Consider the following 46,191-nt stretch of genomic DNA (forward strand, 5'->3'; position numbering starts at 1 on the left):
TGCCGCACCCGCGCCCACGCCCGCGACGCCTGCCGCACCCGCGCCCACGCCCGCGACGCCTGCCGTCGACACCCCCGAGCCCGCAACCGCGGGCCGAGCGTCGGCGCCCGCGCCCGTCGGCAAAGCGTCCGAGTCCGCCGGAAAAGCGTCCGCGGGCGAAGCATCCGAGTCCGAGCGCACGGCGCCCGCCGACCCGGCGTCCGGATTCACGCTTGCGAGGCCCGCCGACGAAGCGCCGAAGCGCACCGCGCCCGCGCGCGAAGCATCCGAGCCCGCGGCACCCACCGGTGGAGGATCCGTGACCGAGCGGGTGGCGGGTGGCTCAGGCGTCCTTGTCACGCTTCTGGAGCTTCGAGAAGTCGAGCTTCGGCAGGCGGAAGCCCGGCGGCAGGCCGGCCGCGTTCGGGTCCATGGCGGCCGGGTCGAGGCCGGGCGGGAGCTGCGGCATGCCGCCGGGCAGGCCGCCGCCCAGGCGGGGCTGACGCATGCCGCTGTTGCCGCTCTTGCTGCCCTTGCGCTTGTTCTTCGGCGACTTGGTGGCCTTCCGGCGGCCGCCGGGCAGGCCCATCATGCCGCCCATCTGCTTCATCATCTTCTGGGCGTCGGCGAAGCGGGTCAGCAGCTGGTTCACATCGGTGACCGAGACGCCCGAGCCGTTGGCGATGCGCATGCGGCGGGAGGCGTTGAGGATCTTCGGGTTGGAGCGCTCTTTCGGGGTCATGGAGCGGATGATCGCGGTGACCCGGTCGAAGTGCTTGTCGTCGATCTCGGCCAGCTGGTCCTTCATCTGGTTCATGCCCGGCATCATGGCCAGCACGTTGGCGATCGGACCCATGCGGCGCACGGCCTGCAGCTGCTCGAGGAAGTCCTCCAGGGTGAACTCCTGGCCGCCCATGAGCTTGGCGGCCATCCGCTCCTTCTCGTCATCGGCGAAGGCCTGCTCGGCCTGCTCGATGAGGGTGAGCACGTCGCCCATGCCGAGGATGCGCGAGGCCATCCGGTCCGGGTGGAAGACGTCGAAGTCCTCGAGCTTCTCGCCCGTGGAGGCGAACATGATCGGCTGGCCGGTGACGTGGCGGACGGAGAGGGCGGCACCACCGCGGGCGTCGCCGTCGAGCTTGGAGAGCACGACGCCGGTGATGCCGACGCCGTCGCGGAACGCCTCGGCGGTGGTGACGGCGTCCTGGCCGACCATGGCGTCGATGACGAAGAGGACCTCGTCGGGGTCGACCGCGTCGCGGATGTCGGCGGCCTGCTGCATCATCTCGGCGTCGATGCCGAGGCGGCCGGCGGTGTCGACGATCACGATGTCGCGCATCTGGCGCCGGGCGTGCTCGATCGACTCGCGGGCGACCTGCACGGGGTTGCCGACGCCGTTGCCGGGCTCGGGCGCGTACACCTCGACGCCCGCGCGGCCGCCCAGCACCTGCAGCTGGTTGACGGCGTTGGGGCGCTGGAGGTCAGCGGCGACGAGCAGCGGCTGGTGGCCCTGGCCCTTGAGCCATCGGGCGAGCTTGCCGGCGAGCGTGGTCTTACCGGAGCCCTGCAGACCGGCCAGCATGATCACGGTCGGCGGGTTCTTGGCGAACTGCAGCCGGCGCGCTTCGCCACCGAGCGTCGCCACGAGCTCCTCGTGAACGATCTTGATGACCTGCTGGGCCGGGTTCAGCGCCTGCGACACCTCCGCGCCCCGCGCCCGCTCCTTGAGCCGCGCGATGAACGCCTTGACCACGGGCAGCGCGACGTCGGCCTCGAGCAGCGCCAGGCGGATCTCGCGCGCGGTGGCGTCGACGTCGGCTTCGGTGAGCCGGCCCTTGCTCCGCAGCTTCGAGAAGATGCCGGAGAGCCGGTCACTCAGGGTGTCAAACACGACGTATCCGTCCTCGGTGTAGGAGTCCCTTGAAGGGTACGCGACCGCGGACACCGCGGCGCGGCCCGCGACACACGCGGGAACACGAGCCGGCAAATGGTGCAGAACGTCACAAAGACGGGCCACAACGGCAGGTCACGGAGGCGGTCACAGAGGCAGGGCGGCCTGCAGGACCGCGGCCTGCACCCGAGCGCGGGCCTCCGCGTCCCAGGTGCCGGCCAGGTAGAAGGCGTCGACCACCTCGCCCCCGAGCGTGGAGATGCGGGCCGAGCGCACGTCCGCCCCGACGTCGCCGAGCGCGCTGGCCACCCGGAAGAGCAGCCCAGGGGTGTCGGTGGCGCGCAGCTCCAGCACCGTGGCGTCCGTCGCGGCCGACAGGGGCTGCCAGACCACGCGCGGAGGCGCGCTCGCCGCCCTGCGCCGGGCCGAGCGCTCCCGCGCGGCCAGCCGCTCGGCCACCGGGAGGTCGCCGGTGACCGCGCGGCGCAGGTCGGAGGCGAGCGCCTCGCGGTCGATGTCGCCGCCGTAGCGGGGGTGCACGGCGCAGACCATCCGCGCGAGGCCGTCCACGGTCACCGTGTCGGCGGTGACGACGTCGAGGCGGTGCAGCGAGAGGCAGCCGGCGACGGCGGCCAGCAGGCCCCGCCGGTCGGACGCGGTGACGGCGACGGTGTGGGTGTCCAGCAGTACCGCCGGGAGCTTCGACGGCACCGCGAGCGCCGCGGCGGGGTTGGGCGGCGCGGCCACCACTCCGGTGTCGAGGGCGCGCTCCACGTGGCGGACCAGCTCGGCGATGAGCCGGCCCTTCCATTCCGACCAGGCGGCGGGCCCGGTGGCGGCCGCGTCCGCGCGGGCCAGGGCGTGCAGCAGGGAGAGCGTGGTGGCGTCGCCGACCGCGCTGGCGACGGTGGCGATGGTGCGCGGGTCGGACAGGTCGCGGCGGGTGGCGGTGTCGGGCAGGAGCAGGTGCAGGCGTACCACCTTCTCGACCTGGGCGACGTCCGCGGCGCTGAGGCCCATCCGGGCGGCGGCCACGGCGGCGATCGGGGCGCCGACGATGCTGTGGTCGCCGGGCAGTCCCTTGCCGATGTCGTGCAGCAGGCCGCAGAGCACGAGCAGGTCGGGCCGGTCCACGTCGCGGGTCAGGCCGGCCGCCTGGCGGGCCGTCTCGACCAGGTGCCGGTCGACGGTGAAGAGGTGCACCGGGTTGTGCTGCGGGAGGCTACGCACCCGCGCCCACTCGGGCAGCCACTTGACGACCAGGCCGTAGCGGTCGCAGGCCTCCCAGACGGAGATCATCGACGGGCCGCTGCCCAGCAGCGTGAGCAGCGCGTCGCGCGCGGGGGCGGGCCAGGGGCGCGGCATCGGGCCGGCGAAGCCGCCGAGCCACTCCAGGGTCGCGTGGGCGATCGGCAGGTCGGCCCGGGCGGCGGCCGCGGCCACGCGCAGGGGCAGGGCCGGGTCTGGGCGCGGGGTTACCGCGGCGCGGGCCAGCACGACCTCGCCGCGCTGCTCGACCACGTCGCGGGCGAGGGGGCGGCGCTCGGCGTGGCCGCGGGTGCTCGGTGCCGACCAGCGCTCCACGGCGCGCCACGCGTCGTCGCTGGCGTAGGCGATGGTGCGGGCCGACTCGGCGATGCGCCGCAGCACCTCGTCGCGGTCGCCCAGGTCGAGCAGCTCGGCGACCTCGTCGCGGTCCTGGGCGAGGAGGCGGTCGACGCGGCGCCCGCGCACGGCGTGCAGGGCGTCGCGGACGTCGAGGAGGGTGCGGTGCGCGCCGCGCACGGCCGGGCGGGGGCCGTCGGCGACGCCGGCGAAGCCGATGCCGCGCAGGACGCTGAAGTCGCGCAGGCCGCCGCGGGACTCCTTGACGTCACCCTCGAGGAGGAAGGCCAGCTCGCCGTGGGCCTGCCAGCGCTGCGTGGTGAGCGTGCGCAGGGCGGGCAGCAGATGGCGGGCCTCGCGCCGCCACTGGGCGACGGCGGCCGCGTGGAGGCGCTGCAGGAGCGCCTCGTCACCGGCGATGAGGCGGGCGTCCAGCAGGCCAAGGGCGACCTTGAGGTCGTCGCGGGCCAGCTTCAGGGCCAGCTCAGGGCTGCGGGTGGAGTGGTCGAGGGCGAACTTGGCGTCCCAGACCTGGTACCAGATCTGGCTGCCGAGCTCGTCCGCGGCCGCCTCCGCGCCCGGGCCGCCGTCGTGGAGGAGCACCAGGTCGAGGTCGCTGCGCGGGGCGCACTCCCGCCGGCCGAGGCCGCCCACGGCGACGAGGCAGGCTCCTGCCGTACCGCCGCCGGCACTTGAAAAGACCGAGGCGAGCCACTCGTCGATGGCGGCGCAGCGCTCGGCACGCGCGTCCGCGCCCGCCCCGGTCGAAAGGACCGGAGCGGGCGCGGGCAGCTGGGTCATCTGTTGTGGACGGAGATCGACGGCGGCTTAGAGGGCGTCGAGCCCGCGCTCGCCGGTGCGGACCCGGACGACTTCGTCGACCGAGGTGACCCACACCTTGCCGTCACCGATCTTGCCGGTGCGGGCGGCGGTGACGATGGCGTCGACGACCTTCTCGAAGTCGAGCTCGTCGGTGACGATCTCGACCCGGATCTTCGGGACGAACTCCACCGTGTACTCCGCACCGCGATAGACCTCGGTGTGGCCCTTCTGACGGCCGTAACCCTGGACCTCGCTCACGGTGAGCCCGGCGACGCCGAGCGCGTGCAGGGCCTCCTTCACCGCGTCGAGCTGATACGGCTTGATGACCGCGGTCACCAGCTTCATGCCCATTCCCTCCGACATCCCTCGACGCTATCCGGCCACTGTTTCGGACGCCGGGGCTTCTGCCGCCGGCGCGGGTGCCTTGCCCGCCCCCACGCCCGCCAGGGCGAAGGCGCCACCGCCACCGCTGCCGGTGCCCGGGGTCATGTCGTAGGCGCTCTCCGCGTGCTCCGCGATGTCGATGCCCTCGACCTCCGCCTCGGCGCTGACCCGGAAGCCGATCGTCTTCTCGATGATGAAGGCGAGCCCGAAGGCGATGGCGAACGAGTAGACCGTGACGATAGCGCTCGCGCCGGCCTGCGCGCCCAGCTGGCCCACGCCGCCGCCCATGAACAGGCCGTTCTTGGCGCCCAGGGCGTCGCTGATGGCCGAGTTGAGCTTGTCGTTGGCGAAGAAGCCCAGCCACAGCGAGCCGATCCAGCCGCCGACGAAGTGCACGCCGACCACGTCGAGCGAGTCGTCGAAGCCGAAGCGGTACTTCAGGCTGACCGCCAGGGCGCAGACGAGGCCGGCGACGAGGCCGAGCAGCGCGGCCGCCCACGAGTCGATGAAGCCACACGCGGGGGTGATGGCGACGAGGCCCGCGACCGCGCCGGAAGAGGCGCCGACGAGGGTCGGCTTGCGGTCGCGAATCCACTCGACGATGACCCAGCCGAGGACGGCGGCGGCGGTGGCGACCTGGGTGTTGACGAAGGCCAGGCCGGTGACGCCGTCGACGGTCAGCTGGGAGCCGGCGTTGAAGCCGAACCAGCCGAACCACAGCAGGCCGGCGCCGAGGGCGACGAAGGGCACGTTGTGCGGCTTCATGATCTCGCGCGGCCAGCCGATGCGCTTGCCGAGGACCAGCGCGACGCCGAGCGCGGCCGCGCCGGCGTTGATGTGCACGGCGGTACCACCGGCGAAGTCGAGCGGGTGCAGGTGCTGGGCGATCCAGCCGCCGCCCCACACGTTGTGCGCCACCGGGAAGTACACGAGGGTGCCCCAGCCGAACGCGAACAGCAGCCAGCCGCCGAACTTCGCCCGGTCGGAGATGGCGCCGCTGATCAGCGCGACGGTGATCACGGCGAACGTCATCTGGAAGACCATGAAGACGTACGTCGGAATGCCGATGCCACTCGGGTTGTCCGCGGTCGCGCCCCACATCTGGTCGATGTAGGTCTTGCTGCCGAAGTACTGGCCGAGATCACCGAAGAGGCCGCCGGCGCTGTCGGTGCCGAATGATGCGCTGAAACCGTAGAACAACCACATGATGCTGACGAGCCCGATGCTCGAGAAGCTCATCATCATCATGTTCAGGACGCCCTTGTTGCGGTTCAGGCCGCCGTAGAACAGGGCCAGAGCGGGCGTCATCAGCAACACGAGTGCGGTCGACACGAGAAGCCAGGCGGTGTTGCCAGTATCGATCTTAATTTCAGGCACGCGGGCCTCCAGATGGTCGAGATCCTCCCTCCCGACCTTCGAGGCAGCGTCGCCCTCCAGCCGGTTGCGCGAGAGCTTGTCGGGCTCACGTTTCGCGCACCGGCGCTGCGCGGTTTCTACCGCGTCACGTCATGTTTCCAGCGTGTGAAGAAACGCTCACACCTGCGAAAACGCCTAACGGAGCGCGTATTCGAGGGTGTGCCGCTCATAGTCGATGAGCCGCAGGTCACGCACCGGACGACGGAGATGTCCCTTGTGCACGATGCGCACGAATGCGGGGTCTCCGGCGGCCGCCATGCGTCGAATGCCTTCGATGTGATCGACAATTCGTTTCCGAATGACCCGGACGAGGCGGTGCCGGTCGCGCGGCGTCAGCCCGTAGGCGTCGGCGAACATCCGCAGCCGGCGCGGGCGGTTCGGCCGCTTCCAGCCCAGCGTGTAGGAGTCGCGGTCGGAGAACAGCGGGACCCACGTCCACGCCGCGTACGCGACGTCGTAGATCCGCGCGCCCGGGGAGGCCAGGTCGAAGTCGATCAGCGACAGGGTGCCGTCCGGGCGCCAGATGACGTTGTGCGGCGCCGCGTCGTGGTGGCAGATGACCTCGGTGTCGGGCGGCGGGGGCCCGAACGAGCGCCACACGGCGTTGGGCGGCGGGCGGAAGCCGGCCTGGGCGTCGTGGAACATCCGCAGCATGGTGGCGACGGTGACCATTGCCTCGTCCGTCACCCAGTGCGGGGCCAGTGGGTACTCTCCGCACTCGCCTTCGAGGTATTGCAGTACCTCACGGCCGCGCTCGTCGATGCCGTACGCGCGCGGCGCACCGGTGAACCCGACGTACTCGAGGTGGCGCAGCAGTGCATGCACGGCGGGCGTCCAAGGGCCCGCGTTGCGGCGCACCGTGTCGCCCGAGCGCACCACGACGGAGGTGTTCCCGCCGTGGAGCGGGATCTCCTGCTGCGTCACCTGATCGTCCTTCGCTGACCTGACCGGGGGAGCCCTGCCATTGCCGACCTGCCGTTTTTCCCCGCCGCGGCGAGCGCGGCGGGGTCTTACCGTCCCAAGGTACCGTCCGAGGTTACGCGTCCGCGCCAATGAGGGCGTCGACGAACTGTCGGGCATCGAACGGAGCGAGGTCGTCGGGCCCCTCGCCGAGGCCGACCAGCTTCACCGGGATGCCCAGTTTGCGCTGAACCGCGATGACGATCCCGCCCTTGGCGGTGCCGTCGAGCTTGGTCAGCACGACGCCCGTGACGTCCACCACCTCGGTGAACACCCGGGCCTGCTCCAGGCCGTTCTGCCCGGTCGTCGCGTCGAGGATGAGCAGCGTCTCGTCGACCGGCCCGTGCTTCTCCACGACCCGCTTGACCTTGCCGAGCTCATCCATCAGGCCGACCTTGTTCTGCAGCCGGCCGGCCGTGTCGATCAGCACCGTGTCCACACCCGCATCAATACCCCGTTTGACCGCGTCGAACGCCACCGACGCCGGATCCGCGCCTTCCGGGCCGCGCACCACGTCGGCGCCGACCCGCCCGGCCCAGGTGGCCAGCTGCTCGGCCGCGGCCGCGCGGAACGTGTCGGCGGCGCCGAGCACGACGGTGTGACCGTCGGCGACCAGCACGCGAGCGATCTTGCCGCAGGTGGTGGTCTTGCCCGCGCCGTTGACCCCGACGACGAGCAGCACCGCCGGGCGGCCCGCCCGCGGCGTGGCGGCCAGCGAGCGGTCGCGATCCGGCTCGAGGGCGGCGACCAGCTCGTCAGCCAGCATCGAGCGCAGCTCGGTCGCGGTGGCGGTGGCGTGGATCCGGGCCCGTTCGCGAAGCTTGGCGACGAGCTCGGTCGTCGCCTGTACGCCCACGTCGGCCCCGATCAGCGTCTCCTCGATCTCGTCCCAGGTGTCGTCGTCGAGCCGATCGCGCGACAGCAGGGCCAGCAGGCCCTTGCCGAACACGTTCTGGGAGCGCGCGAGGCGCGAGCGGAGGCGCACCAGCCGCCCGGCGGTCGGCGCCGGTGTCTCGACGACCGGCGGCGCCACCAGCTCCTCGACGACTTCCGGCGCGGGCGCGGGCGCCACGACCTCGGGCGGAGGCGCCACGACCTCCGGCGCGGGCGGAGCCTCCGGTTTCTCGACGACCGGCGGGGCGGCAGGTTTCTCGATGACCGGGGGCGCCGCCTTCTGGGCGGGCTTCTCCGGCGGCGCCGGCGGCAGTGTCGGGGGCTTGCGGTAGCGCGGCGCGATCAGCGCCAGGGTGGCCCCGATCACCACGACCAGGAGCACCAGGCCGAAGACGATGTACGACTCCATGACATGAATCCTTCCAGACGCGACGGCGCACGGCCTGCGGTGGCGCGGAAGCCGAGTGGGCAGGATCATTCGGGTTGCATCGGCAGACACCCGCCACCCACCCGTCCGGAGGTCGCCACGCCATGTCCGAGACCGAACTCGACGCCGATCGGGGCCCGCTCCTGCTCGGCCCGGTGCTGCGGCGGGTGGAGGGCGACCGGGCGACGGTCTGGGTCGAGACGTCGCGCCCGGCGACCGTCGAGGTCGACGCCGCGCCCGCGGCCGGGGCGGCCCGCACGTTCACCGTGCACGGCCACCACTACGCGCTCGTCGTGGTCAGCGGGCTGCCCGGGGACGCGGTCACGCCGTACCGGCTCAAGATCGACGGCGTCGAGGTCTGGCCGCGGCCGGACGACCCGTTCCCGCCTCCCGCGATCCGCACCCGGCCCGCGGGGGCGCCCGTGCGGCTGGTCTTCGGGTCGTGCCGCAAGGCGAGCCCGCTGAGCGTCACGCAGTACCCGCCGGACGCGCTGGACGCCTACGCCGGCCGGCTGGCCGCCGCCGTGCGCGCGGACACGCCGACGCCGTGGCCGGACCTCCTGGTGCTGCTGGGCGATCAGGTGTACGCCGACGAGACCCCCGAGAAGATCCAGCGCTGGCTGCGCCGCCGCGAGGACCGCCGCGCGGACGCGCCGGTGACCCAGGTGGTCGACTTCCACGAGTACACGAAGCTGTACCTCGACTCCTGGAGCGACCCGGAGATCCGCTGGCTGCTCTCCACCGTCCCCAGCGTGATGATCTTCGACGACCACGAGATCATCGACGACTGGAACACCTCGCAGCGCTGGCGGGAGCAGGTGAGCCGGCTGAGCTGGTGGGAGCAGCGCATCCAGGCCGGCCTGGCCTCCTACTGGGTCTACCAGCACATGGGCAACCTGCCCCCGGACGCCCTGGCCGAGTGCCCGGTCTACGCCGCGGTCTCCGCCACCACCGACGCCACGCAGCTGCTCGACGACTTCGGCGCCCGCGCCGACCGCGACCGCGCGGCGTACCGCTGGAGCTACACGATCGACCTCGGCCGCACCCGCCTGGTGGTCGTCGACAACCGCGCCGCCCGCCAGCTGGAGCAGGGCAAGCGGGCGATGCTGCCGGACAGCGAGTGGGCGTGGTTCGTCAAGCAGCTGCCGGGCGACTACGACCACCTGCTGATCGGCTCCTCGCTGCCGTGGCTGCTACCGCCGGCCATCCACCACCTGGAGGCCGCGACCGAGCGCCTGGCCGAGTCTCCGCGGCCGTGGCTGGGCCGCCTGGGCGAGAAGCTGCGCCAGGCGGTGGACCTGGAGCACTGGGCCGCCTTCGGCCGCTCCTTCGACGCGCTGAGCGCCCTGCTGGGCCAGATCGCGGCCGGGCACGGCGGCGTCTCCCCCGCCCCGGCCACCATCAACGTGCTCTCGGGTGATGTTCACCACTCCTACGCCGCCCGCGCCGACCTCGGCCCGGAGGCGGTGAGCGCGGTGCACCAGCTGACCTGCTCCCCCGTCCACAACGACATGCCCAAGCTCGTCCGCCCGGCGATGAAGTTCGGCTGGAACCCGCCGGCGGCGCGGATGATGCGCTCCCTGGCCCGCACGCTGGGCCTGCGCAAGCCGCCTGTGCGGTGGCGCAAGACCGCCGGGCCGTACTTCGGCAACGCCGTCGGGCTGCTCCTGCTGGAGGGCCGCTCGGCCCATGTCACGATCGAGGGCACCCGGCCGGACAAGTCGCTGGGCGAGGTGGCCTCGCTCAAGCTGAGCTAGCCCGCACGCGTCCGCGCGTTGGCGGGCGCTCCGACGCCGCGCGGAGGCGCTGACGCCGGGCTGGTCGCCGTGCATCCGCGCATCCGCGCGGGCGGGCGGCACCACGCGGGCGGGCTTACCCGCGAGCGCGCCTGGGCGGGCTGGCCCACACACTGGCCTGCTGAGGTCGCGGGCGGGCGGCACCACGCGGGCGGGCTTACCCGCGAGCGCGCCTGGGCGGGCTGGCCCACACACTGGCCTGCTGAGGTCGCGGGCGGGCGGCGCCACGCGGGCGGGCTTACCCGCGAGCGCGCGCGGGCGGGCTGGCCCACACACTGGCGTGCTGGGGTCGCACGCCGACGCACGGACGCGCGAGCAAGCCGACACACACCGGCCGGGGAGGGGGTCTGGCCGCGCGCGGACCCGCACGGGCCGAACTTGCCGGCGCGGGAGCAGGTCGGTCGGCGCGCGGACGCGCTGGGCTGACCAATCCCACGCTGCGGCGGGCGGGGCCGAGTCAACCTCGCTCGGACGCGCCCGGGCCCAGCTCGCCGGCGCGGGAGTCGGCCGGCAGACGCGCGGACGCGCTCGGCTGAACCCAATCCCCACACTGCAGCGGGTAGGGCCGAGTCAACCTCGCTCGGACGCGCCCGGGGCCGGCTCGCCGACGCGGGAGTCGGCTGGCAGACGCGCGGACGCGCTGGGCTCAGCCAAGTCCCCTCAAGTGGCGGCGGGCGGGGCCGAGCCAGCCCGCGCGGAGGCGCGAAAGGGGCCGAGCCAGGCCGCGCGGAGGCGCGAAAGGGCCGAGCCAGGCCGCGCGGAGGCGCGAAAGGGCCGAGCCAGGCCGCGCGGAGGCGCGAAAGGGCCGAGCCAGGCCGCGCGGAGGCGCGAAAGGGCCGAGCCAGGCCGCGCGGAGGCGCGAGAGAGCCGGGCTAGCCCGCGCGCGGGTGGGTGAGCGGGGGCTCGTTGAGGTCGGTCCAGGTCCACAGCGTCGCCACCCGCGCCCGTCCCGTGAGATACGCCACAGCCGGATCGCGGATGGGCGCGAACCACATGTGCTCCAGCCGCTGCACCGCCTCCGGGAGCGGCACCCACGCGCCTGAGCCGTCATGCGGGCCCACGCCGGTCACCTCGAAGCCGAGCATCTCGTAGTCGACGCCCCCGGCCGGGTAGCGGGCGACCCACAGGAGGCGCTCGGGCAGTACCGACGCGAATCCCGACTCCTGGGTCACCTTGGCCAGCAGCGGCTCCCCCGGCTCGACCGCGCCCCCGGGCAGCGCCCAGTCCGGCGGGTCACTGATGAGCAGGACGTCCTTGCCACGGCGCACGACCGCGCCGACCGCGAGCTGTTGGCCGGTCACGCCCCACTGTAATGCGCCGGGCATACGATCGCGGCATGAGCTTTTACGACGTCGAGATCGCCGACCTGCAGGGCAAGCCGCTGGACCTCGGGCAGTTCCGCGGGCAGCCCGTGCTGGTCGTCAACGTGGCCTCGCGGTGCGGGCTGACGCCGCAGTACTCCGACCTGGAGGCGCTGCACAAGGAGTACTCGGGCCGGGGCTTCTCCGTGCTCGGCGTGCCGTGCAACCAGTTCGCCGGGCAGGAGCCGGGGACCTCCGAGGAGATCGCCGAGTTCTGCAGCACCACCTACGGCGTGACGTTCCCGATGACCGAGAAGGTCGAGGTCAACGGGGAGGGGCGGCACCCGCTGTACGACCTGCTCACGCCGGTCGCCGATGCCGAGGGGCACACCGGCGACATCCGCTGGAACTTCGAGAAGTTCCTCGTCGGCAAGGACGGCAGCGTCGCGGCGCGGTTCGGCCCCCGCACCGAGCCCAAGTCCGACGAGGTCGTCACGGCCGTCGAGGCCAACCTGTAAACGCGCCCGCGCGGTACCGCTACAGGCCGAAGGCGCGGCGCGGGTACGACAGGTCGTCGCCCGGCGTGTAGCGGTACGCGGTCAGCCCGGCCGCGCGGGCGCCCCGGACCATCCGGTCGGTGTCGTCGATCAGCATGCAGCGCGCGGGTGGCGTGTCGAGGAGGGCGCAGGCGGCCTGGAAGTACTCCTTGGCCGGCTTGTGCACCCCGATCTCGGCCGAGTTGGCCACCACGTCGAACTCGGCGGCGAGGTCGAAGGACTCGAGCACCTCGCGGAACTCGACGGTCGAGTTGGTGGCCACGCCCACCGGGTGCCCGGCCGCGCGCACGTCGCGCACGAACTGCAGCACCGCGGGGTCAACGGTGCCCGGGTACACCACCCACTCGTCCATCAGCTCGGCCGCCCGCTCGGGGCCGCCGACCCGATCGGCCAGGGTGGCCGCGACCGTGGCGAGCCAATCGGCGCGCGTCATGCGCCCCGTGATGGCCGGCAGGAGGCGATCCCACTCGAGCGCGGTGTCGAGGACCGTGCCCGGCTCCAGCCCGTACCGTTGCTCGATCTTGGCATTGATCGACGGGTCGAAGGCGCGCAGCACCCCGTCGAAGTCGATCAGCAGGGCCGTTGGGCGCTGGGTCACGCTGCCTCTTCCGTCCGCAGGCGCTGGGAGATGACCTCGGTCACGCCCGAGCGCATTGTCACGCCGTAGAGGGCGTCGGCGACCTCCATCGTGCGCTTCTGGTGGGTGATGATGATCAGCTGGCTGCGCTCCCGCAGCTGCTCGAAGAGTGTGATGAGCCGGCCCAGGTTGACGTCGTCCAGGGCGGCCTCCACCTCGTCCATGATGTAGAACGGGCTGGGGCGGGCCCGGAAGATCGCGCAGAGCAGCGCCACCGCGGTCAGCGAGCGCTCGCCGCCGGACAGCAGCGAGAGCCGCTTGATCTTCTTGCCGGGCGGCCGCGCCTCGACCTCGATGCCGGTGGTGAGCATGTCCTCAGGGTCGGTGAGCACGAGCCGGCCCTCGCCGCCCGGGAACAGCACCCCGAAGACCTGCTCGAACTCTCGGGCGGTGTCGTGGTAGGCGCTGGTGAACACCTCGAGGATGCGGTCGTCGACGTCCTTGACCACGGTGAGCAGGTCGCGCCGGGTCGCCTTGAGGTCCTCGAGCTGGTCGGAGAGGAACTTGAAGCGCTCCTCCATCGCCGCGAACTCCTCCAGCGCGAGCGGGTTGACCTTGCCCAGCAGGGCCAGCTCCCGCTCGGCCTTGGCGGCCCGCTTCTCCTGCGTGGCGCGGTCGAACGGCACCGGCTCGGGGGCAGGGCGCCCGTCGGCCTCGGCGGCGGCGACCTCGGGCGCGGTCGGCGGGACCGGCAGGTGCGGGCCGTACTCCGCGACGAGCGTGTCGGCGTCCAGCCCGAACTCCTCGGCCGAGCGGGCCTCCAGCTGCTCGATGCGCATCCGCTGCTCGGCCCGGGCCACCTCGTCGCGATGCACGGCGTTGGTGAGCCGATCCAGCTCGGCGGTGAGGTGCTTGGACCGGCCGCGCACCTCGGTCAGCGCGGTCTCGCGCTCGGCGCGCGTCGCGGCGAGGGTGTCGCGGGTCTCCTGGGCCTCGGCGATCGAGTCGGCCAGGCGCTCCAGCGCGAACGCGGCGCCCTCGGCGACGGCCTGCGCGACCCGGGCGCTGCGGGCGCGGGTGGCCTTGCGGGCGGCGGCGCGCTCCCGGGCGGCGCGCTCGGCCGCGGCCTGGCGCAGCAGCGCATCCGCGCGGCCTGCGAGGGCGCCCACGCGCTCCTCGGCCGTGCGCACCGCGAGGCGGACCTCCATCTCCTGCTGCCGGGCGACGGGCACCTCGGAGGCGAGGTCGTCGCGCTCCAGCGTCGACGGGTCCTCGTCGATCGGCGTCTCCTCGGCCGCCGCCAGCCGCTCCTCCAGCTCGACGAGGCTGGCCAGGCCGGACTCGCGGACCGCCTCGGCCTTGGTCTTGGCTGCGGCGTGCCGCTCGACCTCGGCCCGGGCCGACTTGGCGGCGGCGCCGAGCTCGGCGAGGCGGCGCGCGGCCGCGTTGCGGGCGCTGTCGGCCTCCTTCTTGGCCGCGGCGGTCTCGGCGACGACCTGCTTGGCCCCGGTGGCCGCGTTGCGGGCCAGGGCGAGCAGCTCCCGCGCCTCGGCGACGCGGCGCTCGGCGTCGACCTTCTGCTGGCGGGCCTCCTCGACGGCCGCCTGGACCTCGATGAAGCTGTGCTGCTTGCCGGAGCCGCCGGCCGCCGCGTAGGCGCCGATGACGTCGCCCTCGGGGGTGACGGCGCGCAGCGCGGGCGCGTAGGACACGATGCGCCGCGCGGTCGCGAGGTCGGGGGCGAAGACCACGTCGCCCAGCGCCCGCTCCAGGGCCGGGCGCAGCTCCTCGGGGGCGCGCACCAGGTCCATGGCCCAGGCCGCGCCCGGGGGCAGCGGCACCCGCTCGACCGCGGGCGCGTCGAGCATCGGCGCGGACGCGATGAGCAGCGCGGCCCGGCCGGCGTCGTCCTGCTTGAGCATCTCCACCGCGGCGATCGCGCCGTCCACGCCGGCGACCGCGACGGCGTCGGCCAGGGCACCCAGCGCGGCGGCGAGCGCGGCCTCGTGGCCGGCCTCGACCGACAGCAGCGCGGCAACGCTGCCGAGCAGGCCGGGGACGCGGTCGGAGCGGGCCAGCAGGGTGCCGGCGCCATCCTTGCGGCGCAGGCCCATGGCGAGCGCCTCCTCGCGGGCCTTCCACTGCGCGGCGTCCTTCTCCGCGGCCCGCTCGGCGTCGCTGTGCTGGCGCACCTCGCTGTTGATCGCGTCGAGCTCGCGGGTCGCCTCCTGGTGACGCATCTCCAGGTCGGCGTTGGCGTTGTCGGCCACCGACGCGCCGGCGCTGGCCTCGTCGTAGAGGCCCTGCGCCGCCTCCGCGCGCGCCTCGGCCTCGGCCAGCTGTACCGCGAGCCGCTCGATCTCCCCCGCGGCGGCGGTCGTGCGCGACCGGGCGGACTCGACCTGCCCGGCGAGCTTGGCCAGGCCCTCGCGCCGGTCGGCGATGGCCTTGTGCGCGGCCACGATGGCCTTCTCGGCGAAGGCGAGGCGCCGCTCCAGGTCCTGGCGGCGCTCGACCGCGTCGGCGAGGCGCTCCTGGCTGGCCTCCAGCGCCGCGCGCAGCTCTTCCTCCTGCTCGCGGACCTTGTCGGCCTCGGCGGTGAGCTGGTCCGGGTCGCGCCCGGGCCGCTCCTCAACGGGCGCGGCGGCGAGGTTGCGGTGCCGCTCGGCCGCCAGCTGGTGCAGCGAGCGGTAGCGCTCCTGCAGCGTCGAGAGCTGGTACCAGGTGTCCTGGGCCTCGGCGAGCACGGGCGCGTCCGCGGCGTGCTCGGCCTCCAGCGCGGCGAGGCGCTCGTTGACCGCCTCGACCTCGGCCTCGACCTCTTCGCGGCGGGCCCGCAGCGCGGTCTCGTCGGCGATCTCCCGGTCCAGGGTCTCGCGCAGTGTGGCCAGGTCGTCGGCGAGCAGCCGCAGCCGGGCGTCGCGCAGGTCGGCCTGGATGCCGGCGGCGCGGCGGGCCACCTCGGCCTGGCGCCCGAGCGGCTTGAGCTGGCGGCGCAGCTCGGTGGTGAGGTCGCCGAGGCGGTTGAGGTTGGCCTGCATCGCCTCGAGCTTGCGGATGGCCTTCTCTTTGCGCTTGCGGTGCTTGAGTACCCCGGCCGCCTCCTCGATGAAGGCGCGGCGGTCCTCGGGGCGGGCGTGCAGTACACCGTCCAGGCGGTTCTGACCGACGATCACGTGCATCTCGCGGCCGATGCCGGAGTCGGACAGCAGCTCCTGAATGTCGAGCAGGCGGCAGCTGTTGCCGTTGATCTCGTACTCGCTCTCGCCGGAGCGGAACATCCGGCGGGTGATCGACACCTCGGTGTAGTCGATCGGCAACGCACCGTCGGTGTTGTCGATCGTGAGTGTGACCTCGGCGCGTCCCAGCGGGGCCCGGCTCGCGGTCCCGGCGAAGATGACGTCTTCCATCTTGCCGCCGCGCAGGGCCTTGGCCCCCTGCTCACCCAGCACCCAGGCGATCGCGTCGACCACGTTGGACTTGCCCGAGCCGTTGGGCCCGACGACGCAGGTGATGCCCGGCTCGAGCCTCAGCGTGGTCGTGGAGGCGAAGGACTTGAAGCCCTTGGCCGTCAGCGTCTTGAGGTGCACGGATCTCCACGGTGTCGAGGTGTGTTACCGGGCAGGCTACCGCCGGGCAGCGTACCCGTCCCTGCAGCCCCGCACACCATAATGCGCGTGTCGTGTGCACAGCGCCCACCGGAGCCCCACGCGTCACTTACCGGACGAGCGGGTCGTTACTCACCGCGAGGTCGAACCCGAGGCACTCACCGCTACCGCGAGGTCACACCGAGACACTCACCGTGAAGTGGCACCAAGGTGCGAACATGACTGCGCGCCGAGACCCAATGGATGTCGGCGCGCGGGTTTACTGTGCAGTTCTGCGCAGGTTGCGGTGTCCCGAGAACTTCAGGCCATCGCCGGCTCGACGAGCCGGACCAGCTGGTCCGCCTCCGAAGCCGCGGCAGCGAGCCGGTCGTTCTCCGCACGGAGCCGCACGACCTCGAACTCGAGCGCCCGAACCTTGGCGCGCAGTGTGGTGACCTCGTCGACAAGACGCCGATCGGGCGCGCTGCCTACGTGGCCGAAGAGGGCCTTAGCCATATCGTCTCCTTGTTAAGCGCAGCCGGTCGAGTCCGGCAAACGCGCGCCCAGCGTCCCGCGACCGAAGCACAAGGGCATAATTGGGCGCGACTGGCGACCCCTCTATGTTCCGTCCGGGGTGGCACTTAGTCAAGCCGACGGGCACGCCAAACGTGCTGGCCAGGGTGTTCTCACTCACCCGGGTGCGTGATCCGCACCGCCGTGTCGATCGTGGCAGTGTGCCACCGGTTGCCCTGCGGCGCCACTGCAAAGTAGCGTCTTGTTCGGGAAATCTGCGGAACCGACACGACCGGGAGCGTCCGATGACGGCACCACGACCCGGTCTGCTCGCGCGGCTCGGCCCTGCGGGCATCGCCGCGCTCGTAGCCGGTGTGCTCGTGATCTTCGGCGTCGGCTCGGTGATCGTTCCGGCTCTGAGCTCCGGCCCCGCCCCCGCCGCCACACAGCAGGCCGCCGCGCCACCACCGGCGTCCGCGCCCGCCCCGTCCAGCGCCGCCCCGGCCGCCAGCAGCGCTCCTGCTGACACACCCAGCGCGGCCCCCGCCAAGACCACCCTCGTGGCCGCCAACTTCAACAGCGGCTACGAGGACAAGGTGGTCCAGCTGGTCAACAACGAGCGCCGGAAGGAGAAGTGCGCCCCGCTGCGGGTCGACGCGAAGCTGCGCACGGCCGCGCGGGAGCACGCCGCCGACATGGCTTCCCGCGACTTCACCGGCAGCCGGGGCAGCGACGGCAGCGACGCGGCCGGGCGCGCGCGGGCGGCCGGGGCCTCCGGCTTCGCCGACGAGCTGACCGCCAAGGGCGGCGACCCGGGCGACGTCGTCAAGCACTGGATGCACGACGGCAACGCGCGCGACGTGCTGGTCGACTGCGGCACCACATCGATCGGTGTCGGGGCCGCGATGCGCGGCCGCACGCCCTACTGGACGCTGGACACCGGCCGTGCTTGAGGGGGCCCAGCATCGTTAGTCCGGTCGTGGACCGGGTTCCGACGCTCCTGCCGCTGCGGGCGCATCCGCTGGCCCGGCCACACGCGTGGGAGATCGTCGCGAAGCACGGTCCGGCATTCACCGTCGTCGTCGACGTGGCCGGCGGGCCCGGCAGCGGCCGGGACCCGCTGTGGACCGCGGCCATGAGCCGCCTGGACACGGCCGGCGTGCGGCTACTCGGCTACGTCGACATCGACTACGGCACCCGCCCGGTCGCGGACATCCGCGCGGACGTGTACCGGTGGGCCGGCTACCCCGTCCGCGGCGTCTTCATGGACCACACGCCGGTCAGTCCCTACGCGATCGGCCCGGTCGCGGTCATCGCCCAGGCGGCCGCGCGGGCGGGACTGCCGGAGGCGGTGCTCAACCCCGGCGAACCGCCCGACGAGGCGTACCGCGAACTCGGCCTCCCCGTCTGCGTGTTCGACGGCAGCTGGCGGGAGTACCGGCGCTGGTCGGGCACGGGTGCGCGCCCGGGCGACGGCCACCTGGTGCACGCGGTGCCGCCGTGGGAGCTCGACGAGGCGGCCCGCCTGCAGGTCAGCCGCGGGGCCGGCTTCGGGCTCGTCACCGACCTGGGAGCGCCCGACCCCTACGCCGACCTGCCGGCCTGGTGCGGCCTCGTGCCGGGCCTGGCCGAGCTGGGCGCGGAGGCGGGCCGGCCCACCCCGGCGCCCCGCCGGCCCCGCCCGTACCCGCCGCTCAGCGTGGTGCGAGACGGGGCCGCGGCTGGCAGCGTGGGCAGGAGTACGAGGACCGGTTCATGAAGGCCTCCCGGCGGATCGGGCTGCCGCACCGGTTGCAGGGCAGGCCCTCGCGGCCGTAGGCGTTCAGCGACCGGTCGAAGTAGCCGCTCTCGCCGTTGACGTTGACGTAGAGCGCGTCGAAGCTGGTGCCGCCCTGGCCGATCGCCTCGTTGAGCACGTCGCGCACGTGAGCGAGCAGGCGCCGTACGACCGGGCGGGACAACTGCGACGTGTCGCGCGCCCCGTGCAGCCCGGCCCGCCACAGCGCCTCGTCGGCGTAGATGTTGCCGACGCCCGAGATCAGCGTCTGGTCCAGCAGCGCCCGCTTCACCTCCGTGTGCCGCTTGCGCAGCCGCTCCACGAACGCGTCGTCCACGAACAGCGGGTCGACCGGGTCCAGCGCGATGTGGGCGAGCTCGGCCGGCAGCACCGCACCACCGGCGGAGACGCTCAGGCCGCCGAACGTGCGCTGGTCGACGAAGCGCAGCTCCGGCCCGTCGTCGTCGAACGTGAACCGGATGCGCAGGTGCGTCTCGGCCGCCGCCGAGGCCGGCTGCATGAGCAGCTGCCCGGACATGCCGAGGTGGCCGACGAGGGCGTCCTCGTCGTCCAGCGGCAGCCACAGGTACTTGCCGCGGCGCATCACCGCGCCCACGCGCCGGCCGGCCAGGATGCTCGCGAAGTGCTCGGCGCCGGGCAGGTGGCGGCGGATCGCGCGCGGGTGCAGCACGTCGACCGCGGCGATGCGCCGGCCGGACACCCACTTGTCGAGGCCGCGGCGGACGGTCTCGACCTCGGGAAGCTCAGGCATGCAGGACCCCTAGATCGCGTAGTGCCAGACGGTGACGAGATACGAGCCGTACCACAGGCCGAACGCCCCGCAGAAGGCCAGCACCGTCATGATCGTGCGCGTCCGCGCCCGGGCGAGCGCGACCGCGGGCGGCACCAGAATCAGCAAGGCGGGCACGAGCAGCCGGGGCTTGGAGTGGTAGTAGCCGGCCTGGCCGAGGACCAGCACCAGCACGATGACGCCGTAGACGGCCAGCGGCGGCCACACGCCCCCGCGCAGCGCGACCACGGCCAAGGCGACGACGCCGATGAGCATCCAGGCGATGCTGACCTGGATCCAGCCGTCGCCGGCCAGCAGCGCGTCGTGCAGAAAGCGCAGGCTCGACGTGCCGTAGTCGAACGTGGTGCCCCAACCCGCGGTCTGGATGTCGAACCAGGCGCCCAGGTCCCCCACCCGCAGCCCGACCCACAGCAGGTAGGCGGGCACGCCGGCCAGAGCGATCAGGGCCGCGGCGATCGGCCGCCAGACGTCGCGGGGCTCGCCCTCGGGCTGGCGGCGCTGGCGGTACAGGTGGATGCCGGCGGCGACGGCGAGCGCGACGGCCGCGGCCGCGCCCGTCGGGCGGGTCAGCGCGGCGCCGAGCCCGAGCAGGCTGGCCGCCAGCCAGTCGCCCCGGTGCGCGCACAGCAGCATGCCGGCCACCAGCGCGGTGAACAGCGCCTCCGAGTACCCCATGGACAGCGCGAGCGACATCGGCTGCACGCAGAAAAGGACCGTGAAGATCAGGGCCACGCGCTCGGAGTACAACCGCGCGAGCAATGCGCAGAGCAGCACCGCGGCCGCGCCCCCGGCCAGCCACGACACGGTGATCGCGGCGGTGCCGTATTCGAGGCGGGTGACGTAGTGCACGAGGCGCACCAGCATCGGGTACGCCGGGAAGAACGCGAGGCCGTTGCCGACCAGGTGGCCGTCGTTGTCGAACGTGTAGCCGGTGGGGTACCCCTCCTGGGCCACGCGCACGAAATGCCCGGCGTCCCACGCGAGGAGGCGGTCGCGGACCTTGTCGTCGGGCGACATCCACCACAGGAAGGCAAGTTGCACCAGGCGGCTGAGGGCGTAGATGCCCAGCGGCAGCGCGAAGAGGACCGCGCGGCCGCGCTCGGTGTCCTTATCGACCTGCGTCATCGTCATCGGCGGCCGGTTCCTCGGTCGAAGTGGGTGCGGACAGCTCGCGCCACGCGGCCTCGGCCGCCCGCTGTTCGGCCTCCTTCTTGCTGCCGCCCTGCGAGCCGCCGTACCGCTGCTTGGCCACGATCACCCAGGCGGTGAACCGCTTGGCGTGGTCGGGCCCTTCCTCGTCGATGCGGTACTCGGGCACGCCGAGGCCACGCCCGGCGGTGAGCTCCTGCAGGCTGGTCTTCCAGTCCAGGCCGGCCCCGCGCAGCGCGGCCTCGGCCATCAGCGGGTCGAAGAGCTTGTGGATCACCTTGGCCGTGGTCTCCAGGCCGTACTGCAGATAAATCGCGCCGATGAGCGCCTCGAGCGTGTCGGCGAGGATGCTGGCCTTGTCGCGGCCCCCGGTCGCCTCCTCGCCCTTGCCGAGGAGCAGGAACGGCCCGATGCCCTGGGGTCCCAGGCGACGCGCGACGTCCGCGAGGGCGCGCATGTTGACCACGCTCGCGCGCAGCTTGGCCAGCTGCCCCTCGGCGAGCTTGGGATGGTTCTGGAACAGCGCGGTGGTGATCACCACGCCGAGGACGGCGTCGCCGAGGAACTCCAGCCGTTCGTTGGTGGGTAGGCCGCCGTTCTCGTACGCGTACGAGCGGTGGGTCAGCGACCGCTTCAACATCTCCGGGTCGAACTCGACGCCGAAGGCCACCTCGAGATGATTCTGATGCTTCACGATCGCTCTCCCAGTGCGTCCCGGATGGTGAGCCCGCCGGCCGAGGAGAGTTCGGTCAGCAGATCGTCGGCGAGCCCCGCGACGGCGGGGGTGATGCGTTCGCGATGCAGGCGCGCGGCGAGCGCGATGCCGCCGGCGACCTGGTCTCCGTTCGCGGCGCCGTGGCAGACGACGACGTCGCCGGCCACCCCGAGCAGTACGGCGGCCGCCTCATGATCCGACGATACCGAGATGGCGCCTTCGATGCCTTTGAGCAGTACGTTGCCGGTGAACCCGTCGGTGACGACCACGTCCGCCGGGCCCCCGCGCGGCACGTCGAAGCCCTCGACCAGGCCGATGTAGCGGCCCCCGGCCGGCAGCGGGACGTCGGACAGCGCGATCGAGACGGCCCGCCGCAGCCGGTCGCCCTTGCCCGGCTCGCTGCCGATGGACAGCAGGCCCACGCGCGGGCGCGCGATGCCGAGCCCGACGGCGGCGTAGGCGGTGCCGAGCACGGCGTGCTGCACCAGCTCGAGCATGGTGGCGTCCAGCGTCGCGCCGACGTCGACGAGCAGGACGGCGCCGCGGGGTGTGGGCACCCGGGCGGCCAGCCCGGGCCGGCGCACGCCGCGCAGGCGGCCGAGGACGTGCGCGGAGGCGGCGACGGCGGCGCCGCTGGACCCCGCGGAGACCATCGCGTCCGCACGGCCCATGTAGACGGCCTCCGCGGCCGCGCGCACCGTCGACTCGCGGCGGATGTGACGCAGCGGCGAGTCGGCCATGCCGACGGCGGAGTCGACTGGGATGACGCTTACGCGCCCGCGGTCTTCGTCCGCGAGCGCGCCGATGACCTCGCCGGCCGCTTCTCGCGGCCCGACGAGGACGAGGTGGAGGTCTGGATCGGCGCTGCATGCGCGCAGAGCGCCGTCAACCACGACGGCGGGAGCCCCGTCCCCGCCGAGGAGGTCGACGGCGATCCGCGCGACGCCGGACGGGAGTTCCCCGCCGTGCGGCGATCGGTCGGATCGCGTCACCCGGATCCGGTGGTCAGACCTCGATGACCTGGCGGCCGTTGTACGTGCCGCAGACCGAGCACGCCGCGTGAGGCAGCTTGGGCGAGCGGCACTGCGGGCACGGCTGCGTGGAGACGGCGACGGCCTTCCACTGGCTCCGGCGGGCCCGGGTGTTGCTGCGCGACATCTTCCGCTTGGGAACGGCCACGGGTCTTACTCCTCTGACGTCTTGATCTGGGACAGGGCGGCCCAGCGCGGGTCGAGCTGCTCGTGGGTGTGATCCGCGGGCAGTTCGTCGAGCGGTACCCCACACTCGGGGCACAGCCCTGGGCAGTCTTCACGGCACACAGGGTTGGCGGCCAGGGAGAGCACCACCGCGTCCCGCAGTGCCGGCTCCAGGTCGATCAGGTCGCCCTGCAGCCGTCCGACCTCGTCCTCGTCCGTCGTCTCGTCCGTCGTGCTGTGCTCGTAGGCATAGAACTCTTGGACCGGGACGTCCAGCGTGTCGCTGATCGGGCGTAGGCAGCGTCCGCACTCGCCGACCAGCGGGCCGGTGACGGTGCCGGAGACGAGGACGCCTTCAGACACCGACTCCATGCGCAGCTGGAGGTCGAGCTCGGCGCCCTGGGGCACGCCGATCAGCTCCAGGCCGAGGTCCTCGGGCGCCGGCACCTTCCGCGCGACCGCATGCAGGGCGCCCGGTCGGCGTGGGAGGTCTCTCGTTTCGAGGACCAGCGGCGACCGGGGATCCAGGTGCGGGTGTGGCTGATGTGGCATTCTTCAGACTCCGGCCAGGCAGGGCCGACGGACTAGGCTACCCGAGTGGCAGATCTTCCGTCGAATCGCCCCCCACGATAGCGCGCCGTCAGAAGGGCAGGGGACGGTCATCCTCGCCGGAGGGGGTGAACGAGCCGATCTCGCGCAGCGCGTGCATCTTGTCGCGGCCGCGCTCGATCGAGGCGAGGGAGCGGGTCAGGAACTGCTCGAAGTTGGCCAGCGCGGTGTCCACGTAGTCGTCGACCTCGTCGCGCAGCCGCTGCGTCTCGGCCCTGGCCTCATTGATCATGCGGGACGCCTCGTGCTCGGCCGACACGACGATCTCGTTGATCGACACGAGGCGGGTGTGCTCGGCCTCGGCCTCCGCGATGATCCGCTCCGCCTCGCGCCGTCCCGCGTCGACGATCTTGTCCCGCTCGTCGAGCAGCGCGCTCGCCCGCCGCAGCTCGCCGGGCAGGTCGGCCCGCAGCTGGTCGAGCAAGTTGATCATATCGGCCCGGTCGAACACGAAGTTGCTCCGCGACATCGGCGCCGACCGTGCACCCTCAACCAGCGCGATGATCTGGTCGATGCTCTCGAGCGGATCCACCTGCGGTCACTCCTGTTCCCACGTCGAACGACCTAACCATGATGCGGCTCGAACACCGATGCCGCTCCATCGCCACTCGGGTTTTGCATCTACTTTCGTGCCGAGGCGAGTCGTTCCTGCAGGCGATTCGCCACGAGATCGGGTACATGTGGCGAAACGTCGCCGCCCCACTTGGCGACCTCTTTGATCAGGCTCGACGAGACGAACGAATATTTGGGGTTGGTCGACATGAACAGCGTCTCGATGCCGCTGAGCCCGTAGTTCATCTGGGCCATCTGCAGCTCGTAGTCGAAGTCCCCGGCCACCCGCACGCCCTTGACGATCGCCGTGATGTCGTTGGCGCGGCAGAAGTCGACCAGCAGTCCCTGGAACGCGTCGACCCGGACGTTGGCGTACGGCGCGGTCACGGCTGCGAGCATCTCCAGCCGCTCGTCGACGGTGAACAACCCCGCCTTGCTCTGGTTGATCAGCACCGCGACGACGACTTCATCGAATACCTGCGATGCCCGGGCCACGATGTCCAGGTGTCCATTGGTCACCGGATCGAACGAACCCGGACAGACCGCGCGCCTCATTGCACCAGCCCAAGCCTCATGAGCGGGGACCGTACCAAAGCTTCGCTCAGCCGTCGTGCTCGCGTTGGGCATACCACAGCGCGGTCTCCCCGTAGCGCCGCTCGGCGACCTGCTCCAGCCCGCCGGGCCACGCCATCGGCGCCCCGCGGCTGGAGCGCTCGACCACCACGACCGCCCCCGGTGCGAGCCAGCGCTCGGCTAGGGCCTCCAGCACCGCGCGGACGCGCTCGTCGGCCACCGCGTAGGGCGGGTCGATGAAGACCGCGTCGTAGCGCCCGTCCGGCTCCCCCGCGACGAGGCGCTCGACCTTGTCGGCGACCACCCGCACCCGCGCGCCAACGCCGAGAGCAGCGACGTTGTCGCGGACGACGCGGGCGGCCTTGGCGTCGGCCTCGACGAGCAGCACGTGCTCCGCGCCACGGGAGCAGGCCTCAAGGCCGACTGCGCCCGAGCCCGCGTAGAGGTCGGCGAAGCGCGCGCCGTCGAGGTCGACGAGGTTGTCCAGGCTGCTGAACAGCGCCTCACGGACCCGGTCGGAGGTGGGTCGGGTGCCCTGCCCGGCCGGCACGGTCAGGCGGCGGCCACCGAGCGTCCCGGCCACGATTCGCGTCACGGGACCAATGTAGAAGCCGCCGCCGTCGGGGAATCGGTGTCCACCACCCGGCCGAGGCGCGTCGGCCGGCCGTCGGTGACCTACACCACTGCCCATTCCGGCAATTGCGACAGTTGCGGCAGGGTCCGGCGGGCAACGGGCGCGGTCACCACCGCGACGCCCAGCTCGACCTGGACGCCCAGCCCGATCAAGAGCACCGCCGACGTGCCGCCGTCCAGCGGCGCCGGCAGCAGCGCGGCCGACGACGCCACGACCCCGGCCTCCCCCGCCAGGGCCGCCGGGCTCCCGATCACCGGCTCCAACGTGATGATCCTCGCGGGCGCTGACCTTGCGCCCGAGGCGCCCGCGCATCCGCGCGGGCGCCTCGCTGTTTCTTCGGACCCCTCGGCGGGCGTCGGCCGGGTGCGGCGTCGCCCGTTACGTTGTGATCCGTTTCACCGACGAATCGCCACGAATCCGGACGAGATCCCCGATCAACGCAATTTTCCCGGCGGGCGGTGCCGGCAGCGTCACGCGGCGCCGATCATCGAGCGCCGTTGTCGTTTATTCTTCGGCGCTCGGACGCGGACCGTCAGCCTTTCTCGAGGTACTCCGCGCGTTCCTCGTCGACCAGGCGCGCGATGGTGGCCGCGAGGTCCGGGTACCGCTCCAGCTCGCGGTCCTCCTCGATGAGCTCGGCCGCCTCCGCGCGCGCCTCGCCGATCAGGTCGGCGTCGCGCTGCAGCGACAGCAGCCGCAGGTGGGAGCGGTGGCCGGACTGGGCCGCCCCGAGCACGTCGCCCTCGCGGCGCTGCTCCAGGTCGAGCTCGGCGAGCTTGAAGCCGTCGGTGGTCGAGGCCACCGCGTCCAGCCGTTCCCGCGCGGGCGTGCCCTCCCCCGCCTCGGTGACCAGCAGGCACAGGCCGGGCGCGCTGCCCCGCCCGACGCGCCCGCGCAGCTGGTGCAGCTGGGAGACGCCGAACCGGTCGGCGTCGAGGATGATCATCATGGTCGAGTTCGGCACGTCCACGCCGACCTCGATGACCGTGGTGGCGACCAGCACGTCGAGCTGGCCGGCGGCGAAGGAGCGCATCACCGCGTCCTTCTCGTCGGCGGGCAGGCGCCCGTGCAGCACCCCGATCCGCAGCCCGTGCAGCGGCCCGTCCTCCAGTTGGGGGGCGACGTCCAGGACCGCGACCGGGGGCCGGCGGCCGTCGTCGCCGACCGGCGGGACGTCCTCGCCGTCGGACTTGGCGTCGCCGATGCGCGGGCACACCACGTACGCCTGGTGCCCCTTCGCCACCTCCTCGCGCAGCCGCCGCCACGCCCGGTCCAGGAACGCGGGCTTCTCGGTGACCGGCACCACGTGGGAGGCGATCGGCGAGCGCCCGCGCGGCAGCTGGCTGAGCACCGACGTCTCCAGGTCGCCGAAGACGGTCATCGCGACCGTGCGCGGGATCGGGGTGGCCGTCATGACGAGCACGTGCGGCGGCTGGTCGGCCTTGGCCCGCAGGGCGTCGCGCTGCTCGACCCCGAACCGGTGCTGCTCGTCCACCACGACCAGGCCGAGATCGGCGAAGTCGACGCCCTCGTAGAGCAGGGCGTGGGTGCCGACCACGATTCCCGCGGTACCGCCGCGAATCTCTTCGACGACGCGACGGCGCGCGGCCGCGCCCAGCGAGCCGGTCAGCAGTGAGACCCGGGTGGCCTCCGGCGCCGCGTCGAGCTCCCCCGCCCGCGCCATGCCCCCGAGCAGGTCCATCACGTTGCGGTGGTGCTGGGCGGCCAGGACCTCCGTCGGGGCCAGCATCGCCGCCTGCCCGCCCGCGTCCACCACCTGCAACATCGCCCGCAGCGCGCAGAGCGTCTTGCCGGAGCCGACCTCGCCCTGCAGCAGCCGGTGCATCGGGTGCGCCCGCGCGAGGTCGGCCGCGATCTCCTCGCCCACGTCGCGCTGCCCGCGCGTCAGCTCGTACGGCAGCCCCGCGTCGAACGTGGCCAGCAGGCCCCCGTCGCGGCGCGGGCGCGGCACCGCCGGCCAGTCCTCTGCCCGCTTCTTGCGCTGCACCAGCGTCAGCTGCAGCGCGAACGCCTCGTCCCACTTGAGCCGCCGCCGCGCGATCCCCAGCGACTGCTGCGACTCCGGCCGGTGGATCTCCCGCAGCGCCTTGTCCAGCGAGGTCAGCCGGCGCCCCGCCCGCGTGGTGGCCGGCACCGGGTCGGGCGTCGGCGGCAGCACGTCGAGCACCGTGCGCACGGCCGCCGCGATGCGCCAGGTCGGCACCCGCGCGGTGGCGGGGTACACGGGGATGATCGCCCCCGCGAACTCCTCCACCGCCTCCTCGCCCTCCCCCGCGTCGAGCAGCACGTAGTCGGGCTGGTTGAGCTGCAGCTTGTTGTTGAACCGGCCGACCTTGCCGGAGAACAGCCCCCAGCGGCCCGGGCGCAGCTGGTTCTCCCGCCACGGCTGGTTGAAGAACGTGACGCTGATCTCCCCGCCGCTGTCGTCGCCGATGACCGCCTCGACCAGCGAGCCGCGCTTGCCCCGCGCGCCCCCGCGCTGCTGTGTGAACTGCCGCGAGTTGACCCGCTTGACCTGACCGAACACGGTCACGTCGGTGTCGATCTCCAGCGCCCGGATGTCGGTGTGCTCCCCGCGCTCCTCGTAGCGGCGCGGGAAGTGGTACACGAGATCGCCCACGCTGTGCAGGTCGAGGTGCTCGGCCAGCAGCTTCGCGCCGTTGCCCCCAAGGACCTTCTGCAACGGCGTGGACAGGTCGATGTCGGCCATAACCCCTATTCGACTCCCACCAGCAGCGGATAGTGCGGCTGGCCCCCTTCGTAGCACTGGACCTCCACGAAAGGCCAGGAACCAGCCACGTGGCGCCGCAGGGTCTCGCCCAGCTCGTCCGGCGCGTCCCGGCCCACGATGAGGGTGACGAGCTCGCCGCCGCCGCCCAGCATCCGGTCCAGCAACTGGCACGCGGTCTGCGCCACATCGCGCCCGATGAGGTTGACCTCACCGTCGACGATCGCGAGCACGTCACCCGCCTGGCAGCGCCCGGCGACCGTCAGCGCCTCCCGCACGGCCATCGTCAGCTCGGCCGAACGGCACCGCGCGGCCGCCTCCGCCATGGCGATCACGTCGTCATCGAACCGGCGCACCACGTCGCGCACCGCCATCGCGGCCAGCGCCTGCACCGGCGACCGGGTGGGCACCACGCCCGCGCGCACGCCCTGCGCGCGCGCCTCCGCCGCCGCCGCAGTGGCCACGGCCTGGACGTTCGGGTCATTGGGCAGCACCACGACGCGGCCCGCGCCCGTGCGCTGGATCGCCGCGAGGACCTCCGCGGTGGACGGGCTGCCGCTGGTGATCACCACCGCGCCCTCGGCCCCGAGCAGCTCGGCCAGGCCGGGGCCGGTACACACCACGACCACGCCGCGCTCCCCCGCGACTACCGGCTCTTCCTGCCCCTTGGCCGCGTCCTGCTCCGCGCCGGCGGCGTCCCACGGCGCGGGCGGCCGCGCATCCGCGCGAGCGTCCACCTGGTCGGCGAAGCGCGTCACCGAGATCCGGCTCGGCCGGCCCGCCTCCACACCCGCCTCGATGGCCGCCCCTACGTCGTTGACGTGCACGTGGACGTGCCAGACGCCCTCGTCGCCGACCACCACCAGCGAGTCGCCGAGCCGGGCCAGGGCGCGCCGCAGCGCGTTCACCGCGGGCTCGGGGGCCTCCAGGAGGTACTGCACCTCGTACGCGTACTCCGCCGAGCCGGCCTCGCGCTCCATGAGCCCGCCCGGTCGCCCGCCGTCTGCCCCCCGCACCACCCCGGCCGGCCCCGCGACCGGCGGCACCGAGCGCACCGTCTCGTCGCCGCCCAGGGTTTGCACCAGCGCCTCGAGGAGCACCACCAGCCCGCGCCCGCCCGCGTCGACGACCCCGGCGCGAGCGAGCGCCGGCAGCTGCTCGGGCGTCCGCGCGAGCGCGACCCGCGCCCCGTCAGCCGCCGCCCGGGCCACCCCGAGAACGTCGCCGTCCGCGGCGCCCAGTGCCGCGGCCGCCGCGGCCGGGCCGACCGAGAGCACCGTGCCCTCGACGGGGGCCGCGACCGCGCGGTAGGCCCCGCGGGCCGCCTCGTCCAGCGCCCGCGCCAGCTGCCCGCCGTCGGCCGCCACGACCCCGTCCAGCGCCCCCGCCATCCCCTTGAGCAGCTGGGCGAGGATGATGCCGGAGTTCCCGCGGGCACCGAGCAGCGCGCCGCGCGCCATGCGCCGCAGGACGTCGCCCGCCCCCGCGCCCGGCTCGGCCGCGGCCTCGGTGGCGGCGGTCATGGTCAGCACGAGGTTGGTGCCGGTGTCGCCGTCCGGGACCGGGTACACATTGAGCGCGTCGATCTCGGCCCGATGGCGGCGCAACGCGTCGAGGCCGGCGGCACCCCACCGGCGGACGGTCGCGGCGTCCACACTGTCTGGCACGCGCCAGAGCCTAACGGTGAGCGCCGTCATTCCCCACCGACCGGCCGACGGGAAGGGCGATCGGATGCCGATTGGGTGTCCGGGCCAGGCATCAGGTAACCTTGCGGGGTTGCCCGCCGCTCACCCGGCCGGTGACGCCTGGAACGAGATCCGCAGTGCGGGTCCGTTTCGATCCGAGACTGCAATCAATCCCAGGAGATCCCCGTGGCTAGCGTGTGCGACGTCTGCGGCAAGGGACCGGGCTTCGGCCACAACGTGTCCCACTCGCACCGGCGGACCAACCGCCGTTGGAACCCCAACATTCAGACGGTGCGCACCCCGGCCGGTGGCGGCACCACGCGGAAGATGCAGGTCTGCACCTCCTGCCTCAAGGCCGGCAAGGTCGTCCGCGGCTGATCCAGCCTGCACAAAAGGCCCCGTGACGCGGTCACGGGGCCTTTTGTCGTGTCTCCGTTGCGGGCCGTGGCCCGGGCGCGGCCAGCGCTCAGAGGTCGCGTCTCCGTTCCGGGCCATGGCCCGGGCGCGGCCAGCGCTCAGAGGTCGCGGCCGAACGACCGCACGTCGGGGTACCCCTTGTAGTGGCCGAAGTCCTCGATCCGGATATATCCGCAGCGCTCGTACAGCCCGATCGCCTCGGGCTGGGCGGTCCCGGTCTCCAGCCAGATCCGCCGGCGCCCGGCCTCCCGCGCGGCCCCCTCGATCGCCAGGAGCAGTGCCTTGGCGACGCCCCGCCCGCGGAACTCCGGGGCCACGTACATGCGCTTGAGCTCCGCCGTCGTCTCGTCCTCGACGAACGTGCGGAAGCCGGCGCACCCGACCGGCTCGTGGTCCACGTACGCCACGAGGAAGGCCCCCTCCGGCGGGTCGAACTCGCCCGGCTGGATCGGGGTCGTGTCCCCGTCCCCGCCGTACCGCGCGCTGAGGTCGGCCAGCGCGGCCGTGGTGAGTTCGGTGGCGACCCGCGAGCCGTAGCGGGTCAGTCGGATGTCGATCTCGTTCACGAGCGTAAAGGGTACGGCCCGCTCGGGCCCTTACCGCATCGGCGGGAAGCCGTCACCGGAAGTGATCCCATCCGGGCGCGCCCCCGGTGTACCTGCGCCCGTCAACGGTCACGCCGTCACCGGACGTGAACATGCTGGCCGCCACGACGGAGCCGACGACGAGCCAGTCGGCCGGCAGCTCGGTGTCGGCCGGGAAGGTCGCGGCGAGCGCGTGGTCGTCGCCGCCGGCCAGGATCCAGCCGTACGGGTCGACGCCGAGCGCGGTCGCGGCGTCGCGCATCGCCTCGGGCACGGTGAACGCCTCGCGGCGCAGGTCGATGCCGACCCCGCTGGCCGTGGCGATGTGCCCGAGATCGGCCAGCAGCCCGTCGGACACGTCGATCATGGACGTCGCGCCCATCCGCGCGGCGATGGGCCCCAGGTGGTACGGCACATCCGGCCGCCGATGCGCGTCGACCAACAGCTTCGGCGAGCGGAACCCTCGCGACAGGATCGTGTACCCGGCCGCGGCGTGCCCGATCCGGCCCGCGACCGCCACGACGTCGCCCGGACGCGCGCCCGAGCGCACCAGCGGCGCCCGCCCCTCGAGGTCCCCGAGCGCGGTCACCGCGATCGTCAGGGTCGGGCTGGCCGACATGTCCCCGCCCACCACCGTCGCGCCGATCTTCGCCGCCTCCGCGGCCAGCCCGTCGGCGAGCTCCTCGACCCAGGAGATCTGCAGGTTCGCCGGGGTGCACAGCGCCACCAGGAGGGCCGTGGGGCGCGCGCCCATGGCCGCGATGTCGGCGAGGTTGGCCGCGGCCGCGCGGTGGCCCACGTCGCGCGCGCTGGACCAGTCGCGCCGGAAGTGCCGCCCGTCGACGAGCACGTCGGTGCTCGCCACGACGCGCGCGTCCGGGGCCGCGACGATCGCCCCGTCGTCACCCGGCCCGAGCAGAACAGAGGGCGACGCCGCCCCGAGCCGAGCCGTCACCCGTGAGATGAGCCCGAACTCCCCGGCGGTTGCTACGGTCACCCCGTCCTCCAACCTGATGCTCGATAGTGTCGCGAAAGCCGCGTGTCATGGCATGATCACGCACGGCGGTTGATTTGCCGGTTCCATTCTTGCGGTAGGTTGACGCCTGATCAGCGCCCGTTCGGCGCAGGGAGGGAGTCGTGTCGTGGTACAGGCCTACATCCTGATCCAAACAGAAGTCGGCAAGGCACGCGACGTGGCCTCGGCCATTCACGGCCTCACAGGAGTGGTCCGCGTGGACGCAGTCACCGGCCCCTACGACGTGGTCGTGCTCACGGAGGCCCGCAACATCGACGAGCTCGGCCAGCTCATCGTGTCCAAGGTCCAGCTCGTGCCGGGCATCACGCGCACGGTCACCTGCTCGGTGGTGCACTTGTAGTGAGCGCGGTAACCACGCGTCCGGGCGCAGGCGCGGGCCGGATCGCCACCCTGGCGGCTCTGCCGATCGCCCTGGTGGCCGGCATCGTCGCCTTCTGGGCGCTGGGCGGCTTCCCGAGCCATGCCGACAAGCCAAGTGCCGCACCGGTACCTGCTGAGGCCCCCCAGCTGGAACCGTCCACCTCCACCGTCTGCCGCGCGCTGGTCGCCAAGCTGCCGGACGTCCTCGGCGGCCTGTCCCGGCGCCCGGTCACGGCCGGCACGGAGCAGAACGCCGCGTTCGGCGACCCGCCGATCGTGCTCTCCTGCGGCGTGGCGAAGCCCACCGTTCCGGCCGACGCCCAGCTCATGGGCCTGTCGAACGTGTGCTGGTTCCCGGACGAGCAGCCCGACCGGACGGTGTGGCAGACGGTGGACCGCGAGGTGGCGTTGCGCGTCGTGGTACCGAAGGCCGCCGACGGTTCCTGGCTCGTGAACCTCTCCGCGCCCATCGTCGCGGCCGTGCCGGCCACGGACCCGGGGCCGGTCCACTGCTGACCGCGATCCGCGTGTAGCTTTCACGCGCCCGCGCCCCCTACTTGCGGCCGTGCTCGCCCCTCCCAGCAAGTCGTGCTCGCCCCTGCCAGGAGGCCGTGTTCGCTCAGTGATGACGCGCGACGTCAGCCGAGCGCGGCGTCCAACGCGCGGCGGACGTCGGCGACCAGATCGGCCGCGTCCTCCACGCCGCAGGACAGCCGCACCAGCCCTTCGGGCACGTCGTCCCCCCACTGCGCCCGCCGGTCCGCCGACGTGTGCAGCCCGCCGAAGGACGTCGCCGCGAAGACCAGCGCGGACGCGGCCAGGAAGCGGTCCACCGCCGCCTTGTCGGCCAGCGTGAACGTGACCACGCCCGGCACGCGCCGCATCTGCCGCGCCGCCGCCTCGTGCGCCGGGTCGCCCGGGCGCCCGGGCCACCGCACGGACGCGACCGCCGGGTGCCCGGCCAGCAGCTCGGCCACCGCCGCCGCGTTCGCCGTCTGCCGCGCCAGCCGCAGGTCGAGCGTGCCGAGGGACCGGTGCGCCAGCCAGGCCTCGAACGGACCCGGAATCCCGCCCGTCCGCGCCCGCCACGTGCGGATCATCGCGACGAGCTCGGGGTCCCGCGCGCACACGTACCCCAGCAGCATGTCGGAGTGCCCGGTCAGCGCCTTGGTGCCCGACGCCACGGAGAAGTCCGCCCCGAGGTCGAGCGGCCGCTGCCCGAGCGGCGTGGGCGTCGTGTTGTCCACGGCGACGAGGCCGCCGGCCGCGTGCGCCCGCGCCGCCAGCTCCGCGACGTCGCACACGTCCAGGCCGGGATTGGAGGGCGTCTCGAGCAGCAGCAGCCGGACCCCGTCGAACGCCGGGTACGGCCCGGCCGTCGGCATCGTGCGCACCTCGATCCCGCGCCCGGGCAGGTGCTCAGCGGCGAAGGCCCGCGTCAGGAAGTACCCGTCGCTGGGCAGCACCACCGCGTCGCCTCCGCGCAGCGTGGCCAGCAGCACGGCGGTGATCGCCGCCATACCGGAGGCGAAGGCGACGCACTCGCCGCCCTCCAGCTCCCCGATGGCCCGCTCCAGGCCGCGGTACGTCGGGTTGTCCGACCGCCCGTACCCGTCCACCCCCTCCTGCGGCCCAGCCACCGGATCGAGGTGATAGGGCGCGGCGAACATCGGCGAGGGCAGGAACGGCGTCCCCGGCACGGGCTCCGGCACCCCGGCGTGCACCACCCGCGTCCCGTCTCCGGGGTGCATCGCGCCCCCGGGCGCGGCGCCGCCGGGCGCGACGTTCACGGGCGCGGCGTCCTCGGCCGCGGCGCCTCCGGGCGCATTGTCTCCGGGCACGGCGTTCACGGGCGTGGCACCTCCGGGCGCGTCGTCTCCGGGCGCGGCTGGCAGGTCCGGGGCGGGGCGGCCGGCTGCCGTGCGGGGGCGCTCGGGTCCGGCGCGGGCATGGTCACTGGCCGGTCGAGGGGACGCCCGGACGCTCCGGCTTCGTCTCCCTGGACATGAGCGCGGCGATAGCCTTGAGCGGGTCCACGCCCTCGTGGCAGACCTGCTCGACCTGCTCCGTGATCGGCATCTCCACGCCTACGCTGCGCGCGAGGTCGCGGATCGACAGGCAGCTCTTGACGCCCTCGGCGGTCTGGCGGGTCGCCGCCTGGGCCTGCTCCAGGGTCTCGCCGCGTCCGAGCCGCTCGCCGAACGTGCGGTTGCGCGACAACGGCGACGAGCACGTCGCGATGAGGTCGCCCAGGCCGGCCAGGCCAGCGAACGTCATCGGGTTGGCGCCGAGGGCCGCGCCCAGGCGCGACGTCTCGGCGAGGCCGCGGGTGATCAGCGTCGCCCGGGTGTTGTCGCCGAACCCGAGTGCCGAGGCCATCCCGTAGGCGAGCGCGATCGCGTTCTTCACGGCCCCGCCGAGCTCGCAGCCGAGCACGTCGTCGTTCGTGTACGGCCGGAAGTACCGCGTGCTGATCGCCCGCTGGACGAGTTCCGCCCGCCGGACGTCGCTGCAGGCCACGACGGTGCCGGCGATCTGCTCGGCGGCGATCTCGGGGGCCAGGTTGGGCCCGGTGACCACGGCGACGCGGTCCGGCTCCACGCCGGCGACCTCGACGATCACCTCGCTCATCCGTTTGAGCGTGTCGAGCTCGATGCCCTTCATGAGGCTCACGAGGGTCGCGTCCGCGCGGATCGCGCCGCTCCAGGCCGACAGGTTGGCCCGCAGCGTCTGCGACGGGATCGCGAGCACGACCAGGTCGGCCCCGTCGATCGCCTCCTGCGCGTCGCACGTCGCGGTGACCGCCCCCGGCAGCCACATCGTGGGCAGATAGTCCGGATTGTGGTGCTCGTCGCGGATCGCCGCGGCCAGCTCGGGCCGGCGCGACCAGATGGTCACGTTCGGCGTGCCGGCGTCGGCCAGCACCTTCGCGAACGCCGTGCCCCACGATCCGGCGCCGAGGACCGCCGCGCGCTGGATGCTCATGCCGCCTGCTCTTCGGATCGCTGTTCTCCGGAACGCTGCGCCTGGGACCGCGGCTCGCTGGCCCGCTTGGGGGTCCACAGCGGCGGCGGGGTGCCGCCCCTGATCTCCACGAGCATGTCCCGCAGGTGCAGCATGACGTGGTCGGTGATCTCTGCGAGGGTCTGCGCCGTCGGCTGCGCGTCCGCCCAGGCCGACAGGTCCATCGGCTCGCCCGCGATGATCGTCACCTTCGCGCGCGGGAGCAGCCGCAGCTTCTTGGTCCGCGGGTCGAAGATCTGCTCCGGACCCCACATGACAATCGGGATCACCGGCGCCCGCGTGTCCAGCCACAGCCGCGCCGCGCCGGTCTTGCCGCGCATCGGCCACAGGTCGGGCTCGCGTGACGTGGTGCCTTCCGGGTAGATGACGACGGCCTCCCCCGCCCGCACCCCCGCCCGGGCGGCCTCGAGCGCCTTGACGGCATCGGTGGTCCCGCGGCGTACGGGGATCTGGTGCACGGCCTTGAGCAGGTACCCGAGCACCGGCACCTCGAACAGGCTGGACTTCGCGAGGAACGACGGCCACCGCCCGGCGTCGAAGATGTAGTGCGCGACCGCGAGCGGGTCCGCGTGGGAGATGTGGTTGACCACGATGATCACCCCGCCCTCGGCCGGGATGTGATCCATGCCCCGCCAGATGCGACGGGTCAGCACCTGGATCGCGGGCTTGACGGTCATGACGGCGAAACGCCGCCAAAAGCCCAGCCTCCGGCGCACCATCTCACCCTCCCCTCACGGTTCTGCTGCGAATCATGCCACTGCCGGCCGCCGGGTGGCCGTGTCAGGATGGCTCATGCCCAGCCACGGCCCATCGACCACCCAGCCGAAGGTTGCCGACCGACCGGCCGCCTGGGTCGCCGTGGTCCCGGTCAAACCCCTGCAAGCAGCCAAGACCCGGCTGCGCGGCGCCGTCCCGGAAGACGTGCACCCCGATCTTGTGCTGGCCATGGCACGCGACACGGTAGCCGCCGCCCTGTCCTGCCGCGCGGTCGCCAGAGTCGTGGTGATCTGCGACGACCCCGCGATCTGCGAGGAGCTCACCGTCCTGGGCGCGCTGTGCCTGCCCGACGCCCCGGCCGCCGGCCTGAACGCGGCCCTGACCTACGGCGCCGAGACCGCCCGGCAGGTCTTCGAGCCCGGCCCCCGCGCGGCTGCGACCTCCTGTCCCGACGCCGCCGGCCCGCAGGTCGCGCCACCCGCCCGCGGGGACGCGGCCCACCCGGAACCCACATACGCGGCAAGGCCGGCCCGCGAGGACGCGGCGGCCCACACCCCGCCCACGGACCTGGCGCCCGTCGAGACCGGACGCGCGGAGGCGGCAAGCACGGCACCAAGCCCGGGCGCGGGCACAGGACGCCCGGACGCGGGCACGGAGCGCGGCTGCCTGGCGGGCCTGGGCGTGGTCGCGTTGACGGCGGATCTGCCGGCGATGCGGCCCAAGGATCTCGAATCGGCGCTGGTCGCGGCCGCGGGAACGGGCCACCGGGCCTTCGTGCCCGACCTGGAGGGCACCGGGACGGTCCTGCTCGCCGCTCCGGCCGGAGAGGCGCTCTTACCCCACTTCGGGCCGGGGTCGGCGGCGGCCCACGCACGCTCGGGCGCGACACGGCTCGACGGCGACTGGCCCAGCCTGCGGCGCGACGTCGACACAGCGGCCGATCTCGATGCCGCGGCACGGTTAGGACTCGGCACGCATACCGGACAAGTCCTCTGCACGGTAGCGTGATCGGTATGCAGGGCACGGTGGCGACGTTCGACGAGGCGAGCCGTACCGGAACGGTGCTGCTCGATGACGGGGTCGAGGTGACCTTCCCGGCCGCGGCGTTCGACGCGTCCGGGCTGCGGCACCTGCGGCTCGGCCAGCGGGTCCGGCTCGACCACGACGATGTGGGGACGATCACCAAGGTCACATTGCCGACCCTGTCGTAATGGCCAAGCAGCGGGAAGTTCATGTTCAGACCGGCACAAACGGGCCATGATGATCCGGTGGACGAAAGCACAGCCGGTCGAAGCCGCCCGCGAAAAGCAGCCCCCCGGCCGGACCCGGCAAGCGCACCGCCCACGACGACGAGGTCCAGCGGAAACGGGGCCCCGGCACGCGCTCGTCGAGCCACAAAGGTCGTGCGGTCGGCTACGGCCGACGAAGCAACGGTGAGCGAGGTCACGGTGAACGAGGCCACGGCAGACACGGCGAAGGCAGCAGAGCGGGTGCCCGCCCAGAAGACCCCGACGAAGGCGCCCGCGCGGGGCGCCGCGAACCCGCAGCCGCCAAGCGCGCCGGAGGGCACGGCCCAGCAGGCCAAACAGCCGGAGAACGGCCAGCCGGAGGGCACCCGGCCGAACGCCGCACAGGCGACCGGTGCGCGGCAGAGCGCGAGATCAGTCGGTGCGACTTCACAGACGGCCAAGTCCACGGCCGCTGCCAGGCAGAAGCCAACCGGCGCACCGAAGACCGCGCCCGAGCCAGCCGTCGCCGACGGCGTGGCGGCGAACGGCCAGGAGGCCGAGGTCAGTAAGGCGGGCGCCGGAAACGAACCGAGCCCCGCCCGCGCGGACGCCGCCGCAGCCGCCGGCGCTCCCGAAGCCCGCACCGAGGCCGCCGAAGGCTCCGCGAATGCCGCCGACGGTCACGCGGCCACCGTCGAGGGCACCACGGAGGCCGCCGCAGCAGGCGCGGACGCCGCTGAAGCTCTCGCGGAGGTCGCGCCCGCGCCCGGCGTCGCCGACACCACCGGCGAGCCGGCCGAGGCCCCGGACGACCCCGTGACGGCCGAGGACGAGACCCTCGAAGCGGCGCGGACGGCGCCGGCCGCCACCGGCGAAGAACCCGACGCGATCGTGGACGACACGACCGAGGGGGCCGGGGATGCCGGGCACCCCGGCGCCCGCGCGGACGCCCCCGCCGGCCCGCTTCAGGCCGTCATCGAGGAGGACGGCGCCGGGTGGGTCAGTCCCGAAGGGGACCTGATGCGGGTACCGGAGGAGGAAAAACCCCTGCCGGACGACCGCTATCTCGACCGTGAGCTGTCGTGGCTCGACTTCAACGCGCGCGTCCTGACGCTGGCCGAGGACCCGGCCACGCCGCTGCTGGAGCGGGTCAAGTTCCTCGCCATCTTCGCCAGCAACCTCGACGAGTTCTACATGGTGCGCGTCGCCGGGCTGAAGCGGCGCCTGCAGACCGGCCTGCCGGTGCGCCGGCCCGGGTTCCAGCCGCCGACGGAGCAGCTGGAGCAGATCGCCGAGCGCACGTCCGCGCTGATGTCGCGGCAGTCGCGGGCCTTCGCCGAGGACATCGCGCCGGCGATGGCCGACGAGAACATCCACATCGTTCGCTGGGCGGAGCTGGACCCGGCGGAGCGGGAGCGGATGCGCGCGTCGTTCCGCGAGCAGATCTTCCCGGTGCTGACCCCGCTGGCCGTCGACCCGGCGCACCCGTTCCCGTACATCTCGGGGCTGTCGCTCAACCTGGCCGTGGTGGTGCGGGAGAAGGACGGCGGCCCGGAGCTGTTCGCCCGGATCAAGGTGCCGAACAACGTGCCGCGGTTCTTCGCGCTGCACGGCGCGCGCGACGGGGCGCGGGTGATGCGCTTCCTGCCGGTCGAGGAGCTCATCGCGGCACACCTCGGGCAGCTGTTCTCCGGCATGCAGGTGGTCGAGCACCACCTGTTCCGGGTGACGCGCAACGCCGAGGTCGAGCTCGACGAGGACCGCGACGAGGACCTGCTGCAGGCACTGGAGCGGGAGCTCGCGCGGAGGCGCTTCGGTCCGCCGGTGCGGCTCGAGGTCGCGGCGTCCATTTCGGACCACGTGCTGGAGCTGCTCGTCCGCGAGCTGGACATGGACTCCCACGACGTGCTGCGCGTGCCGGGCCTGCTGGATCTGACGGCGATGTGGGAGGTCTACAACGGCGTCGACCGCCCGGACCTGAAGGACCCGCCGTTCGTGCCGGCGACGCACCCGCACTTCGCCGAGGGCGAGACGCCGCGCAGCGTCTTCGCGCGGTTGCGCGACCACGACATCCTGGTCCACCACCCGTACCACTCGTTCTCCACCAGCGTGCAGCGCTTCATCGAGCAGGCCGCGGCGGATCCGAACGTGCTGGCGATCAAGCTGACGCTGTACCGCACCAGCGGCGACTCGCCGATCGTCGACGCGCTCGTCGACGCGGCCGAGGCGGGCAAGCAGGTGGTCGTGCTGGTCGAGGTGAAGGCGCGCTTCGACGAGAAGGCCAACATCGGCTGGGCGCGGACGCTGGAGCGCGCGGGCTGCCACGTCGTCTACGGCCTCGTGGGCCTCAAGACGCACACGAAGACGGCCCTCGTGGTGCGCCAGGAGGGCAACCACATCCGCCGCTACTGCCACGTGGGCACCGGCAACTACCACCCCAAGACGGCGCGCCTGTACGAGGACTACGGGCTGCTGACGGCCGATCCGGAGGTCGGCGCCGACCTGACCGACCTGTTCAACGTGCTCACCGGCTACAGCCGCCAGACGTCGTACCGCCGGCTGCTGGTCGCCCCGCACGGGGTGCGCCGCGGCATCATCGAGCGGATCGAGCGCGAGGTCGCGTACGGCGCGGACGGCCTGGTCCAGCTCAAGGTGAACTCGCTGGTCGACGAGGAGATCATCGACTCGCTCTACCGCGCCAGCCGCGCGGGGACGCGGGTCAACCTCATCGTGCGCGGCATCTGCGCGCTGCGCCCGGGCGTGCCCGACCTGTCGGAGAACATCCGGGTCCGATCGGTCCTGGGCCGGTTCCTGGAGCACTCGCGGGTGTTCCGGTTCGGCCACGGTGCGCGCTCGGAGTACTGGATCGGCTCGGCGGACCTGATGCACCGCAACCTGGACCGCCGCGTGGAGGCGCTGGTGCAGGTGACCGACCCGGCCTCGACCGAGGAACTGCACCGGGTGCTGACCCTGATGATGAGCGACGACACTGGCGCGTTCGAGCTGTCCGGCAACGGTGAGTGGCACCGGCGGCCCGGCAAGAACCCGCAGGAGGTGCTGCTGCGCCGCATCGTCGATCGGGTGGAGTGAGCCCATCCTCCGACTAGGGTGACGGGATGCTCGAGGAAGAACGCAAGTACCTCGTCGATAACGGGTTCACGATGCCGGACCTCAGCGCCGCCGGCCGGGTGCGCGCGCGGAAGCCGGTGACACTGCGGGCGACCTACTACGACACCACCACGCGGCTGCTCGCCAGGCATGGGGTTTCGCTTCGGTACCGCGCGGGCGACGCACGGTCGCGCGTGTGGACCCTCAAGCTGCCGACGTCACGGGCGGGAGTGCGGCACGAGCACTCCCGCCCGGCGGCCGGCGCGGGCGTCGTGCCGGAGGAACTACTGGACCTGGTGACGGCGTTCCGGCGCGGACGCACGCTGCTGCCGGCGGCCGTGCTGCGCACGGTGCGGACCGTCTACGACGTCACCGACCGGGACGGCACCGTGCTGGCCGAGGTGGCCGACGACGAGGTGAGCGTGCTCGACGGCCGCAAGGTCGCGTGGAGCTTCCGCGAGATCGAGGTCGAGCGGGTGTCCGGCGAGCCCAAGGTACTGGACAAGATCGAACGGCTGCTGCTGCGCGCGGGCGCCCAGCTGGGCGACTTCGTACCCAAGCACCTGCGGGCGATGGGGCCGCTGCAGCCGGCGGTGCTGGTCGCCCCGGAGCCGCTGCGACGCAAGCCGCGGGCCGGCGACGTGGTCACCGAGGCGATCCGCCGCGACGTGGCACGCATCTTCAAGCACGACCCGTTCGCGCGGCTGCGGCAGCTGATGCCCAACGGCGACACCCCGGTGCACCAGATGCGGGTCGGCACCCGGCGGCTGCGCAGTGACCTGCAGACGTTCCAGGCGCTGCTGGACCCGGAGTGGACAGCCCGGCTGCGGGTGGAGCTGGCGTGGCTCGCCGAGGCGCTCGGGGGCGCCCGCGACGTCGAGGTACTGCGGGAGCGGCTGCACCGCACGGCCGCGGCCGACCCGCTCGCGCCGACGGACCAGCAGGCGGTGGAGCGCCTCGACGCGGCGCTGGCCGCGCGGCAGGAGGCAGCGCTGGCGACGCTGGACGCGGCGCTGCACTCGCGGCGCTACGTGAAGCTGCTCGACGCGCTGGTCGGGGCGGTGCGCGAGCCGCGGCTGTCGCCGCTGGCACGGGAGCGGGCCGAGACGGTCCTGCCGGACATCGTGCGCAAGCCGTGGCGGCGCCTGGTCCTCGGCGGGGGCGGCGTTCCCGGCGCCGGCGGGCTCACCCCGGACCTGCCCGACGACGACTGGCACGAGGTCCGCAAGCGGGCCAAGCGGGCCCGCTACGCCGCCGACGCGGTGTCGCCGATCGTGGGCGCCGAGGCGCTACTGCTGGCCAAGGCGATCGCCCGGGCGCAGGCGGTGCTGGGCGAGCACCAGGACGCGGCGATCGCCGCGGACGCCTGGGTGGCGGAGGCCGCGGCCGCGCCGCGCAACCACGCCCTGGCAGTGACGGCGGGCCGGTTGTACGAACGCGAGCGGGCGGCGGTCACCCGCGCCCGCGCAGCGTTCCCGGCCGTGTGGGAGTCGGTCGCGGAGGAAAAGAACATCGCATGGCTGAAGTGAACTCGGTCGTCCGCGCGGCGGGCGGCGTGGTGTGGCGGCGCGCCGGCGGAGCAACGGAGATCGTGCTGGTGCACCGCCCCCGATACAACGACTGGTCGCTGCCGAAAGGCAAGCTCGACCCCGGCGAGCACGAGCTGACCGCCGCGGTCCGCGAGGTGTTCGAGGAGACCGCGGTGGAGGCGGTGCCGCAGGTCCGGCTGCCGTCGATCCGGTACCTGACCGGGGAGCCGGGCGTGGAGAAGTCGGTCGACTTCTGGTCGATGCGCGCGGCCGCGTGGACGCCCCGCCCCGCCGACGACGAGATCGAGGAGGCCCGGTGGGTGCCGGCCGCCAACGCCCAGTCGATGCTCAGCTACGCCCATGACCGCGGGGTCGTACGCGCGTTCCTGGACCTGCCTCCGGTGACCGCGGTGGTGGCCCTGGTACGGCACGCGAAGGCCGGCAAGCGGCGCGAGTGGACCGGACCGGACGCCGAGCGGCCCCTGGAGCCGGCCGGGGAGCGCGATGCACGGGCCCTCAACGGCCTGCTGACGCTCCTGCGGCCCGACCGGGTGGTGTCGGCCACCCCCGTGCGCTGCCGGCAGACGGTGGAGCTGCTGGGGCTGCCGCTGGAGCTCGACCCGGCGTTCGACGAGCTGCACCCGCCCGGGCCGGCCGCGGCGCGGCTGACGGCACTCGCCGGCCGGGGCGGCACGACGGTGGTGTGCAGCCAGGGCAAGCTGATGCCGCCGCTGCTCGCGGCGCTGACGAACCGCGCCGACGTCAATTTCCACACCCGCAAGGGCGCTGGCTGGGTCCTGTCCTTCGCCGAGGGCCGCCTTGTCGGGCGGGACCGGCTCGCCCCGGTGACGCTGCAGTAGCGATTCAAGGTCCGGTGAAGATCCCGGAAATGCGAAAGGGCGGCGCCGCGGACAATCGCGGCGCCGCCCTTTTCGTTGCCTGCTTACTTGGCGGCGGCCTTCTTGGCCGGCGCCTTCTTCGCGGCGGTGGTCTTCGCGGCGGCCGCGGTGGCCGTCGTCGTCTTGCGCGCCGTGGTCGACGCCGCGGCGCGGGTCGTCTTGGCGGCGGTCTTCTTCGCCGGCGCCGCCTTGGTGGCGGCCTTGGCCGGGGCGGTCTTGGTGGCGGCGGCCTTGGCCGGGGCGGCCTTCGCCGTCGTCGCCTTCGCCGTGGTGGCCTTGGCCGTGGTGGCCTTGGCGGTGGTGGCCTTGGCGGTCGTCGCCTTCGCGGCGGTGGTCTTCGTCGCGGCGGCCTTCTTGGCCGCGGCGGCGACCTTCGGCACCTTGCCGCTGGCGACCATCTCGCGGAAGCTGGCGCCGGCCCGGAACGCGGGAACCGACGTCTTCTTCACCTTCACCGCTTCACCAGTGCGCGGGTTCCGGGCGGTTCTCGCGCCACGGACGCGCTTCTCGAAGACGCCGAAACCGGTGATGGCGACCTTGTCGCCCTTGGTCACGGCGGCCTGGATCTCGGCCAGCACCGCGTCCAGCGCCGCGTTCGCCGACTTCTTGTCGCCCAGGCGAGCGCTGAGCGCCTCGATGAGCTCGGCCTTGTTCACGTTTCCTCCCGTACCAGAATTGAAGTCCCTGTGGGCAAGGTATCCCAACGCACACAGGATACAAACATATGACGGAAAAGAAATCGTTGTGGAGTAACGGATTTGACCGACAGCTCATCGAGACGCCCTGCGGGGCCTAGTGAACGACGGGTGTCCACTCCGGACGGCCTTGCTCGAAGGCGGTGATAGCTTCCTCGTGGCGAAGGGTGAGGCCGATGTCGTCGAGGCCTTCCAGCAGCCGCCAGCGACTGAAATCGTCCAGTGGGAAGGCCCATTCGTGGGCGCCCGCGCGCAACTGGCGGGCCTGCAGGTCGACCGTTACCGCGAGCTTCGGGTCGGCCTCGATCGCGGCCCAGAGCTGCTCGACGTTTTCGAGATCGAGCTCGACCGGCAACAGCCCGGCCTTGAGCGAGTTGCCCCGGAAGATGTCCCCGAAACGGGGCGCTACGACAGCCCGGAATCCATAGTCCTGCAGCGCCCAAACGGCGTGCTCACGCGAGGATCCGGTGCCGAACTCGGGCCCGGCGACAAGGATCGAAGCGCCCTCGTAGGCCGGATTGTTGAGCACGAATTCCGGATCGGAGCGCCACGCGTTGAACAGCCCGTCGGCAAACCCGGTGCGGGTGACGCGCTTGAGGTAGACGGCGGGGATGATCTGGTCGGTGTCCACGTTGGACCGGCGCAGCGGCACGGCCGTGCCGGTGTGGACGGTGAACTTCTCCATGTGTCCGTTGTCCCTTTTAGTTCAGATCGGCGGGGGCGGCGAGGTGACCGGCGACGGCGGTCGCGGCGGCGACCGGCGGCGAGACGAGGTGGGTACGCCCACCACGGCCCTGGCGGCCCTCGAAGTTGCGGTTGGACGTCGAGGCGGAGCGCTCGCCGGGCTTCAGCGTGTCGGGATTCATGCCCAGGCACATGGAGCAACCCGCGAAGCGCCACTCCGCGCCCGCCTCGGTGAAGACCTTGTCGAGGCCCTCCTCCTCCGCGGCCGCGCGCACCGAGGCCGAGCCGGGCACCACGAGCATCCGCACGCTGTCGGCGACGCGGCGCCCGCGCAGCACCTCGGCAGCGGCCCGCAGGTCCTCCAGCCGGCCGTTGGTGCAGGAGCCGAGGAACACCACGTCGATCGCGACGTCGCGCAGCGCGGTGCCGGGGGTGAGCGCCATGTACTCCAGCGCCTTCTCCGCAGCGACCTTCTCCGCGCTCTCCTCGAAGTCGTCCGGGCTGGGCACGAAGCCGCCGAGCGGCGCGCCCTGGCCTGGGTTAGTGCCCCAGGTGACGAACGGGGTGAGCTGTGAGATGTCCAGCGTCACCTCGGTGTCGAACTTGGCGCCCTCGTCGGTGCGCAGGCCGCTCCAGTACTCCTTGGCGCGATCCCAGTCCTCACCCTCGGGCGCGTACTGCCGGCCCTCGATGTAGGCGAAGGTGGTCTCGTCCGGCGCGATCATGCCGGCCTTGGCGCCCCACTCGATCGACATGTTGGAGATGGTCATCCGACCCTCCATGGACAGCTTGTCGATCGCGGGGCCGCGGTACTCCACCACGTGCCCGCGCCCGCCGCCCGTGCCCACCTGGGTGATGAGCGCCAGCACCAGGTCCTTGGCCGTCACGCCGGGGCCGAGCTCGCCGACGACGTTGACCGCCATCGTGCGCGGGCGCGCCTGGGACAGCGTCTGCGTCGCCAGGACGTGCTCGACCTCGGAGGTGCCGATGCCGAACGCGAGGGCGCCGAACGCGCCGTGCGTGGAGGTGTGCGAGTCACCGCACACGATGGTCATGCCCGGCTGGGTGAGGCCCAGCTGCGGTCCCATGACGTGGACCACCCCCTGCTGGGCGTCGCCCAGCGAGTGCAGCCGGATGCCGAACTCCTCGGCGTTGCGCCGCAGCGTCTCGATCTGCGTGCGCGAGACCGGGTCGCTGATGGTCAGCAGGTTGTCGGTCGGCGTGTTGTGGTCCTCGGTCGCGATCGTCAGGTCGCGGCGCCGCACCGTGCGGCCGGACATGCGCAGGCCGTCGAACGCCTGCGGGCTGGTGACTTCGTGCAACAGGTGCAGGTCGATGTAGAGCAGGTCCGGCTCGCCGGCGGCGGTGCGCACGACGTGCGCATCCCACACCTTCTCCGCCAGGGTGCGCGGCTGCTGCTGACCTTGCTGTCGTGCTTCTCCCACCATCTGGACATCCTAAAATTTGGGAGGTATGTTTCGGTCTGTGGGACACAGTATGAGCGGTGTAGGCGTGCTCGACAAGGCGGTAGTCATCCTTGCCGCCTGCGTCGACGGCGCCAGCCTGGCGGAATTGGTCGAGCGGACCAAGCTCCCGCGCGCCACCGCGCACCGCCTGGCGCAGGCGCTGGAAATCCACCGCTTACTCGTTCGTGACGCCCAGGGCCGCTGGCGCCCGGGCCCGCGCCTGGGCGAGCTGGCCAACGCCGCACCAGACGTGTTGCTGACCGCCGCCGAGCCGATGCTGACCGCATTGCGGGACGCGACAGGCGAGAGTGCCCAGCTGTACCTGCGCCGCGCCGACGAGCGCCTGTGCGTGGCCGCGGCCGAGCGGGCCAGCGGGCTGCGCGACACGGTGCCGATCGGCGCGGTCCTGCCGATGACGGCCGGCTCGGCCGCACAGGTGCTGCTCGCGTGGGAGCCGCCGGAGGCGGTGATGCCGCTGCTGCCCCGGTGCAAGTTCACGGGCCGCACCCTCGCGGAGGTGCGGCGCCGGGGCTGGGCCCAGAGCGTGGCCGAGCGCGAGCCGGGCGTGGCGAGCGTGTCGGCGCCCATCCGGGACCGCACAGGGCGGGTCATCGCGGCGATCAGCGTTTCCGGCCCGATCGAGCGGCTGGGACGCCGGCCGGGCGATCGCCACGCGATGGCGGTAGTGCGCGCGGGGCAGCGCCTCTCGGGCCTGTAACGGGACTCTGGTCAACGGCGTCGCCTCCGGGCGGCGCCGTTGTCCATTTCCAGGGATTCCGCCATTCGGTACCGCACGAGCCTCCCACGCGGCCGCGAAGCACACGGCCCGATCCGACGGTTCGGCTTCTCTCCCACCCACGCACCTCGCCCGGCTCGGGCGCGGCTCCACCGGGGCCGTCGGCACCCGCAACGGGCCCAGGTCGCCGCCGCACGACGGCCGCGATACGCCCCCGGCGGGCGCAGCGGGCACGGCAGGCTCAGCGGCGCAGGCGGGCATGGCGGCACACGGCCCGGTTGCACAGCGGGCACGGTGGCACGCTGCTCGGCGGCACGGGCGGCTCGGCGGCACGGGCGGCTCGGCGGCACGGGCGGCTCGGCGGCACAGCGGGCACTACGGCACGCGGCCCGGTGACGCAGCGGGCCCGGTGGCACATTGGCGGCACAGTGGGCACGAGGGCACCCGCACGGCAGCACGGGCGGCACGCGGTGGCACGGGCGGCACGCGGCGGCACGCGGTGGCACGGGCGGCACGCGGCAGGCACGGGCGGCACGCGGCGGCACGGG

42 protein-coding genes and 2 pseudogenes are annotated in these 46,191 nt (G+C 73.0%); 13 read left to right on the forward strand and 31 right to left on the reverse strand.

The genetic code is table 11. The features are described from left to right. From ABD352_RS06930 to ftsY, 7 genes and pseudogenes are all read right to left on the reverse strand, one after another. Positions 1 to 285 (reverse strand): annotated as a pseudogene (locus ABD352_RS06930) (hypothetical protein); the annotation flags it as partial. Between the two features lie 37 nt (positions 286 to 322). Next, positions 323 to 1,870, reverse strand: coding sequence for a signal recognition particle protein (gene ffh / locus ABD352_RS06935; RefSeq protein ID WP_344611380.1), 1,548 nt, complete (start codon positions 1,868 to 1,870; stop codon positions 323 to 325). A gap of 147 nt (positions 1,871 to 2,017) precedes the next feature. Further along, the gene (locus ABD352_RS06940; protein WP_344611381.1) at positions 2,018 to 4,276 is read right to left on the reverse strand and encodes a [protein-PII] uridylyltransferase; all 2,259 of its coding nucleotides are present in this window, start codon (positions 4,274 to 4,276) and stop codon (positions 2,018 to 2,020) included. A 27-nt stretch (positions 4,277 to 4,303) separates the two neighbouring features. Next, complete coding sequence (locus ABD352_RS06945) at positions 4,304 to 4,642, reverse strand: P-II family nitrogen regulator (RefSeq protein ID WP_190249674.1); 339 nt, start codon at positions 4,640 to 4,642, stop codon at positions 4,304 to 4,306. 27 nt (positions 4,643 to 4,669) lie between these two features. Then, entirely contained in the window at positions 4,670 to 6,058 is a 1,389-nt protein-coding gene (locus tag ABD352_RS06950; protein ID WP_344611382.1) for an ammonium transporter, read from the reverse strand. A 174-nt stretch (positions 6,059 to 6,232) separates the two neighbouring features. After that, entirely contained in the window at positions 6,233 to 7,021 is a 789-nt protein-coding gene (locus ABD352_RS06955) for a phosphotransferase (RefSeq protein WP_344611383.1), read from the reverse strand. A gap of 112 nt (positions 7,022 to 7,133) precedes the next feature. Continuing rightward, a complete protein-coding gene (gene ftsY, locus ABD352_RS06960; protein WP_344611384.1) occupies positions 7,134 to 8,360 on the reverse strand; it encodes a signal recognition particle-docking protein FtsY in 1,227 nt (408 codons plus the stop codon). Positions 8,361 to 8,482: 122 nt separating this feature from the next. On the opposite strand from ftsY, the gene ABD352_RS06965 reads away from it, so the two are divergent. Next, positions 8,483 to 10,135, forward strand: a complete 1,653-nt coding sequence (locus tag ABD352_RS06965; RefSeq protein WP_344611385.1) for an alkaline phosphatase D family protein — start codon at positions 8,483 to 8,485, stop codon at positions 10,133 to 10,135. A gap of 911 nt (positions 10,136 to 11,046) precedes the next feature. Here the strand turns inward: ABD352_RS06965 and ABD352_RS06970 are convergent. Next, positions 11,047 to 11,475, reverse strand: coding sequence for an NUDIX hydrolase (locus tag ABD352_RS06970; RefSeq protein WP_344611386.1), 429 nt, complete (start codon positions 11,473 to 11,475; stop codon positions 11,047 to 11,049). Positions 11,476 to 11,510: 35 nt separating this feature from the next. Between ABD352_RS06970 and ABD352_RS06975 the strand changes: the two genes are divergently transcribed. Beyond that, a complete protein-coding gene (locus ABD352_RS06975; protein WP_344611387.1) occupies positions 11,511 to 11,993 on the forward strand; it encodes a glutathione peroxidase in 483 nt (160 codons plus the stop codon). Positions 11,994 to 12,012: 19 nt separating this feature from the next. Here the strand turns inward: ABD352_RS06975 and ABD352_RS06980 are convergent, their stop codons facing one another. The 3 genes from ABD352_RS06980 to ABD352_RS06990 all read right to left on the reverse strand — a co-directional run bounded on the left by ABD352_RS06980 (position 12,013) and on the right by ABD352_RS06990 (position 16,712). Then, the gene (locus ABD352_RS06980; protein ID WP_344611388.1) at positions 12,013 to 12,630 is read right to left on the reverse strand and encodes an HAD family hydrolase; all 618 of its coding nucleotides are present in this window, start codon (positions 12,628 to 12,630) and stop codon (positions 12,013 to 12,015) included. Further along, positions 12,627 to 16,199 (reverse strand): chromosome segregation protein SMC, encoded by a 3,573-nt coding sequence (gene smc / locus ABD352_RS06985; protein WP_344611389.1) that lies wholly within the window; start codon positions 16,197 to 16,199, stop codon positions 12,627 to 12,629. Before smc ends, ABD352_RS06980 begins: the two co-directional genes overlap by 4 nt. 318 nt (positions 16,200 to 16,517) lie before the next feature. Beyond that, the gene (locus ABD352_RS06990; RefSeq protein ID WP_344611390.1) at positions 16,518 to 16,712 is read right to left on the reverse strand and encodes a hypothetical protein; all 195 of its coding nucleotides are present in this window, start codon (positions 16,710 to 16,712) and stop codon (positions 16,518 to 16,520) included. Positions 16,713 to 17,014: 302 nt separating this feature from the next. On the opposite strand from ABD352_RS06990, the gene ABD352_RS06995 reads away from it, so the two are divergent. Both ABD352_RS06995 and ABD352_RS07000 read left to right on the forward strand, forming a co-directional pair. After that, a complete protein-coding gene (locus tag ABD352_RS06995) occupies positions 17,015 to 17,662 on the forward strand; it encodes a CAP domain-containing protein (protein ID WP_344611391.1) in 648 nt (215 codons plus the stop codon). A 26-nt stretch (positions 17,663 to 17,688) separates the two neighbouring features. Then, positions 17,689 to 18,468 (forward strand): spherulation-specific family 4 protein, encoded by a 780-nt coding sequence (locus tag ABD352_RS07000; RefSeq protein ID WP_344611392.1) that lies wholly within the window; start codon positions 17,689 to 17,691, stop codon positions 18,466 to 18,468. Here ABD352_RS07000 and mutM read toward each other — a convergent pair. From mutM to ABD352_RS07060, 12 genes are all read right to left on the reverse strand, one after another. Further along, positions 18,404 to 19,258 (reverse strand): bifunctional DNA-formamidopyrimidine glycosylase/DNA-(apurinic or apyrimidinic site) lyase, encoded by an 855-nt coding sequence (mutM, locus tag ABD352_RS07005; RefSeq protein ID WP_344611393.1) that lies wholly within the window; start codon positions 19,256 to 19,258, stop codon positions 18,404 to 18,406. The genes ABD352_RS07000 and mutM overlap by 65 nt on opposite strands. A 9-nt stretch (positions 19,259 to 19,267) precedes the next feature. After that, positions 19,268 to 20,428, reverse strand: a complete 1,161-nt coding sequence (locus ABD352_RS07010; protein WP_344611394.1) for a mannosyltransferase family protein — start codon at positions 20,426 to 20,428, stop codon at positions 19,268 to 19,270. After that, positions 20,406 to 21,140 carry a ribonuclease III gene (gene rnc, locus ABD352_RS07015; protein WP_344611395.1) on the reverse strand — a complete coding sequence of 245 codons (735 nt, stop codon included), beginning with the start codon at positions 21,138 to 21,140 and terminating at the stop codon, positions 20,406 to 20,408. The genes ABD352_RS07010 and rnc overlap by 23 nt, the downstream gene beginning before the upstream one ends. Beyond that, positions 21,137 to 22,153 carry a phosphate acyltransferase PlsX gene (locus ABD352_RS07020; protein WP_344611396.1) on the reverse strand — a complete coding sequence of 339 codons (1,017 nt, stop codon included), beginning with the start codon at positions 22,151 to 22,153 and terminating at the stop codon, positions 21,137 to 21,139. The genes rnc and ABD352_RS07020 overlap by 4 nt, the downstream gene beginning before the upstream one ends. Positions 22,154 to 22,166: 13 nt before the next feature. Continuing rightward, positions 22,167 to 22,340 carry a 50S ribosomal protein L32 gene (rpmF, locus tag ABD352_RS07025; protein WP_223101792.1) on the reverse strand — a complete coding sequence of 58 codons (174 nt, stop codon included), beginning with the start codon at positions 22,338 to 22,340 and terminating at the stop codon, positions 22,167 to 22,169. A 5-nt stretch (positions 22,341 to 22,345) separates the two neighbouring features. Then, positions 22,346 to 22,909 (reverse strand): YceD family protein, encoded by a 564-nt coding sequence (locus ABD352_RS07030; RefSeq protein WP_344611397.1) that lies wholly within the window; start codon positions 22,907 to 22,909, stop codon positions 22,346 to 22,348. Between the two features lie 88 nt (positions 22,910 to 22,997). Then, positions 22,998 to 23,498 carry an ATP synthase subunit B family protein gene (locus ABD352_RS07035; protein WP_344611398.1) on the reverse strand — a complete coding sequence of 167 codons (501 nt, stop codon included), beginning with the start codon at positions 23,496 to 23,498 and terminating at the stop codon, positions 22,998 to 23,000. 89 nt (positions 23,499 to 23,587) lie between these two features. After that, the gene (gene coaD / locus ABD352_RS07040; RefSeq protein WP_344611399.1) at positions 23,588 to 24,073 is read right to left on the reverse strand and encodes a pantetheine-phosphate adenylyltransferase; all 486 of its coding nucleotides are present in this window, start codon (positions 24,071 to 24,073) and stop codon (positions 23,588 to 23,590) included. Positions 24,074 to 24,119: 46 nt separating this feature from the next. Further along, positions 24,120 to 24,686 carry a 16S rRNA (guanine(966)-N(2))-methyltransferase RsmD gene (gene rsmD / locus ABD352_RS07045; protein WP_344611400.1) on the reverse strand — a complete coding sequence of 189 codons (567 nt, stop codon included), beginning with the start codon at positions 24,684 to 24,686 and terminating at the stop codon, positions 24,120 to 24,122. An 80-nt stretch (positions 24,687 to 24,766) separates the two neighbouring features. Further along, positions 24,767 to 24,979: a hypothetical protein gene (locus tag ABD352_RS07050; RefSeq protein WP_344611401.1), complete on the reverse strand. Its 213-nt coding sequence runs from the start codon at positions 24,977 to 24,979 to the stop codon at positions 24,767 to 24,769. A gap of 278 nt (positions 24,980 to 25,257) precedes the next feature. Further along, a complete protein-coding gene (gene recG / locus ABD352_RS07055) occupies positions 25,258 to 27,456 on the reverse strand; it encodes an ATP-dependent DNA helicase RecG (RefSeq protein ID WP_344611402.1) in 2,199 nt (732 codons plus the stop codon). Positions 27,457 to 27,461: 5 nt separating this feature from the next. Next, a complete protein-coding gene (locus tag ABD352_RS07060) occupies positions 27,462 to 29,141 on the reverse strand; it encodes a DAK2 domain-containing protein (RefSeq protein WP_344611403.1) in 1,680 nt (559 codons plus the stop codon). Between the two features lie 204 nt (positions 29,142 to 29,345). Between ABD352_RS07060 and rpmB the strand changes: the two genes are divergently transcribed. Then, positions 29,346 to 29,537: a 50S ribosomal protein L28 gene (gene rpmB, locus ABD352_RS07065; RefSeq protein ID WP_223101777.1), complete on the forward strand. Its 192-nt coding sequence runs from the start codon at positions 29,346 to 29,348 to the stop codon at positions 29,535 to 29,537. Between the two features lie 137 nt (positions 29,538 to 29,674). On the opposite strand, the gene ABD352_RS07070 is transcribed toward rpmB, so the two are convergent. Both ABD352_RS07070 and ABD352_RS07075 read right to left on the reverse strand, forming a co-directional pair. Further along, positions 29,675 to 30,142, reverse strand: coding sequence for a GNAT family N-acetyltransferase (locus tag ABD352_RS07070; protein ID WP_344611404.1), 468 nt, complete (start codon positions 30,140 to 30,142; stop codon positions 29,675 to 29,677). 52 nt (positions 30,143 to 30,194) lie between these two features. Continuing rightward, positions 30,195 to 31,157 (reverse strand): thiamine-phosphate kinase, encoded by a 963-nt coding sequence (locus tag ABD352_RS07075; protein ID WP_344611405.1) that lies wholly within the window; start codon positions 31,155 to 31,157, stop codon positions 30,195 to 30,197. Positions 31,158 to 31,302: 145 nt separating this feature from the next. Here ABD352_RS07075 and ABD352_RS07080 point away from each other — a divergent pair, with 145 nt between their 5' ends. Then, the gene (locus ABD352_RS07080) at positions 31,303 to 31,536 is read left to right on the forward strand and encodes an Lrp/AsnC ligand binding domain-containing protein (RefSeq protein WP_344611406.1); all 234 of its coding nucleotides are present in this window, start codon (positions 31,303 to 31,305) and stop codon (positions 31,534 to 31,536) included. After that, positions 31,536 to 32,072 (forward strand): DUF3515 domain-containing protein, encoded by a 537-nt coding sequence (locus ABD352_RS07085; protein WP_344611407.1) that lies wholly within the window; start codon positions 31,536 to 31,538, stop codon positions 32,070 to 32,072. Before ABD352_RS07080 ends, ABD352_RS07085 begins: the two co-directional genes overlap by 1 nt. Positions 32,073 to 32,194: 122 nt before the next feature. Here ABD352_RS07085 and ABD352_RS07090 read toward each other — a convergent pair whose 3' ends face one another. The 3 genes from ABD352_RS07090 to ABD352_RS07100 all read right to left on the reverse strand — a co-directional run bounded on the left by ABD352_RS07090 (position 32,195) and on the right by ABD352_RS07100 (position 35,299). After that, positions 32,195 to 33,307, reverse strand: a complete 1,113-nt coding sequence (locus ABD352_RS07090) for a cystathionine gamma-lyase (RefSeq protein ID WP_344611417.1) — start codon at positions 33,305 to 33,307, stop codon at positions 32,195 to 32,197. A gap of 202 nt (positions 33,308 to 33,509) precedes the next feature. Next, positions 33,510 to 34,541 carry an NAD(P)H-dependent glycerol-3-phosphate dehydrogenase gene (locus tag ABD352_RS07095; RefSeq protein ID WP_344611408.1) on the reverse strand — a complete coding sequence of 344 codons (1,032 nt, stop codon included), beginning with the start codon at positions 34,539 to 34,541 and terminating at the stop codon, positions 33,510 to 33,512. Next, positions 34,538 to 35,299: a lysophospholipid acyltransferase family protein gene (locus ABD352_RS07100; protein ID WP_344611409.1), complete on the reverse strand. Its 762-nt coding sequence runs from the start codon at positions 35,297 to 35,299 to the stop codon at positions 34,538 to 34,540. Before ABD352_RS07100 ends, ABD352_RS07095 begins: the two co-directional genes overlap by 4 nt. A gap of 619 nt (positions 35,300 to 35,918) precedes the next feature. Here ABD352_RS07100 and ABD352_RS57545 point away from each other — a divergent pair. The 5 genes and pseudogenes from ABD352_RS57545 to ABD352_RS07125 form a co-directional block, all read left to right on the forward strand. Beyond that, positions 35,919 to 36,302, forward strand: a pseudogene (locus tag ABD352_RS57545) (2-phospho-L-lactate guanylyltransferase); the annotation flags it as partial. Between the two features lie 8 nt (positions 36,303 to 36,310). Beyond that, a complete protein-coding gene (locus tag ABD352_RS07110; RefSeq protein WP_344611411.1) occupies positions 36,311 to 36,508 on the forward strand; it encodes a cold-shock protein in 198 nt (65 codons plus the stop codon). Positions 36,509 to 37,342: 834 nt separating this feature from the next. After that, positions 37,343 to 39,616, forward strand: coding sequence for an RNA degradosome polyphosphate kinase (locus tag ABD352_RS07115; RefSeq protein WP_425553494.1), 2,274 nt, complete (start codon positions 37,343 to 37,345; stop codon positions 39,614 to 39,616). Between the two features lie 26 nt (positions 39,617 to 39,642). Then, a complete protein-coding gene (locus ABD352_RS07120; protein WP_344611412.1) occupies positions 39,643 to 41,163 on the forward strand; it encodes a CYTH and CHAD domain-containing protein in 1,521 nt (506 codons plus the stop codon). Next, the gene (locus ABD352_RS07125; protein WP_344611413.1) at positions 41,151 to 42,023 is read left to right on the forward strand and encodes an NUDIX hydrolase; all 873 of its coding nucleotides are present in this window, start codon (positions 41,151 to 41,153) and stop codon (positions 42,021 to 42,023) included. The genes ABD352_RS07120 and ABD352_RS07125 overlap by 13 nt, the downstream gene beginning before the upstream one ends. 83 nt (positions 42,024 to 42,106) lie before the next feature. Here the strand turns inward: ABD352_RS07125 and ABD352_RS07130 are convergent, their stop codons facing one another. From ABD352_RS07130 to leuC, 3 genes are all read right to left on the reverse strand, one after another. Beyond that, positions 42,107 to 42,718 carry an HU family DNA-binding protein gene (locus ABD352_RS07130; RefSeq protein ID WP_344611414.1) on the reverse strand — a complete coding sequence of 204 codons (612 nt, stop codon included), beginning with the start codon at positions 42,716 to 42,718 and terminating at the stop codon, positions 42,107 to 42,109. Positions 42,719 to 42,854: 136 nt separating this feature from the next. Beyond that, entirely contained in the window at positions 42,855 to 43,442 is a 588-nt protein-coding gene (gene leuD, locus ABD352_RS07135) for a 3-isopropylmalate dehydratase small subunit (RefSeq protein WP_344611415.1), read from the reverse strand. Between the two features lie 16 nt (positions 43,443 to 43,458). Beyond that, a complete protein-coding gene (leuC, locus tag ABD352_RS07140; RefSeq protein ID WP_344611416.1) occupies positions 43,459 to 44,889 on the reverse strand; it encodes a 3-isopropylmalate dehydratase large subunit in 1,431 nt (476 codons plus the stop codon). Positions 44,890 to 44,938: 49 nt separating this feature from the next. On the opposite strand from leuC, the gene ABD352_RS07145 reads away from it, so the two are divergent. Beyond that, positions 44,939 to 45,625 (forward strand): IclR family transcriptional regulator, encoded by a 687-nt coding sequence (locus ABD352_RS07145; protein ID WP_223101757.1) that lies wholly within the window; start codon positions 44,939 to 44,941, stop codon positions 45,623 to 45,625. Positions 45,626 to 46,191 lie beyond the last annotated feature (566 nt).

The sequence above is a fragment of the Dactylosporangium salmoneum genome, from assembly GCF_039532525.1.
Classification (GTDB): Bacteria; Actinomycetota; Actinomycetes; order Mycobacteriales; family Micromonosporaceae; genus Dactylosporangium; species Dactylosporangium salmoneum.

What these genes read in the sequence shown, in the direction of transcription:
- ABD352_RS06940 (WP_344611381.1), bottom strand. Translation starts at nt 4,276, where the DNA reads ATGACCCAGCTGCCCGCGCCCGCTCCGGTCCTTTCGACCGGGGCGGGC.
- ABD352_RS06945 (WP_190249674.1), bottom strand. Translation starts at nt 4,642, where the DNA reads ATGAAGCTGGTGACCGCGGTCATCAAGCCGTATCAGCTCGACGCGGTG.
- ftsY (WP_344611384.1), bottom strand. Translation starts at nt 8,360, where the DNA reads ATGGAGTCGTACATCGTCTTCGGCCTGGTGCTCCTGGTCGTGGTGATC.
- ABD352_RS06965 (WP_344611385.1), top strand. Translation starts at nt 8,483, where the DNA reads ATGTCCGAGACCGAACTCGACGCCGATCGGGGCCCGCTCCTGCTCGGC.
- ABD352_RS06975 (WP_344611387.1), top strand. Translation starts at nt 11,511, where the DNA reads ATGAGCTTTTACGACGTCGAGATCGCCGACCTGCAGGGCAAGCCGCTG.
- ABD352_RS06990 (WP_344611390.1), bottom strand. Translation starts at nt 16,712, where the DNA reads ATGGCTAAGGCCCTCTTCGGCCACGTAGGCAGCGCGCCCGATCGGCGT.
- ABD352_RS06995 (WP_344611391.1), top strand. Translation starts at nt 17,015, where the DNA reads ATGACGGCACCACGACCCGGTCTGCTCGCGCGGCTCGGCCCTGCGGGC.
- mutM (WP_344611393.1), bottom strand. Translation starts at nt 19,258, where the DNA reads ATGCCTGAGCTTCCCGAGGTCGAGACCGTCCGCCGCGGCCTCGACAAG.
- ABD352_RS07010 (WP_344611394.1), bottom strand. Translation starts at nt 20,428, where the DNA reads ATGACGATGACGCAGGTCGATAAGGACACCGAGCGCGGCCGCGCGGTC.
- ABD352_RS07030 (WP_344611397.1), bottom strand. Translation starts at nt 22,909, where the DNA reads ATGCCACATCAGCCACACCCGCACCTGGATCCCCGGTCGCCGCTGGTC.
- coaD (WP_344611399.1), bottom strand. Translation starts at nt 24,073, where the DNA reads ATGAGGCGCGCGGTCTGTCCGGGTTCGTTCGATCCGGTGACCAATGGA.
- recG (WP_344611402.1), bottom strand. Translation starts at nt 27,456, where the DNA reads ATGGCCGACATCGACCTGTCCACGCCGTTGCAGAAGGTCCTTGGGGGC.
- ABD352_RS07090 (WP_344611417.1), bottom strand. Translation starts at nt 33,307, where the DNA reads ATGCACCCCGGAGACGGGACGCGGGTGGTGCACGCCGGGGTGCCGGAG.
- ABD352_RS07095 (WP_344611408.1), bottom strand. Translation starts at nt 34,541, where the DNA reads ATGAGCATCCAGCGCGCGGCGGTCCTCGGCGCCGGATCGTGGGGCACG.
- ABD352_RS07100 (WP_344611409.1), bottom strand. Translation starts at nt 35,299, where the DNA reads ATGGTGCGCCGGAGGCTGGGCTTTTGGCGGCGTTTCGCCGTCATGACC.
- ABD352_RS07110 (WP_344611411.1), top strand. Translation starts at nt 36,311, where the DNA reads ATGCAGGGCACGGTGGCGACGTTCGACGAGGCGAGCCGTACCGGAACG.
- ABD352_RS07120 (WP_344611412.1), top strand. Translation starts at nt 39,643, where the DNA reads ATGCTCGAGGAAGAACGCAAGTACCTCGTCGATAACGGGTTCACGATG.
- ABD352_RS07125 (WP_344611413.1), top strand. Translation starts at nt 41,151, where the DNA reads ATGGCTGAAGTGAACTCGGTCGTCCGCGCGGCGGGCGGCGTGGTGTGG.
- leuD (WP_344611415.1), bottom strand. Translation starts at nt 43,442, where the DNA reads ATGGAGAAGTTCACCGTCCACACCGGCACGGCCGTGCCGCTGCGCCGG.
- leuC (WP_344611416.1), bottom strand. Translation starts at nt 44,889, where the DNA reads ATGGTGGGAGAAGCACGACAGCAAGGTCAGCAGCAGCCGCGCACCCTG.
- ABD352_RS07145 (WP_223101757.1), top strand. Translation starts at nt 44,939, where the DNA reads ATGAGCGGTGTAGGCGTGCTCGACAAGGCGGTAGTCATCCTTGCCGCC.